The organism is Winogradskyella ouciana, from assembly GCF_009709615.1.
GTDB lineage: Bacteria > Bacteroidota > Bacteroidia > Flavobacteriales > Flavobacteriaceae > Winogradskyella > Winogradskyella ouciana.
In genome coordinates this window covers 57,672-115,342 of sequence record NZ_WJYA01000003.1, presented here as the reverse complement: position 1 = coordinate 115,342, position 57,671 = coordinate 57,672, and the positions used below count along the sequence as shown (strand labels likewise).

Annotated in this window: 56 protein-coding genes (2 of these 56 cut by a window edge); 36 read left to right on the top strand and 20 right to left on the bottom strand. The window is 33.7% G+C overall.

What is annotated here, in order from left to right; translation table 11 throughout:
- The 29 genes from F1003_RS03385 to F1003_RS03245 form a co-directional block, all read left to right on the top strand.
- On the top strand, positions 1-48 hold the final stretch of the coding sequence (locus tag F1003_RS03385; protein ID WP_235898267.1) for a helix-turn-helix domain-containing protein. It extends 405 nt beyond the left edge of the window; 48 of the gene's 453 nt are visible here — the last part of the coding sequence; the start codon falls outside the window, past its left edge; its stop codon occupies positions 46-48.
- A 7-nt stretch (positions 49-55) separates the two neighbouring features.
- Positions 56-1,150, top strand: a complete 1,095-nt coding sequence (locus F1003_RS03380) for a site-specific integrase (protein ID WP_155087807.1) — start codon at positions 56-58, stop codon at positions 1,148-1,150.
- A complete protein-coding gene (locus tag F1003_RS03375; RefSeq protein WP_155087806.1) occupies positions 1,150-2,097 on the top strand; it encodes a DUF6617 family protein in 948 nt (315 codons plus the stop codon). Before F1003_RS03380 ends, F1003_RS03375 begins: the two co-directional genes overlap by 1 nt.
- A 160-nt stretch (positions 2,098-2,257) precedes the next feature.
- Entirely contained in the window at positions 2,258-2,557 is a 300-nt protein-coding gene (locus F1003_RS03370; protein ID WP_155087805.1) for a helix-turn-helix domain-containing protein, read from the top strand.
- Positions 2,554-2,850, top strand: coding sequence for a helix-turn-helix domain-containing protein (locus tag F1003_RS03365; RefSeq protein ID WP_155087804.1), 297 nt, complete (start codon positions 2,554-2,556; stop codon positions 2,848-2,850). The genes F1003_RS03370 and F1003_RS03365 overlap by 4 nt, the downstream gene beginning before the upstream one ends.
- A complete protein-coding gene (locus tag F1003_RS03360; protein ID WP_155087803.1) occupies positions 2,837-3,745 on the top strand; it encodes a BT4734/BF3469 family protein in 909 nt (302 codons plus the stop codon). The genes F1003_RS03365 and F1003_RS03360 overlap by 14 nt, the downstream gene beginning before the upstream one ends.
- Positions 3,742-5,493, top strand: coding sequence for a DUF3987 domain-containing protein (locus tag F1003_RS03355; RefSeq protein ID WP_155087802.1), 1,752 nt, complete (start codon positions 3,742-3,744; stop codon positions 5,491-5,493). Before F1003_RS03360 ends, F1003_RS03355 begins: the two co-directional genes overlap by 4 nt.
- Before the next feature lie 154 nt (positions 5,494-5,647).
- Positions 5,648-5,947 (top strand): helix-turn-helix domain-containing protein, encoded by a 300-nt coding sequence (locus F1003_RS03350; RefSeq protein WP_155087801.1) that lies wholly within the window; start codon positions 5,648-5,650, stop codon positions 5,945-5,947.
- 7 nt (positions 5,948-5,954) lie between these two features.
- Complete coding sequence (locus F1003_RS03345; RefSeq protein ID WP_155087800.1) at positions 5,955-9,218, top strand: Eco57I restriction-modification methylase domain-containing protein; 3,264 nt, start codon at positions 5,955-5,957, stop codon at positions 9,216-9,218.
- Positions 9,219-9,321: 103 nt separating this feature from the next.
- Entirely contained in the window at positions 9,322-11,433 is a 2,112-nt protein-coding gene (locus F1003_RS03340) for a Piwi domain-containing protein (protein WP_155087799.1), read from the top strand.
- 75 nt (positions 11,434-11,508) lie between these two features.
- Positions 11,509-11,880: a hypothetical protein gene (locus F1003_RS03335; RefSeq protein ID WP_155087798.1), complete on the top strand. Its 372-nt coding sequence runs from the start codon at positions 11,509-11,511 to the stop codon at positions 11,878-11,880.
- Positions 11,881-11,973: 93 nt separating this feature from the next.
- The gene (locus tag F1003_RS03330) at positions 11,974-16,308 is read left to right on the top strand and encodes a CusA/CzcA family heavy metal efflux RND transporter (protein ID WP_155087797.1); all 4,335 of its coding nucleotides are present in this window, start codon (positions 11,974-11,976) and stop codon (positions 16,306-16,308) included.
- 4 nt (positions 16,309-16,312) lie between these two features.
- Entirely contained in the window at positions 16,313-17,518 is a 1,206-nt protein-coding gene (locus tag F1003_RS03325) for an efflux RND transporter periplasmic adaptor subunit (RefSeq protein WP_155087796.1), read from the top strand.
- 2 nt (positions 17,519-17,520) lie between these two features.
- The gene (locus F1003_RS03320; protein ID WP_155087795.1) at positions 17,521-18,159 is read left to right on the top strand and encodes a cation diffusion facilitator family transporter; all 639 of its coding nucleotides are present in this window, start codon (positions 17,521-17,523) and stop codon (positions 18,157-18,159) included.
- Positions 18,156-18,569, top strand: coding sequence for a Fur family transcriptional regulator (locus F1003_RS03315; RefSeq protein ID WP_155087794.1), 414 nt, complete (start codon positions 18,156-18,158; stop codon positions 18,567-18,569). Before F1003_RS03320 ends, F1003_RS03315 begins: the two co-directional genes overlap by 4 nt.
- Positions 18,570-18,634: 65 nt before the next feature.
- Positions 18,635-18,991: a SpoIIAA family protein gene (locus F1003_RS03310; protein ID WP_155087793.1), complete on the top strand. Its 357-nt coding sequence runs from the start codon at positions 18,635-18,637 to the stop codon at positions 18,989-18,991.
- 33 nt (positions 18,992-19,024) lie between these two features.
- Positions 19,025-19,387, top strand: a complete 363-nt coding sequence (locus F1003_RS03305) for a DUF3703 domain-containing protein (RefSeq protein WP_155087792.1) — start codon at positions 19,025-19,027, stop codon at positions 19,385-19,387.
- Entirely contained in the window at positions 19,384-21,336 is a 1,953-nt protein-coding gene (locus F1003_RS03300) for a heavy metal translocating P-type ATPase (protein WP_155087791.1), read from the top strand. Before F1003_RS03305 ends, F1003_RS03300 begins: the two co-directional genes overlap by 4 nt.
- A 1,052-nt stretch (positions 21,337-22,388) precedes the next feature.
- Positions 22,389-23,117: a hypothetical protein gene (locus tag F1003_RS03295; RefSeq protein WP_155087790.1), complete on the top strand. Its 729-nt coding sequence runs from the start codon at positions 22,389-22,391 to the stop codon at positions 23,115-23,117.
- A gap of 359 nt (positions 23,118-23,476) precedes the next feature.
- A complete protein-coding gene (locus F1003_RS03290; protein ID WP_155087789.1) occupies positions 23,477-24,118 on the top strand; it encodes a DUF6266 family protein in 642 nt (213 codons plus the stop codon).
- A gap of 366 nt (positions 24,119-24,484) precedes the next feature.
- Positions 24,485-24,931, top strand: coding sequence for a response regulator (locus tag F1003_RS03285; RefSeq protein WP_155087788.1), 447 nt, complete (start codon positions 24,485-24,487; stop codon positions 24,929-24,931).
- An 8-nt stretch (positions 24,932-24,939) separates the two neighbouring features.
- Positions 24,940-28,161 (top strand): PAS domain-containing sensor histidine kinase, encoded by a 3,222-nt coding sequence (locus tag F1003_RS03280; RefSeq protein ID WP_155087787.1) that lies wholly within the window; start codon positions 24,940-24,942, stop codon positions 28,159-28,161.
- Between the two features lie 218 nt (positions 28,162-28,379).
- A complete protein-coding gene (locus F1003_RS03275; protein WP_155087786.1) occupies positions 28,380-28,814 on the top strand; it encodes a BLUF domain-containing protein in 435 nt (144 codons plus the stop codon).
- Between the two features lie 10 nt (positions 28,815-28,824).
- A complete protein-coding gene (locus tag F1003_RS03270; protein WP_155087785.1) occupies positions 28,825-29,388 on the top strand; it encodes a helix-turn-helix domain-containing protein in 564 nt (187 codons plus the stop codon).
- Positions 29,389-29,399: 11 nt separating this feature from the next.
- Entirely contained in the window at positions 29,400-29,846 is a 447-nt protein-coding gene (locus tag F1003_RS03265; protein ID WP_155087784.1) for a response regulator, read from the top strand.
- A gap of 114 nt (positions 29,847-29,960) precedes the next feature.
- A complete protein-coding gene (locus tag F1003_RS03260; protein WP_162306887.1) occupies positions 29,961-31,637 on the top strand; it encodes a CHASE3 domain-containing sensor histidine kinase in 1,677 nt (558 codons plus the stop codon).
- Between the two features lie 643 nt (positions 31,638-32,280).
- Complete coding sequence (locus F1003_RS03255; RefSeq protein ID WP_155087782.1) at positions 32,281-33,297, top strand: helix-turn-helix domain-containing protein; 1,017 nt, start codon at positions 32,281-32,283, stop codon at positions 33,295-33,297.
- Positions 33,298-33,586: 289 nt separating this feature from the next.
- The gene (locus tag F1003_RS03250) at positions 33,587-33,949 is read left to right on the top strand and encodes a DUF4870 domain-containing protein (protein ID WP_155087781.1); all 363 of its coding nucleotides are present in this window, start codon (positions 33,587-33,589) and stop codon (positions 33,947-33,949) included.
- Positions 33,950-34,073: 124 nt separating this feature from the next.
- A complete protein-coding gene (locus tag F1003_RS03245) occupies positions 34,074-34,853 on the top strand; it encodes a DUF547 domain-containing protein (protein WP_155087780.1) in 780 nt (259 codons plus the stop codon).
- Between the two features lie 2 nt (positions 34,854-34,855).
- On the opposite strand, the gene F1003_RS03240 is transcribed toward F1003_RS03245, so the two are convergent.
- From F1003_RS03240 to F1003_RS03200, 9 genes are all read right to left on the bottom strand, one after another.
- On the bottom strand, positions 34,856-35,605 hold the full coding sequence (locus tag F1003_RS03240; RefSeq protein WP_155087779.1) for a head GIN domain-containing protein: 750 nt from the start codon (positions 35,603-35,605) through the stop codon (positions 34,856-34,858).
- Complete coding sequence (locus tag F1003_RS03235) at positions 35,602-36,699, bottom strand: acyloxyacyl hydrolase (protein ID WP_155087778.1); 1,098 nt, start codon at positions 36,697-36,699, stop codon at positions 35,602-35,604. Before F1003_RS03235 ends, F1003_RS03240 begins: the two co-directional genes overlap by 4 nt.
- 127 nt (positions 36,700-36,826) lie before the next feature.
- Complete coding sequence (locus tag F1003_RS03230) at positions 36,827-37,033, bottom strand: hypothetical protein (RefSeq protein ID WP_155087777.1); 207 nt, start codon at positions 37,031-37,033, stop codon at positions 36,827-36,829.
- 116 nt (positions 37,034-37,149) lie between these two features.
- Positions 37,150-38,268: a DNA polymerase III subunit beta gene (dnaN, locus tag F1003_RS03225; protein WP_155087776.1), complete on the bottom strand. Its 1,119-nt coding sequence runs from the start codon at positions 38,266-38,268 to the stop codon at positions 37,150-37,152.
- An 88-nt stretch (positions 38,269-38,356) separates the two neighbouring features.
- Entirely contained in the window at positions 38,357-40,024 is a 1,668-nt protein-coding gene (gldG, locus tag F1003_RS03220) for a gliding motility-associated ABC transporter substrate-binding protein GldG (protein ID WP_155087775.1), read from the bottom strand.
- Positions 40,011-40,508, bottom strand: a complete 498-nt coding sequence (locus F1003_RS03215) for a hypothetical protein (RefSeq protein ID WP_155087774.1) — start codon at positions 40,506-40,508, stop codon at positions 40,011-40,013. Before F1003_RS03215 ends, gldG begins: the two co-directional genes overlap by 14 nt.
- Positions 40,505-41,227 carry a gliding motility-associated ABC transporter permease subunit GldF gene (gene gldF, locus F1003_RS03210; RefSeq protein WP_155087773.1) on the bottom strand — a complete coding sequence of 241 codons (723 nt, stop codon included), beginning with the start codon at positions 41,225-41,227 and terminating at the stop codon, positions 40,505-40,507. Before gldF ends, F1003_RS03215 begins: the two co-directional genes overlap by 4 nt.
- A 65-nt stretch (positions 41,228-41,292) precedes the next feature.
- A complete protein-coding gene (locus F1003_RS03205; protein ID WP_155087927.1) occupies positions 41,293-41,589 on the bottom strand; it encodes a putative quinol monooxygenase in 297 nt (98 codons plus the stop codon).
- A gap of 46 nt (positions 41,590-41,635) precedes the next feature.
- Positions 41,636-42,472 (bottom strand): SAM hydrolase/SAM-dependent halogenase family protein, encoded by an 837-nt coding sequence (locus F1003_RS03200; protein WP_155087772.1) that lies wholly within the window; start codon positions 42,470-42,472, stop codon positions 41,636-41,638.
- A 121-nt stretch (positions 42,473-42,593) separates the two neighbouring features.
- Here F1003_RS03200 and F1003_RS03195 point away from each other — a divergent pair, with 121 nt between their 5' ends.
- Both F1003_RS03195 and F1003_RS03190 read left to right on the top strand, forming a co-directional pair.
- Complete coding sequence (locus tag F1003_RS03195) at positions 42,594-43,547, top strand: PhoH family protein (protein ID WP_155087771.1); 954 nt, start codon at positions 42,594-42,596, stop codon at positions 43,545-43,547.
- A gap of 112 nt (positions 43,548-43,659) precedes the next feature.
- Entirely contained in the window at positions 43,660-44,610 is a 951-nt protein-coding gene (locus F1003_RS03190) for a phosphoribosylaminoimidazolesuccinocarboxamide synthase (RefSeq protein ID WP_155087770.1), read from the top strand.
- Position 44,611: 1 nt separating this feature from the next.
- Here F1003_RS03190 and F1003_RS03185 read toward each other — a convergent pair whose 3' ends face one another.
- Positions 44,612-45,187, bottom strand: coding sequence for a c-type cytochrome (locus F1003_RS03185; RefSeq protein WP_155087769.1), 576 nt, complete (start codon positions 45,185-45,187; stop codon positions 44,612-44,614).
- Positions 45,188-45,206: 19 nt separating this feature from the next.
- Positions 45,207-48,047: an ATP-binding protein gene (locus F1003_RS03180; RefSeq protein ID WP_155087768.1), complete on the bottom strand. Its 2,841-nt coding sequence runs from the start codon at positions 48,045-48,047 to the stop codon at positions 45,207-45,209.
- 242 nt (positions 48,048-48,289) lie between these two features.
- Between F1003_RS03180 and F1003_RS03175 the strand changes: the two genes are divergently transcribed.
- Positions 48,290-48,784 carry a hypothetical protein gene (locus F1003_RS03175; RefSeq protein ID WP_155087767.1) on the top strand — a complete coding sequence of 165 codons (495 nt, stop codon included), beginning with the start codon at positions 48,290-48,292 and terminating at the stop codon, positions 48,782-48,784.
- Between the two features lie 94 nt (positions 48,785-48,878).
- On the opposite strand, the gene F1003_RS03170 is transcribed toward F1003_RS03175, so the two are convergent.
- From F1003_RS03170 to rlmD, 4 genes are all read right to left on the bottom strand, one after another.
- Entirely contained in the window at positions 48,879-49,403 is a 525-nt protein-coding gene (locus F1003_RS03170; RefSeq protein WP_155087766.1) for a DinB family protein, read from the bottom strand.
- Between the two features lie 183 nt (positions 49,404-49,586).
- Positions 49,587-50,330 (bottom strand): DUF6048 family protein, encoded by a 744-nt coding sequence (locus F1003_RS03165; RefSeq protein ID WP_235898266.1) that lies wholly within the window; start codon positions 50,328-50,330, stop codon positions 49,587-49,589.
- Complete coding sequence (locus F1003_RS03160; protein ID WP_155087765.1) at positions 50,311-50,853, bottom strand: DUF6452 family protein; 543 nt, start codon at positions 50,851-50,853, stop codon at positions 50,311-50,313. The genes F1003_RS03165 and F1003_RS03160 overlap by 20 nt, the downstream gene beginning before the upstream one ends.
- A 5-nt stretch (positions 50,854-50,858) precedes the next feature.
- Positions 50,859-52,340 (bottom strand): 23S rRNA (uracil(1939)-C(5))-methyltransferase RlmD, encoded by a 1,482-nt coding sequence (rlmD, locus tag F1003_RS03155; protein ID WP_155087764.1) that lies wholly within the window; start codon positions 52,338-52,340, stop codon positions 50,859-50,861.
- A gap of 240 nt (positions 52,341-52,580) precedes the next feature.
- Between rlmD and rocD the strand changes: the two genes are divergently transcribed.
- Positions 52,581-53,861, top strand: coding sequence for an ornithine--oxo-acid transaminase (gene rocD / locus F1003_RS03150; RefSeq protein ID WP_155087763.1), 1,281 nt, complete (start codon positions 52,581-52,583; stop codon positions 53,859-53,861).
- Here rocD and F1003_RS03145 read toward each other — a convergent pair.
- From F1003_RS03145 to F1003_RS03130, 4 genes are read right to left on the bottom strand one after another with little or no spacing between them, the layout of a single operon-like run.
- Positions 53,858-54,265: a DUF2752 domain-containing protein gene (locus F1003_RS03145; RefSeq protein WP_155087762.1), complete on the bottom strand. Its 408-nt coding sequence runs from the start codon at positions 54,263-54,265 to the stop codon at positions 53,858-53,860. The two genes, rocD and F1003_RS03145, sit on opposite strands and share 4 nt — an antisense overlap.
- Positions 54,252-54,527 carry a CD225/dispanin family protein gene (locus tag F1003_RS03140; protein WP_155087761.1) on the bottom strand — a complete coding sequence of 92 codons (276 nt, stop codon included), beginning with the start codon at positions 54,525-54,527 and terminating at the stop codon, positions 54,252-54,254. Before F1003_RS03140 ends, F1003_RS03145 begins: the two co-directional genes overlap by 14 nt.
- 18 nt (positions 54,528-54,545) lie before the next feature.
- A complete protein-coding gene (locus F1003_RS03135) occupies positions 54,546-54,869 on the bottom strand; it encodes a CCC motif membrane protein (RefSeq protein ID WP_155087760.1) in 324 nt (107 codons plus the stop codon).
- Positions 54,870-54,877: 8 nt separating this feature from the next.
- Positions 54,878-55,177: a DUF2752 domain-containing protein gene (locus F1003_RS03130; protein ID WP_155087759.1), complete on the bottom strand. Its 300-nt coding sequence runs from the start codon at positions 55,175-55,177 to the stop codon at positions 54,878-54,880.
- Positions 55,178-55,263: 86 nt separating this feature from the next.
- On the opposite strand from F1003_RS03130, the gene F1003_RS03125 reads away from it, so the two are divergent.
- Together F1003_RS03125 and F1003_RS03120 are read left to right on the top strand one after the other, a co-directional pair.
- Entirely contained in the window at positions 55,264-55,482 is a 219-nt protein-coding gene (locus tag F1003_RS03125) for a hypothetical protein (protein WP_155087758.1), read from the top strand.
- Complete coding sequence (locus F1003_RS03120) at positions 55,472-56,029, top strand: DUF8465 domain-containing protein (RefSeq protein ID WP_155087757.1); 558 nt, start codon at positions 55,472-55,474, stop codon at positions 56,027-56,029. The genes F1003_RS03125 and F1003_RS03120 overlap by 11 nt, the downstream gene beginning before the upstream one ends.
- Here F1003_RS03120 and F1003_RS03115 read toward each other — a convergent pair.
- Positions 56,026-56,991 carry a hypothetical protein gene (locus F1003_RS03115; protein ID WP_155087756.1) on the bottom strand — a complete coding sequence of 322 codons (966 nt, stop codon included), beginning with the start codon at positions 56,989-56,991 and terminating at the stop codon, positions 56,026-56,028. The genes F1003_RS03120 and F1003_RS03115 overlap by 4 nt on opposite strands.
- Positions 56,992-57,026: 35 nt before the next feature.
- Between F1003_RS03115 and F1003_RS03110 the strand changes: the two genes are divergently transcribed.
- Positions 57,027-57,671, top strand: partial view of a cysteine desulfurase family protein gene (locus tag F1003_RS03110; RefSeq protein WP_155087755.1) — the 5' portion only. The gene runs 501 nt beyond the window's last position; the window shows 645 of its 1,146 coding nt (coding positions 1-645); it begins with the start codon at positions 57,027-57,029; its stop codon lies off the right edge, out of view.

Genomic DNA, 57,671 nt, shown 5'->3' with positions numbered 1-57,671 from the left:
AGAAAGCGTATTGTGGCCAGATGGCAAATAGAAAACCTTTTTAATTAATTCCATTATGAAAGTAACATTAAGACAACGCAAGAAGAACGACAAAATAAGTCTGTATTTAGATTACTATCATAAAGGCAAACGTAAAACCGAATACTTACGCTTATACCTTACACCTAATCCTAAAACCAAAACAGAAAGAGAGGTAAACAAGAAAACCAAGCAACTTGCAGAAACTATATGTGCACAGCGACAAATTGAAATTCAAAACGGTATTTATGGCTTTCAAGATATTGAAAAGTTAAAAGGCAGTTTTATTACTTACATCACAGCTTTAGCAGAAAAGAAAAATACAAGCTCTGGCAATTATGGGAATTGGAATAGTATGCTAAAACATTTAAAAAAGTTTTGTCCAACAGATGTTAGTTTTCAAGATATAGACAAATCATTTGTTGAACGTTTCAAAGAGTATTTAGATAAAGATGCAAATGGTAGAGCAGGTAAAAAACTGTCTCAAAATTCAAAATATTCATATTTCGGTAAATTTTCAGCAGCATTAAAACAGGCGGTTAAGGATGGTATATTAAAAGTAAATCCTGCAAATGGTGTAGAGTATTTTAAACAAGGTGAACCTCAACGAGAATTTTTAACGCTTGATGAATTACAAAAGGCAGTTAATACAGAATGTGAACTGCCTATTTTAAAAAATGCTTTTATTTTTTCAGCTTTAACCGGATTACGTTGGTCAGATATTGAAAAACTAATATGGTCAGAAATCCAGCACTCTAAAGAAATGGGATATTATATCCGATTTAGACAAAAGAAAACTAAAGGTGTAGAAACCTTACCAATATCAGACCAAGCAAGAAACCTATTAGGAGAAAAAGGTAATCCAGACGATAAAGTATTTGATGGTTTGCATTATAGTGCCTGGTCTAATTTAAAATTACAGCAATGGATGATGAAAGCAGGTATTACTAAAAATATAACCTTCCATTGTGCGCGTCATACCTACGCTACCTTACAATTAACTTTGGGTACAGACATATATACAGTATCAAAATTATTAGGTCATAAAGAACTACGCACTACACAGATATATGCCAAAGTAATTGACGATAAAAAGAAAGAAGCTGCAAACCGTATTCAACTGGATTTATAATGAAAGGAAGTATATTTTCAAGTTTGGTTTCTATAACCAATGGCTTACATAGAGATAATAGACAAGAAAAGGATTTTAAATACTTACTGTCTGATTTTAAATTGAATCCAAAAGCCAATAACGCAGTTTTTAAAGTAAACTTTAAAAAACCTTTAAATGCGAAAAAAGAATACTACCAAAAGTTAATTTATAATGAAACTGAAAATACAATAGCTTCATTTGTAAAGGAATTTCCCAAAAATGCAACCACACCAGAAAATAAATACAGCTTTACTATTCTGCTTAATAAATTTGACAAGTACTTAAATGATATTGCAACTTACATCAATAAAAGAGGAATAACAGCAGATTTCAACAATGATGACAATTATATCATAAACTACTTAAAAGTGTCAGCTATAAGATTGTATGCTGAACTACAAGTGCAATACGGACAGTTTTCGGAAAATACAAAATTCTCTATTTCTGAAATTGCTGAAAAATACTTTAATGATGAAACTTTTGATATTAGCCTAATAGAAAAGAGCACTACTAAAAAAGTTGCTACCAAAATAACATCAAAAACGAAAGTAAAACCAAAGACTTCTTTTGGATATAAAAGTAATGACACTTCAACTTTGCTAACTGTGCTCAAACTGGTAAATCTAAAAATAGATTTGTTAGATAACCGTACAACTGTAGAACAGTTGCACGAACTCTTATTAGCAAAAGATTTTACCAATACAGAATCGCAAATTTATCTTCAATGCGAGACGACACAGTTTAGTTACCTCGTAACAAAGCTTAAACCATTTTTCAATGGTTTCAATCCTACGGTAATAGAACGTTCTGGAAAATTTATTACTAAAACCGGTACGCTATTAAAAGCGAATAATCTTCACAAAAACAAAGTTCACAACCCAAAAGAAAAGGAAGAAATAGATAAAATTATCCAACAACTGCAATAAAAAACAGTAAGAATAGTAAGAAATCTTACTGTTGTCTTACCCTTGTTTTACACTCTTACTAAAATCACGAAGCCAATTTTAAACCTTTGTCCTGTTCTTGAAAAACAAGAATGACATTTGGCCAGATGTCCATTTACTATAAACTAAAATTTTATTAGTTATGGACGAAATATTAGAACGTCTCAAAATTATCGAACAGCACGTTTTAGACAGAAACATTATTGTAAAAAACGTATTGAGTTTTAACGAAGCGTGTAAGTTTTTGGAATTATCACAATCCCATTTATATAAACTTACAAGCACAGGAACCATTCCACATTATAAACCGAATGGTAAGAAAATTTATTTTAACAGAGTTGAATTAGAACAATGGTTATTAAGTAACCGTGTAGATTCACAAGACGAAATCGAACAGCAAGCTGCCGATTACCTCATTAAGAAAGGAGCGGTGAAGTTATGACTGAAATAATCGATTTAATCTTGGCACTCTCGCAAGATATTAAGGACTTAAAAGCACGTATCGAATTGTTGCGACAATCGAGAGCAGAAGTATTAAAAGATACGTGGATAGACAATCAAGATGTATTGCAGACCTTACATATAAGTAAGCGAACACTACAAACTTTAAGAACAAATGGCACTTTACCTTACAGCAAAGTAAAAGGTAAATTTTACTATAGAGTTGCTGATATAGAGCAATTGCTTCAAGACAACTACTACAACCATAATTTCAAACGAGATGGAAATAAGTAGAGAAGCAATTTTAGACAAAACACATTATGGTTTAAAAATCTATGCCTATGTGTTGAGACAGTATTATCCTAATCAAACAGTCCTTTCTGTAAAAGGAAGGGACTGTGGGATAACTCGAAACCCTTTTAATGGTGGTAAAGAAACATTACGGATTCATATTGATGGTATAATAGCAACACATAGAGATACAGAATTAGAAGCCTTTAAAGGTGATGTATTCGATTTTGCACAATACCATTTTAGAATAACCGATGAAGAGGAATTATTCCAGAAGATAAATAAAGAGTTACATCTAAATTTAGAAGTCAAGGAAAAAGACGAATTGGAATGGTTGAATGAACCAGACGATACCTGGTATGCCAACTGTAGCTTTTTTAAAGCACCTGTTCGCAATGTGTTTCCTTCGGAAACCTTGCGACTACATCAAGTATTTGCATTAATCACAAGTGATAAATACAAAAGAATTACTGAAGAATTAAGAGCAATTACCAATGTAAAAGAAGCACGTAAATTCAAAGCGAATCGCTTTGATTACGTAACACTTTCAGGAACATTTGAAAAACGAAGCGATAACAACTTGATAAAGCATTCTAATTTATTAACCATTGATTTTGACCATTTAGAGAATCTACAAGAGTTAAGAACGCAACTCTTAAATGATGAATATTTTGAAACCGAAATGCTCTTTATTTCACCATCTGGCGATGGTTTAAAATGGATTATTAGAATAGATATTTCAGAAGTAACACATTCAGAATATTTTACAGCAGTAGCAAATTACATTAAACACAATTATAACATTGAGGTTGACCAGTCAGGTAAAGACGTTTCCAGAGCGTGTTTTTTACCATACGACCCAACAGCTTTTCTACATAAAAGACATCAAGCATTATGACTAAAATATTTAACCCAAAAGATTGGTTAGAAGTTCCTAAAGAGCCAACAAAAACAAAAAGCAACACCGCAACAACAAATGTTGTTGCTGTTGCTGATAACGACATTGAATCCTACATTTCAGCAATCGAGCAATCAGGTACAGACATAACAGAAAGTTATGCCACTTGGCGAGATTTAGGCTTTGCTTTAGCAGAAGAATATGGAGAAATAGGTAGAGATTATTTCCACCGTATAAGTAAAAATTATGCAGGTTACGATACCAAAGAATGTGATGCACAATTCGATAAATGCTTAAACGCAAAAGGACACGGTATTACAATTGCTACCTTTTACCATTATGCACATCAATCAGGTATCAAACCAACTAAACAACAAAACAACAACGAAGTTGCAACAAATGTTGCAACGGTTGTTGATACAAAAGAGCAAGCAATGCCAACGATACCAGAAACGGTATATGAGAATTTGCCACAGTTTTTACAACAAGTTGTAAATCCTGCTAATGGACAGGAAGAAAAGGACATTTTGTTATTAGGCGCATTAACAGCATTTAGTGCGTGTTTTCCTAAACTCTTCGGAATCTATGACCAACGTAAAGTGTTCAGCAACTTATATTTATTTGTAACCGCACCTGCATCTGCAGGTAAAGGAAGGCTTAACCAAATTAAAAATTTGGTAGAGCCTGTACACAAATTAAAACGAGAACAAGCCAAAGTGCTAAAACAGCAATTTCAAGCAGAAACTGCTACTTACAATATGAACAAAGGCAAAGATGAAAATTTAGAAAAACCAAGTAAGCCACCAGAACGAATGCTGTTTATTCCTGCTAACAATAGTGTAACAGGCGTATATCAATTAATTTCTGATAATAAAGGTCGAGGGTTAATTTTTGAAACCGAAGGCGACACGTTAGCACAAGCCTTTAAAAGCGATTATGGTAATTATTCCGATGGTTTTCGTAAAGCCTTTCATCACGAAACTATAAGCTATTATCGCAGAACGGATAGAGAATACGTAGATATTGAAAAACCGTGTTTATCAACAGTATTATCAGGTACACCTAAACAAGTGGCGACTCTAATACCCAATGCAGAAAATGGCTTATTTAGTCGCTTTATGTTTTACTATATGAATATAAAACCAACTTGGAAAAACGTGTTTCAAAATAGCAATAAAGTAGGTTTAGATGATTACTATAACCGATTAGGTAGTGAGTTTTTAGAATTATACAAAACGCTAAAAAACAATCCAGAGATTGAAATACGATTAACCACAACTCAACAACAGCAATTCAATACCTTTTTTGAATCCTTACAGACCAAATACATCAACCTACAACCCGAAGAGTACATCGCAACAATAAGGCGATTAGGCTTAATTGCGTTTAGGATAATGATGCTATTCACAGCATTCCGAATTATGGAAGATGGTGATGTAAACGCAACTAAAGAATGTGAGGATATAGATTTTGAAAATGCACTAACTATTATTTCAGTTTTAGTAAAACATAGTAGTAAAGTATTTAATGATTTACCAATTGAGCAAAAAACAACAAAACGTTCAAATAGAAAAGAACGCTTTTTAGAAAGTTTGCCAAAGCAATTTAGCAGACAAGAGTATTTAGATTTAGCCACAAAACAAAGCATCCCACACAAAACCGCAGAAGGCTATATTACCAAATTTGTAGAAGCAGGATTAATACACAGAGAAGCACACAATAACTATTCAAATCCTGCAAAGACATAGTTAAGGATTTCGAGGATTTAAGGAAATGATTAAATGATTTCCTCAAATCCTTAATATCCTCATTATCTGTTAACAACTGTTTATATCTTTTTATTTTCCTTTACTTACTTTTTCTTACATTAGACAGATATTGACAAGTCAAAATCTCTCTAAAATGGCATTTGGTAATTATATAAGGAAGTTAAGGGAAGAGAAGCAACTATTACTTCGTGAAGTAGCATCTCAAATGAGTATCGATACTGCGCTATTAAGTAAGATTGAACGCGGTACACGTATCGCCAGAAAAGAACAAGTAGAGGATTTGGCAGAGGCTTTAAATGAAAGTGAAAATGAGCTACTAAAGCTTTGGATGGCAGATAAAATTGTCAAAATGATTAAAGATGAATCCAACAGTACGGAAATCCTCAAAAAAGCAGAAGAAGAAATTAAGAACTTAACCAACAAAAAACAGTAGCTTCTAAATGGCATTATTTCAAACATCAGTAATAAAAACATATCTGGCGCAACAAGATAATTCAGTAGTAGAGCGTGCCTATAAAAAATATACCAAGTATTTTCACAATGCTACCATTCAAGAGAATATTAAAAACTCAAAAGAAGAACAGTACCAGGCAAAGTTTCTGGATGAGCTGTTTGTCAATGTCTTGGGTTATACGCTAAATCCAAAGCCTGATTTTAATATCACTACCGAGTTTAAAAACCAAAAAGGCGCAGGTAAAGCAGATGGAGCTATTTTAAAGGAAGCTAAAGCAATTGGCGTAATTGAACTAAAGGGAACCAATACCAAAGATTTAGAAAGCATCCGTAAACAGGCGTTCGATTATAAAGCCAATCAAAAAGGCTGTGTGTATGTCATTACATCCAATTTTGAGAAGTTGAGGTTTTACATCAACGACGCTACCGAGTTTTTAGAGTTCAATCTCTTTCAATTAGCACCCGAAGAATTTGCTTTAATGTACCTATGCTTACAAAAGGATAACATTCTTAACAATCTACCGCTAACCATTAAAGAAGCGTCTTTAGTTGAAGAAGACAAAATAACCAAACAGTTTTACAACGACTATTCCGTATTTAAACGCGAACTCTTCAGAGACCTCGTAAAACGAAATGCCAAACGCCTAAAACAAAATGTCATTGCGAGCGAAGCGCGGCAATCTCATAATGAAGACGATAGTAACGAACTAAAAGCACTCGAAAAAAACGTCAAGTTATCCCTATTCAAAAAATCACAGAAACTCATAGACCGTTTTCTGTTCATTTTCTTTGCCGAAGATAGAGACCTATTACCACCAAATTCAACCATACAGATATTAGATAAGTGGAAAGCCGACATCGATTTTGGTGACGAACGCCCATTATATAATCTCTTTAAACAATACTTTCATTTTTTAGATGAAGGTAGAAAAGGCACAACCTCAAGAGCAGAAATCTATGCCTACAATGGCGGATTGTTTAAACCGGATGCCATTCTCGATAGTTTAGAGATTGATGATGATTTGCTGTACAAACACACTTATAAACTCGCTAAATACGATTTTAGCAGTCAAGTAGATGTCAATATTTTAGGGCACATCTTTGAAAACTCACTTAACGAAATAGAAAGCGTTAATGCCGAAATTGAAGGTGGCGAGTTCGATAAGCAAAAGAGTAAGCGTAAAAAAGATGGCGTGTTCTACACACCCAAATACATTACCAAATACATTGTAGAAAATACCGTTGGTAAACTCTGCCAAGAGAAAAAAGACCAATTAGGTTTTAAAGAAGAAGCCTATTTTGAGATAAAAAAGGGAACACACCAAAACACCAAAAAACAACTATTAGAAGTTTTAGATAATTACAGAGCGTGGTTACTGCAAATAACCATTTGCGACCCAGCTTGTGGCTCTGGAGCATTCTTAAACCAAGCATTAGATTTTCTTATTAAAGAACACCGTTACATCGATGAGCTAAAAGCAAAAGTATTAGGTGGTGGCCTTATATTAAGTGATATAGAAAACACCATTTTAGAAAACAATATTTATGGGGTTGACCTTAACGAAGAATCCGTGGAAATTGCCAAACTTTCCCTATGGTTACGCACCGCACAACCACGACGAAAACTCAACGATTTAAGTAATAATATAAAATGTGGCAACTCATTAATTGATAGCAAAACCGTTGCAGGCGATAAAGCCTTTAATTGGCAACAAGAATTTCCACAGATTTTCAATCCTACTGTCATTGCGAGCGAAGCGCGGCAATCTCATAATTCAAAAAATGGCTTCGATGTAATAATTGGAAATCCACCTTGGGGAGCTAAATTTCCTGAATTAGATTTAAAATTTGTTAAAAGCAAGCATCAAGCTATAATAGTAAGAATGATAGATTCATTTATGTTCTTTATGGACAAATCTATTGACTTGATTACCAAAGATGGAGTTATTGGAATGATTGTTCCTGATGTTATCCTATATCAAAAGGATAATTCAAAACTTCGAGAACGAATATTAGATGAAACACATCTTAACATCGCTTTAAATGTTGGAGATGGAATTTTTGAAGATGTAGCTCGACCATCAGCTATTTTAATTTACGAAAAAACGGAGTCTACAGAGCCTATAATAGTAGGTAATTTTAATAAATATAAGGATGACGACATTACTGTTATAAAAACCTATGAAGTAGAGAAAGACTTATTTTATTCTATTCCTAATACAGTAATCGCAACACAAAATTTAAAGGGTTATGAACTTTTAAAACGTTATAAGAAGTGTACTTTAAAAGATTATATTGATGATGATGGAATACAAAGAGGTGTTAGTCCAGATTTAAAAGATGCATTTATTGTTACTCAAGAAATAATTAAAGAAAGAAAATTAGAAATAGAATTTATTAAAAAAACTGTAACAGGTGGTGTAGATGTAAAACGCTATTATACTATTGATTCAGGTAAATATCTATTTTATCTTACAAAGGAAGATAATCCTTCAGATTTTCCTAATATTTATAAATACATTGAGGAGTATTTACCAAGAATTACTTGCAAAGAAGTGAAACAGGGTAAACATCCATTTTACACTTTACACAGAGCAAGAAATAAAAATATATTTGAGAAAGAAAGTAAAGTTTTAGGTGTCATAACAGGAGATAGTATTATTACTTCAATCGATGAAGAAAAAATATATCCTACCGATGGGTTATACTTATTCAATAGCAATTCAAAAATTTCAAATAAATATTTATCTGCATTTTTAAATTCAAAAATTTCAACTTACTTATATAGACTTCTTTCCTCTGAAACAGGAAGAACTTTAGCACAAGTAAAACCTGTGTTGTTATCGCAATTACCTTTTGTTGAACCTGATGAGCAAACAGTATCAGAAGTTGAGAATGTCTATGATAAGATTTCAAAGGAAATTAAGGAGTTTGTCTTTATTAAGGCAAAATTCATAACCTATTTATTGCACCAATACAATGAATTAGTTGTAACCCGCAAACTCGAAAACTGGCACGAGTTAGACTTTGCAGACTTTATAAAAGAACTTAACAAAGCCATTAAAAAAGCAGGTGGCACACCACTTACCAAAAAAGACGAATTTGAGTGGTTAGAACTCTTTGAAGACAACAAGAAAAAAGCCCAAGAGTTACAAACCCAAATCACCCAAACAGAAAAGCAAATAGATGAAATGGTCTATGAGTTGTATGGCTTAACACAAGAAGAACGTAGCATTATAGAAAACTCATAAAAACAAACAATGATTGTCATTGCGAGAAGCGCAGCGACGTGGCAATCTTTTAAATTGAAACTAAAAAAATAAATATGTAAAACCCAAAAACACCTCATTACCAATGCAAGAACACCTCAAAACCAACATACTTAACTTTAAATGGCCTAATAGTGCGCCTACCATTTATTTAACTTTAGAGGAAATGGAAGGTAGTCATCCCATCCATAAATCTAAATTTTCAAGGCAGATTAAAGAGGTGTTTCCAGATGCAGACTTATCTAACACAGAACAAATATTTACAACATTTACAACAGAAATACCAGACGCACCAAGCATTAAGCTAAATTTAGTAGATGGTAGAGAATTAAGAATATACAAGCAATTCCTTAAACACCAATTAAGAAGCTATTTTAAATCTAAAGACTATATAGTAGTAAAAAACTTCGTTGGTGATGTACAAGTGTGGATGCCATCAAAAAAAGGGAATACAGCAGACTATAACCTCTACTATAAATTCTCATTTAAAATACAATTTGCAAAATTAACCGACTTACCAGAGCTTATTGTATCGTATGATGGCACATCAAAAGTCCTTACAACGTCGGTTAAGGATATAGAGGATTCAGAGCTAATAAAACGTTGTGTATACGGTCAAAAAACGTTTAATTACCAAATGGACCTCGATACAGAGGAAAAACAAGAATTTCACAATGCTATTCAGTTTGACCAAGCATTCCCTATTTTTAATTTGCCATTAGCACGAGCATTAAACATACCTATTGAGGAACCTGTAAGACCAGCCAACAAATACCAAAAGTATGTAGCACTTATTAATAATTTCGCTACCAATTATCTGTTTACAGAAGATTTTAAAACCATATTTCCGTTTAAGACTGATGCGTTTATTGATGTGCCTCTCAATCGTATCAATCACATTGACCCACAAGTAGGATTATTAGAATTTGGTAAAGACCAATACGGTAACAAGAAAACCCATTTAGTGCCTAAATTGGCAATGAATAATCTTAATCCCTATAAAAGACCAAACAACCAAAACATTAAGTTTTTCTTTGTGTACCATACCTCACATAAAGAAGCAATTAAAACCTTTTACAACAACCTTAAAACTGGTGTTACTGCGGATAAAAAGTATTTTAAAGGGATTGAGGCTTATGTAAACATCAAGGCTTCAACTTCTAAAGAACATTTTATAGAGTTTACTAATGAAAACAACCCAATACCAGAAATAACAAAGCAGTTAGAAAACCTTTCGTTCGACCACGATAATGTACGTTATGCAGCATTCTATTTAAGTCCTTTCGATAAGTTTACACCAAATCCCGAAGACCGAGACATCTATATTCAAATCAAAGAACTCTTTTTAAACGAAGGTATTGTTACGCAGGTTGTAGATTATGAAAAAATGGTGGTCAATATCGAGAACCAATACAACTTCCAATTTTCATTACAAAATATGGCATTGGCAATTCACGCCAAATTAGGTGGTGCACCTTGGAAACTCGCAGTAACTGACAAAAAAGAGTTAGTAATTGGTGTTGGTGCATTTACCAATCAAGGCGAAAACAGACGTTACATTGCAAGTGCCTTTAGTTTTCAAAACAATGGCTTATTTAGAAAGTTCGAGTATTTTGACCAAAGCGAAACAGACCTATTAGCAGGTAGTATATGCAAAGCCATTAGAGATTTTACATCTGTTGCAGAAGCAGATAAAGTAGTCATTCACTTTTATAAGGAAATGAGTTACGAGGAACTAAAACCAATTATTAGAGGGATGCATACATTAGGGTTAAAAATTCCGCTTTACATTCTAAATATCAATAAAACAGAAGCAGAAGATATTATTGCTTACGACCTTAATTGGAACAAAAAGTTAATGCCTGTAAGTGGTACATACATACGTATTAGCGAAAATCAATTTTTGTTGTTTAATAATGCACGTTACCCTAATTCACAGCGATATGCAGATACAGATGGTTATCCATTCCCAATAAAGATTAAGGTAAGCAGTCCAGATGAAGATGCTTTTGAAGATGCAGATGTAGTGTTAGAATTATTAACGCAAGTATATCAGTTTAGCAGATTGTATTGGAAATCGCTTCGACAACAAAATGTACCAATCACCATAAAATATCCTGAAATGGTAGCACAAATAGCACCACGATTTAATAATGGTGTTCCAGACGATGCTAAAGATGCCTTATGGTTTTTGTAATTAATTTGCACAACCATTGCATTCAATAATTTGTATATTTGCATAAATTATATGAAAATATTTGTTTCCATATCGATGTCTATTTTGTTCTTTTTTCAAGGGATAAGCATAGATATGGACTTTTGTGGGCCAATTAAAGAAATTTCAAACGTTATTACCCATTATCAAGACCATAAAGTTTATGGAGACTCTTTCCTTGATTATGTAGTTGAAGACTATATTGACAGCGATTCTAAAAATGGAGAGCATCATCATAACCCAGATAAGGAGAATACACCAGTCCATTCCCATAATCAATGTTGTCACCCTTTAGTGTTAATTATAGCTAACAATAATTTAGCTTTAACCAATCGACTAAAGTTTGAAGAGAAAAAACAATATAATTTACATAAAGTAAACTTCACTTCCAGATATTTGGAATCACTTTTCCAGCCACCTAAAGTATAATTCAGTTTTTATAGGATAGCTATATCCTTTTTTTAATGTTTTCACTTTCACGAAAGCATTTGCATATTTTTTAACAGAATTAATACATTTTCTATGATTAACAAAATCATTGATTTTTCAATCAATAACAAATTCATTATTGGTTTGCTTACGCTTACCATAATTGGAGCAGGTATTTGGAGTATGACCAAAGTGCCAATCGATGCTGTTCCAGACATTACCAACAACCAAGTACAGGTTATTACGCAAGCACCCAATTTAGGCACAGAAGATATTGAACAGATTGTTACCTATCCTATCGAGGTAGCAATGAGTAATCTTCCCGATGTACAGGAAATTAGGTCAATCTCTCGTTTTGGCTTATCGGTGGTTACCATTGTATTTGACGATGATATGGGTACGTATCTACCTCGCCAATTAGTAGCTGAAAAACTAAATGAAGTCAAAGAACAAATTCCTGCTGGTTTTGGAGAACCTACTATGGGACCTATTTCAACAGGATTAGGGGAAATTTACCAATACACCTTAAAAGTAGCACCAGAGTATAAAGACAAATACGACATTGCAGATTTACGCTCAATGCAGGATTGGATTGTACAACGTCAAATGGCAATGGTAGAAGGTGTGGTTGAGGTAAACGCCATAGGCGGTAAAATTAAACAATACGAAGTCGCGGTTGACCCAAACGATTTAAACGCAATTGGATTGACCATTACAGATGTCTTTAATGCACTCGAAGCCAATAATCAAAATACAGGTGGTGCATATATTGAAAAGAACCATCAGGCTAATTTTATTCGTGGAGAAGGCTTGGTACGGAGTTTAGAAGACATTAAAAAAATTACGGTAAAAACCGTTAATAATATTCCTGTAACTATTAATGATATTGCAACTGTGCAATTCGGTTCTGCCATACGGTACGGTGCATTAACCCAAGATGGTGAAGGTGAAGTTGTAGGTGGCTTGGTGATGATGCTAAAAGGTGCAAATTCCAATGATGTTATTGCTAATGTAAAAGAGCGAATGGCTCAAATTGAAAAGTCATTACCTGAAGGTGTAATTATTGAACCCTTATTAGACCGAAGTAAATTAATTGGAGAAACAACTTCTACTGTAACCACAAATCTTATTGAAGGTGCATTGATAGTTATTTTTGTGCTTATCTTCTTATTGGGTAATTGGCGAGGTGGTTTAATCGTTGCTTCAACAATACCATTATCCTTATTATTCGCTTTTATTTTAATGAACGTGTTCGATGTTTGGGTAAACTTAATGAGTTTGGGAGCAATAGATTTCGGTATTATAGTTGATGGCGCTGTAATTATTGTAGAAAGTACAGTATTTCTCATTGCATCACAAGTACTAAAAAAGAAACAGCTTACATCCAAAGAGCTAGATAAAGTGGCGTCTAATGCTTCAAAAAAGATGATGAATGCTGCATTCTTCGGTCAGTTGATTATCTTAATTGTGTTTCTACCCATTTTAGCTTTACAAGGAATTGAAGGAAAGATGTTTAAGCCAATGGCGTTGACATTTATTTTTGCTATGATTGGTGCAATGGTACTTTGTTTAACCTATGTACCAATGATGTCTGCTTTGGTGTTAAGAGCACCAAAAAACGATAAAAAATCCTATGGAGATAGATTTGTGCATTGGGTTGAAGATAAATACCAACCTTTATTGGTTAGAGCCTTGCGAAAAGGTAAATGGGTAATTGGTATTGCAGTAGTGTTGTTCGGAATTACAGTCTTTATGTTTACTCGAATGGGTGGCGAGTTCATTCCACAACTCGATGAAGGTGATATTGCATTTCACGCAATATTAAAACCAGGTAGCTCACTTACAGAAACTATTGAAACTACGACCAAAATAGAGCAAATTGTAAAAGCAAAATTTCCAGAAGTTGAAAAAATTGTGAGTCGTATAGGTGTTGCCGAAATCCCAACAGACCCAATGCCAATGGATTTAGCTGATGTTTTTGTAATTCTGAAACCTAAAAGTGAATGGACAACAGCAGAAACAAAAGATGAATTGATTGAGGAAATGAAAGAAGCGGTTGAAATCGTTCCTGGTGTTAATTATGAATTTACCCAACCTATAGAAATGCGTTTTAATGAATTGCTTGAAGGTGTACGTGAAGATATTGCTATAAAACTCTATGGTGAAGACATCGACATCCTATCTCAAAAAGCCGAAGAAATATCTAAAATCATCGCAGGTACTGATGGTATTGGAGATATGAAAGCAGAAGCCACAACGGGTTTACCACAAATGACCATCAATTACAACCGGAATAAATTAGCACAATACGGACTTCAAATAAATACGCTCAATCAAACCGTACAATCTGCATTTGCAGGTGGTACAGCAGGTGTGATTTTTGAAGGTGAAAAACGCTTCGATTTAGTGGTGCGTTTAAGTTCTCAAAACCGAAAGGATATAACAGATGTTCAAAACCTGTACATCAATTTACCTTCAGGTGCTCAAATTCCTTTACGTGAAATTGCAGATGTAAGCTACAAAGCAGGACCAATGCAAATAAGTAGAGACAATACCAACAGAAGAACCTATGTAGGTATCAATGTCAGAGGTCGAGATGTAAAATCTTTAGTAACTGAAATAAAATCAAAATTAGATGCACAATTGGAACTACCATCGGGTTATTTTATTCGCTATGGTGGTGCATTTGAAAATCTGGAACGTGCCAGCAACCGATTACAAACCGTTGTTCCTATCGCCTTATTACTCATATTTATACTAATATACTTTGCATTAAAGTCACTACCTCAAACCTTAATGATTTACATAGCAATTCCAATGGCAACCATTGGTGGTGTAGTAGCCTTGTGGTTGCGTGATATGCCATTTAGTATTTCGGCAGGTGTTGGTTTTATTGTGTTGTTTGGTGTTGCGGTATTAAATGGATTGGTAATGATAAGTGGACTCAACGAATTAAAAGACGAAGGTGTAACCAATCTAAAGGATAGAATTGTTGAAGGTACTAAACGAAGAATCAGACCTATTATGCTAACTGCTTTTACAGATGTATTAGGCTTTTTACCAATGGCGATTTCATCATCAGCAGGTGCAGAAGTACAACGTCCATTGGCAACGGTTGTTATTGGTGGATTATTAACTTCAACTTTGCTTACCTTATTTGTTTTACCAATTTTATATCATTGGGTAGAAAACAAATCTTTTAGGTTTAAGCCTAACAAAAAGTTAGTTACTGCAACAGCTGTGGTATTATTACTATTTGGTTTTTCAACTGAAAGTAATGCGCAAGAGTTGAATGATACAATTCCAGAAATTTCATTAAAGGAAGCTGTTAAACTCGCAAAAAGTAATTATCCATTATTGAAGCAAAAGCAATTGGAAATTACAAAACAAGAGCAATTAAAAGCGACTGCCTATGATTTCGGTACGACTCAAATTTTCACAGGTGGCGAAGAAGTTAATAATGGTAGTGGCATCTATACAACCATAGGTGTTGGTCAATCAAATATCGATGTATTTGGCATTGGTGCAAAAAGAAAATTGCAAGAACAACGCATTCAATTGGCGCAAAAAGCCTTTCAACTTTCCGAATTGGAATTAGAATTGGAAGTTAAAAAAGCGTGGTCAAAATGCTATCAAATGAAACGGAACTATGAATTGTATAAGGAATTGGATTCCATTTATTCCAAATTCGAACAAGCAGTAGCTTTAAATTATGAAGTGGAGGCCATTTCTAAATTAGAATATTCGGCAGCAAAAAATCAAGCGTTTCAAATTCAGAATAAAAAAGCGCAAGCCTATAGTGATTATCTTATTGCTTTACAGCAATTCAATTTGTGGTTGGTTTCAGAAGAAATTTTTACGGTTTCAGATGAATTTGATGTAGCTATGGACAATGATATGGAAATGTCCAATATTGAAAGCCATCCATTGTACAGTATGTCGCAGAACATTGTAGATGAAGCAGAAGCCAAATATAAAGCTGCAAAATCAGATAATTTGCCAAAGTTCAATCTTCAAGGTGGCTTACAGCGTGTCAATGGCAATTCAGGATTTTACACCTATCAGGCAGGTATTTCCATTCCGTTTTTATCAGGTTCTAACAAAGCACAAATTAGAAGTTCCAAAATTGATAAAGAAATAGCGGAAACCAATGTAGCGTTCAAAAAACAGGAAGTACAATCAAGGTTTGTTCAGGCTAAAGAAAATTATATGAAATGGAAAACATCTTGGGAGTTTTACAAAGACCAAGTTTTACCATTAACAAAAGAGCAAAAATCAGGTGCATTACTGGCATACAGAGAAGGCGAAATAGATTATACTGCATTTACACAGTTAATTAAAGAAGCTATTCAATCGGAACTTGAAGCACAGACTGCATTAGTAAACTATTTAGAAAGCACATTTCAATTACAATATTTTAATCAATAAGACAATGAAAAATAAAATATATAAAATTCTTACCGTAATGGTGTTAACCATTTTTGTTTCAGCTTGCGGAAATAAAGAAAATCATAACGAGAATGATGGTCATTCCCACGATGAGGAAGAAAACACAGAAGTTAACGAAGCACATAATGAAAGCGAAGAAGTAATGCTTTCACAACAACAATTCGATGCTTTAAAAATGAAAATCGACACTTTAGCATTACGTAATATGAGCGGTTATGTTGAGGCAAATGGAACGTTAGAAGTGCCACCACAAAACGAAGCAGCCATTACCACAGTCATTGGTGCAAATGTTGTTTCAATTGAAGTGATTGAAGGTGATAAAGTCAATAAAGGTCAAGTTGTGGCTTATCTCTCGCATCCCAATATTATACAAGCTCAAACGGATTACTTAAACGCATATAGCAATAGTAATTTTCTGAAAAAGAATTACGAACGTCAACAAAAGCTATATGAAGCAGGTGTTGGTTCTGGTGCTAATTTTCAAAAGGCAGAAGCAGAGTATGATGCATCAAAAGCTATGGTTAATGGTTTAGAAGCACAATTAAAAATATTAAATATCAATACAGCTTCTGTTCGTAATGGTACAATTGCACAACGTATTGCCTTGCGAAGTCCAATAGAGGGTTTTGTGCAAAAAGTTGAAGTAAAAACAGGTCAATATGTAGAACCACAAACCGAATTATTTGAAATTGTAAATACGCATCACGTTCACGCCGATTTAATGGTCTTTGAAAAAGATGTTTATAAAGTACAGAAAGGTCAAAAAGTTAACTTTACGGTACAATCCATACCAGATGCAGAGCTTATCGCAGAAATCTATTCCGTAAGCAAAACCTTTGAGGACAACCCAAAATCAGTCCACGTTCACGCAGAAATAGAAAATAAAAAAGGCAACTTAATTCCTGGTATGTATATTCAAGGTAAAATTCAAGTAGATAATACCCAAACAAAAGCATTACCAGAAAGTGCAATTATAAAAGAAGGCGATAGATATTATGTGTTTTCAGTAGAAAAAGAAAATGACGATTGGAGCTTTAAACCTATCGAAGTTGTTTTAGGCACTAAAGATGGTGATTGGGTATCGGTTCAATTTATTGAAGATATAGAAAGTAACACACAATTTGCTTATAATAATGCTTATTACCTTAACGCAGAAATGAAAAAAGGAGAAGCAGAACACGAACATTAATTATGGATGCAACAAGACAACAAGATTTAAAAAAGGCAAGAACACTTCAAATATGGAATGTCATTTATGATGTTATTGAAGTGGTCGTATCTCTTATTGCAGGATTTGCTTCAAACAGTTCAGCTTTGATAGGCTGGGGATTGGACAGCACTATCGAGGTGATAAGCGCAGCAACTTTAGGTTGGCGATTACACGGAGAGATTAAAGGTATTGATAAAGAAAAAGTAAAAAAACGAAAGAAAATTACACTCTACGTCATTGCAGCATCTTTCACATTAGTCTGTATTTTTATTACTTATGATTCTGTTACAAAACTTATAAATCAAGAAACTGCGACCTGGAGCACTATGGGATTAATTATTTTATTGGTTTCATTGGTAGTAAACCCTATCCTTATTTATTTCAAAAGAAAATACGGTAAAAAACTTGATAGTCCAGCAATGTTAGCAGATGCAAAGGACACATTTATTTGCCTATACCAAACCGTTGTTGTACTTATAGGTTTGCTTTTGGTAAATCAGTTCGGTTGGTGGATGGCAGACCCTATTGCAGCACTTCTTATTGTTCCTTATGCACTAAAAGAAGGATGGGAAGCATTTAGTAAAGCGAGAAATATTAATCTTAATGAAACTGTAAAATGAAAGAAGTAGAACAGTTATTAGAGTCAAAACAAATTCGTATTACAGCAATGCGTTTGCTTATATATAAGTTTCTTGCAGAAAAAGAGGTCGCTGTTACTTTAAGTGACATAGAAAATGCGTTTGCAAAAGCAGACAGAACTACTTTATACAGAACAGTAAAAACTTTTGAAGATAAAGGAATAGTTCATCAAATAGACGATGGTACAGGGATTACAAAATATGCGTTATGTGAAAAAGGATGTAATTGTGAAATTGAAACCGATTTACACCTGCATTTCCATTGTAATAATTGCAATGAAACCGTATGCTTAACAGAACATAAAATACCTCAAATAAAAGTGCCAAATGGTTTTGTGTCTGAAAACGTCAACTTGGTGGTTAAAGGTATATGCGATAAGTGTAGTGCCTAAAAATGCACTTCCATTGCACTTAATTTCTTAATATTTTTAAATGCAATAAATAAAATTCAAAAACAATGATACAATTAATCAATACAGAAAAAAACAATTTAATATCAGCAAAAATTAGTGGTAACATATCAAAAAGTGATGTAGAAAAGATACATCCACTCATCCATAATATTATTGAAAAAGGTAAAAAGGTAGATTTCTATTTTGAAATGGAAGATTTTACAGGTTATACATTAAAAGGGTTTTGGGAAGATATAAAGGTAGATAGCGCACACATTTCCGATTATGGAAAAATGGCTTTTGTAGGTGAAAAAAAATGGCAGGAATTTGCAGCAAAAGTTACTGACTTTTTTACAAGTTCAGAGGTAAAGTATTTTGATTTAAAAGACAAAGAACAGGCTATAAACTGGATTATGTCTTAATGTCAAGTCTTAATATTTATATTCGATAAGCAAATGAAATTTAATACAGTAATTCCTAAATACTTAAAACGATTCTATAATAATGAGTTGCTGTGCTTTAAAAAAGCATTGAAAGAACAAGATTTTGATACAGCTTGGTATCATTTAGAACGTAGTCATATAATAGGACAATCTTATCCAATAGAACATACCTATTCACATTGGTTAATGCTAAAATTTGGATTTAGACAAAAAGATACGAAAGAAGTAATAGGTCAAATAGTTAGGTTGTTTGTGGGTGGCTGGAAATCATTTATAAATCACGTTCCACTTGGTAATACAGGTGGAGCAAACGTGCCACCATTAAAACGTATGCCTATTCCAAATGACATTGAAAAATTATTAGAAATTAAATGAAAAAAAAGAAAGTCAATTTAAGAGATTTAAAACCAAATTCAGAAGAACAACATTCTCACGATGATGGTCACGACCACGGAGATGGAAGTGCATTCAAGACATACATTCCTGCTATTATAAGTTTTGTTATGTTAATGGTAGGTATCGCTGTAGATTATTTTGATGCGATTCCTCAATTTGAAGGATGGATTCGAGTAGTTTGGTACACTTTAGCATATATTCCAGTTGGATTTCCAGTAATTAAAGAAGGATGGAAAAGTCTTATAAAAGGCGATGTTTTTACCGAGTTCTTTTTAATGTCTATTGCTACAATTGGTGCATTTATAATTGGTGAATATCCAGAAGGTGTTGCAGTAATGCTATTTTATGCAGTAGGTGAATTATTTCAAAACGCAGCAGTAAATAGAGCAAAAGGAAATATTAAAGCATTATTGGATGTTAGGCCAAAAGAAGCCAATGTATTTCGTGATGGTGATTATGTTAGTGTGTCGCCAGAAGCTGTAAATATTGGAGAGAAAATTCAAATTCGTGTAGGCGAAAAAATTCCATTAGATGGTATTTTATTATCCGAAAAAGCATCGTTAAATACAGCAGCTTTAACAGGAGAAAGCAAACCAGATTCTATTCAGAAAGAAGCCAAGGTTTACGCAGGTAGTATTAATTTGGAAAGCGTTATTGAAGTTGAGGTAACCAACAAGTTTGAAGATAGTTCTATTGCGAGAATATTAGACTTGGTTCAAAATGCTACAGCACGTAAATCGAAGACAGAATTGTTTATCAGACAGTTTGCTCGTATCTACACACCAATTGTAGTGTTTTTAGCTATTGGTGTTACTTTTATACCTTACTTTTTTGTAGATGATTATGTCTTTAGAGATTGGTTATACAGAGCATTAATTTTCTTGGTAATATCTTGTCCTTGTGCGTTAGTGATTTCAATTCCATTAGGTTATTTCGGTGGATTAGGAGCAGCTTCAAAAAATGGAATATTATTTAAAGGTGCTTCATTTTTAGATGCAATGACCAAGATAAACACTTTGGTAATGGACAAAACAGGAACCGTTACCAAAGGTGTTTTTAAAATTAAAGAAGTAAAAGCAATTGGTTGGAATGAAACCGAATTTATGCAATACTTAATGGCGATGGAAGAACAATCCACGCATCCAATTGCTAAAGCCATTTTAGAGTATAAAGCAGAAGGAGAAGATTTTGAAGCTACCGAAGTTTCTGAAATTGCAGGTAAAGGTTTAAAAGGCATTGTAAATGGTAAAACAGTTTTAGTAGGAAATAAAGCCTTAATGACTTCGAATAATATTGATGTTCCAACGGAAACAGAATCTATTGTAGAATCGATAGTATTAGTTGCAATCGATAATCAATTTGCAGGTTATGTAGTCATAGCAGATGAATTAAAAGAGGATGCAAAAGAAACTATTACAGCATTACACAAAGTAGGCATCAATAATATTATGATGCTTTCTGGTGATAAAGATTCGATTACTCAACAAGTCGCTAAAGAATTAAATATTGCAAATGCTAAAGGTGGTTTACTACCAGAAGATAAATTAAACGAAGTTGAGATTTTAAAGAAAAACCTTGAAAACAAAATAGCTTTTATAGGTGATGGTATAAACGATGCACCAGTTTTAGCAGCGAGTAACGTTGGTATTGCAATGGGTGGTTTAGGTAGTGATGTAGCTATTGAAACCGCAGACGTTATCATTCAAACCGACCAGCCTTCAAAAGTTGTTAGAGCCATTAAAATAAGTCGTTCCACACGAAAAATTGTTTGGCAGAATATCATTTTAGCTTTTGGTGTTAAAGTCATTGTCTTGATTTTGGGAGCAGGTGGTTTAGCTACAATGTGGGAAGCAGTTTTTGCAGATGTAGGAGTAGCATTATTAGCAATTTTGAATGCAGTTAGATTGCAACGAATGAGTTGGAAATAGCACATCAAATTTAATATTAGTGCTAACATCATAATCCGTGAGCAGGTAATAAGGTGTTCGTCAGTCGTTCCATTTTGTTTCATAAAACATATCTGCAAGCCAATTATCGATTTTATTGTCATTGCGAGAAAAGCGAAGCAATCTTATAATCAACCACATTCTTTCAGTCAAAAGGCTTGCATATACCACAAATAGTACCATTGCGGCGACACGTCCTCATTGGCACTATTTGTTTGTTTTATTTCACACATTCTCTTCTTCCTCACCCGCAGCTACTCTTGTACCCTTACCTGCGAAAAGCAGGTACCCAATATGGAGCCTGCTATTGCAGGCGGAATATTTATAAGGGTACAACCGCTGCTTAATGTTATGCGAGCCTGCGGGTCGCTTCAAGCAAAACCCACATATAGTTGAATTTCACTTATCTTTTATATTTTAATAAATTCCTGTGATTGCTATAATATTGAGTTTAATAAAATATGTGGGTTTACGGGTGTCACATTTTTTGAACATTCCAAGTATGCAAATAAGATAACCGCAGTTCTAAAGAACATATTTGAGATTTCAATTAAAAGTAGGTAATATGTGATAAATTGAAATTTTATGCATACTGCGGATTATCCTATTTTGCAAGCAGTACACAAGAGCAACTCATTCAGTCAGCAATTCCATCCACCGTATAATAGTTTTTACATTACGGTTTGCCTTTAGTAAAATTAAAAGAAGTAATTTCTTGTAAATACTTCACTTCCTCAACATCCTTATATCATAATAAATAAGGCAAACCTTAAATGAAAACTATTCCCAAGCCTTACATTGCTTCCTTCAATCCTTGCACTTGCCTAAACGTTAATATTTTGTACTACTAATAAAAATCTATCTTAAACACAATTTGAATCAAAAAACTGCGCCACCCTTGCGGTAAACCGTTGCTGTGGTACGCACTTTTGCAAAATTGCAACGTGCTATTACCACACCACTTTTGCTCATCTCGCAGTCGGCTCGCGCCTTTTAGATTACCTGCTCGAGAGGATAAATAGTAACTTTGTAAAATGGTTGAAGATTTAAAAAAGCTTTTTTTACGTTTTAATTATTCTGATGAAAATGGTTTTATCGTTAATGCACCCACTTTGAATGAAGGAGAACACCTTTCAATTGGTTTTGATAATAAAAGAAAAGAGTTCAATATTCATTTTACGGATGATAATATTAATGAACCTGGTGCAAAAAGAAGAAACTTCATTTTTACGATGTCTGCATTTCGATTTTTTCTTTTCTTAAATCGTTTTGATACATTTTATAAGCATAGTATTGTTAATCTAATCCTATCCTCAAAAACCAATCTGGGTAAATTAAAAAAGCATAAGTTTATAGTTAATACGTTTGTCACATCTGATGAAGCTGAAGATAAATTGATTCATAAGAGAAAAAACGGTAGGCATTGGAAGTTCAGGAAAAATTTTGATTTTGATTTAATAGTAGATAATTTCAAATATCTTGAACAAGAAGATTTGTCCTCGAATAAAATGCTATTAGCATATAAGTACTCAAAAGGTAACTTATCGCTTCAAGGTTTTATTTACAATTTTGAACATTTAACAGGTATTTATTTTATTCCAATTAAAAAGTACAATCGTTTTGCAAAAAACATTGCTATAGCTATGTACAACTATTTAAACACCTATCCAACGGAAGAAACTTTACCATTCAGACAACTAATGTATGAGCGACTTAAACATCCATATTTAAGTAAGGAAGAAGCAAAAAGGATGCAAAGATAGATGCCTTCCTTCATCCACCGCTATCATACTATAAAGTTCAAGCCCTACGGGTTTTGAAAAAAATATTGCACCTATCGCAGGTGCTTATTTTCAAAACCCTTTAATTAAGCAATATTTTTCCCAAAAAACTTGACAGTATGTCCACGTCATCAATTGTACTGCTTTCTTTTTTCTCTTTTTCTTTGTAAAAAAATGTTTATTTTTTTATTTCTGATGCAAAAGGAAGCAATCTAAAGCAACAAAACCCTTATCCAAACAATTGCATAATAGTTGACTTATATTTCATCGGAAGGTACAACTTCGTGTTAAGTCCGTACCAAGTCCGAAGAAAAGTAAGTTTCATTTAAATTATTTATGTTATGGGTAAAATTGCTCAAGGTATTTTAGGAGGGCTTTCAGGTAAGGTTGGAAACGTTATCGGTGGAAGCTGGAAAGGAATTGATTACATTAGAATTAAACCTTCAAGTGTAGCGAATCCAAGAACTGTTGGTCAAGTAAACCAAAGAACCAAGTTTACTGCCACTTTAGAATTTTTACAGGCTGTAAAGCCTTTTATTAAGTTAGGATATAAAGGGTTAGCTGTTAAGAAAACAGAATTTAATGCTGCGATGTCGTATGTATTGAATAATGCGATTACAGGTACAGAACCTAACTTTGTTGTTGACTATCCAAACGCTTTAGTAAGTCGAGGAGGTTTATCCGGTGCGTTAAACCCAACGACTGATTTGGCAACTGCTGGAGAAGTTACTTTTGGATGGGATGATAACTCTGCTGAAGGTAATGCAAATGCTACTGACAAGGCAATGTTATTGATTTACAATCCATCAAAAAAGGAATCTATTTCTTTACTTGATGGAGCAGACCGAACAGTAGGTTCTCAAATTGTTCCAATCCCAACAACTTACGCAGGAGATACAGTAGAGCTATTTATGGCGTTTATTACTGCTGATGGTAGTCAAGTATCAAACAGTATTTATTTAGGCTCTGGTACAGCTAATTAATGCTTGGTGTTTTTATTTGGAAACCGCTCTAATCGAGCGGTTTTTTTTATGCTATATTAGTAGCTCAATATATTAATGTTTACTCTTTATTTACTCTTTTTATGCGTTTTTTGTACCCTATTTGTTGCCCAAACGCATTAACACCAATAAACATAAGGGTAGTTAAATATTGTATTGGGAAGTAAGGAATTTTTTATGATAATAATTTTTAATTGTGGATTTAATTAATTATTTCAAATATCTGAAAAGTGAACAGCTACTAGTCCTAAGATACTTTTATAGAATTAAATCTACTGCCATTTTAAAAATATAATGTAAATTTAAGCCAAACAACCATTCTTATATTATAGAATATTACAAAACTAAATGGCTACTACTAATATTCACTTGCTTTTAGCAGATGACGATATCGATGATTGTAATTTCTTTAAAGAAGCTACTGCAGAGATTAATCGACCAATAGCTGTAACTACAGTAAATGATGGCGTTCAATTAATGGACTACCTAAGATCAGATTTAAGTGAATACCCTAATCTTATCTTTTTAGATTTGAATATGCCAAAAAAGTCTGGTTTAGAATGTATTACAGAAATAAAATCTATTCGAGAACTCAATGATATACCAATTGTTATATACTCTACATCTTTAGACAGATCGGTAGTAAATCATTTATACGATGTAGGTGCACATAAATACATACAAAAACCAAATGATTTTAATCGTATCATATCTGTTATTGAAAAAACAATCAATTTTTTATTTGACGAGATACCAGCCGAGCAATCACGCGATCAGTTTATAATTCAACCTTAGTAATCGTTATGGGCTTAAATACACGTTTAGAACAAAATCTAAGTCATACATTTCTACGAGGTGGCGGTGAAATGGGTGAGCTTATCCGCAATAAGGACTGGAGTAAAACAGAATTAGGTGATCCGGCTAAATGGCCACAGCCATTAAAAACCATGGTCGGTGTGATGCTAGAAAACCCTTTTGCTATGTATATTGCTTGGGGTAAAGAGTATACTCAACTCTATAATGATGGCTATAGGCCCATTTTAGGCCAAAATAAACACCCTCAAGCATTAGGCATAAGCACAAAGGAAACTTTTTCAGAAATATGGCATATAATTGGAGATATGTTTAATGATGTTATGGATGGTAAAGCATTTGGGTTTCCAGATTTTGAATTAGATTTACATAGAAATGGATATTTAGAAACATGCTATTTTGATTTTGCATATAGTCCCATTCGATTAGAAAATGGTGAGGTCGGTGGCGTTTTGGTAACTGTTATTGAAACTACATCCGAAAAGAAAGCTCAAATTGAAATCAAAGACAGAAAAGATGAACTAGAATTTGTCATAGAGGCTGCGCAATTAGGAACCTTTGATTATAATCCCATTACTAATAAATTCTCAGGAAATAAACGCCTTAAGAATTGGTTTGGTCTGCCACCCGATGATGAAATTGATCTCAATGATGCCATTAAGGTCATTGCTGATAATGATAAAGATAGAGTGTCACAAGCCATTTCAGAAGCCTTAAACTATGATTCTGGTGGAAGATACGATATAGAATACAGTATCATTAATTCTGCTTCAGGAAAAGAAATTATTGTACATGCCAAAGGGCATGTTTGGTTTAATGAGAATTGTGAGGCCTATAGAATGACTGGTACTTTAGAGGATATAACTGAGCGTACCCTGGCTAACCGAAAATCTAGAGAAAAAGAGCAGCATATCAGAGCCATGGTTAGCGATTCTCCAATTGGTATTTGTGTTATAGATGCTGATACTCTACTATGCGAAATCATAAACGATAGTTTCATTGAAATCGTCAATAAACCACGTAAAGAAATAGAACAACATTATTTTTGGGATTTTTTCAGTACCCTTAAACCTTTACATTCCAAAGCACTTGATGGAGTTATATCCACGGGTAAACCTTACTTCTCAGATGAAGTAGAACTCTTAAAAAGTAATAATGGTACTACCAAAACAGCATACGTCAATCTAGTATATGCCCCTTTAAAGGATGAAGATAATAAGGTTGTAAAAGTGGCAGTATGGGTTTTAGATAATACAGCTCAGGCAGAAGTACGTAAAAAACTTTCTATTAGTGAGAATAATCTCAGATTAATGATTTTACAAGCGCCTGTTGCTTTGGCTATCTTAAGAGACGACGATTTTAAAGTGTCCATAGCGAATAAATTTGCTTTAGAAATATGGGGTCGTAACGAAGAACAAGTTCAAAACGTACCACTATTGGAGGCCATGCCAGAGTTAGTGCCACAGGGATTTGAAGAATTTTTAAGCAATACTTTAAAAACTGGAGAACGTTTTTCCACCCCAGAAATGCCAGTTGAGCTTATGCGTAATGGTAAAAAGGATCTATTATATATAAATTTTTCATTTAATGCCTTATATAATGGTGAAGGGGAGGTAGATGGCATTATGGCAATTGGTATTGATATCACCGACCAAGTATTGTCGAGAAAACAAATACAAGAAAATGAAGAAAAGCTCCAACTCATTATAGATGCAAGTTTCTTAGGAGTATGGGATTTAAATCTCAAAACACAACATATGGTAGCGTCTGAAAGATGCTATGAAATTTTAGGTTTTTCTGATGAAGAAAATTTAACTCCAGACACAATAATTACACATGTACATCCAGACGATTTAGAACTACGCGCAAAATCATTTGAAAAAGCGTACCAAACCGGAACTTTAAATTACAAGTTAAGAGTAATATGGGAAGATGGCTCCTTACACTGGAAAGAGGTAAAAGGAAAAGTTTTTTATGATGAAAATAACGAGCCAGAACGCATGTTAGGTACCGTTAGAGATATTACAGAAGAACGAAATTTTCATCAGCAATTATTAGATCGAGAAGAAAAATTTAGACTTTTGGCAGACTCTATGCCACAGCATATCTGGACCTCAGATCCTGAGGGAAATTTAAATTATTTTAATAAATCTGTATTTGATTATTCTGGTCTTACCTTACAACAGATCGAAAAAGACGGATGGATACAGATCGTACACCCTGATGATAGGGAAGAGAATTTAAAGCAGTGGAAACATTCTATAGATACTGGAGAAGATTTTTTGATAGAACATAGATTTAGAAAACATGACGGTACATACCGTTGGCAATTAAGTAGGGCTATACCACAAAAAGATAAGGAAGGTAATATAAAAATGTGGGTAGGAACAAGTACAGATATACAAGAGCAAAAAATGTTTGCCAATGAGCTCGAAAATATGGTACAACTAAGAACTAATGAATTAAGACAAAAAAATATTGACTTAGAAACAATGAATAAAGAATTACAATCCTTTGTTTACATTTCTAGTCACGATTTACAAGAACCTTTGCGAAAAATTCAGATTTTCTCATCACGTATTAAAGAAAAAGAGCTTGAAGTTTTGTCTGAAAATGCAAAAAATTATTTCTCTAGAATGCAAAAAGCGGCGCACAGAATGCAGACGTTAATACAAGATTTAATTGCCTATTCTAGAACCAATACAAAAGATAATAATTTTGAAATTGTATGTCTTCAAGATATTATAGATGACACTAAAGAAACTTTAAGCGAAGAATTAGAGGAACACACCGTAACATTTAATGTTAAGGGTGATTGCTTATTAAAAGTTATACCCGTACAATTTAATCAGGTAATGCTTAATTTAATTAGCAATTCCATTAAATTTTCGGTAGAAGATAGGCCAGTCATTATATCTATAATGTGCCAAACGGTTTTAGGAAAAGATACTGGTATACCATCGTTAGACGCAAATAAAGACTACAGTCAAATTACAGTTTCTGATAACGGTATAGGCTTTGATGAGCAATACAGCCAAAAAATATTCGAAGTTTTTCAACGATTACATAACAAAGATGCTTATACTGGCACAGGTATAGGACTGGCCATAGTAAAGAGAATAATAGATAATCACGAAGGGGCAATAAATGCAGAGAGTAAAAATAACGAAGGGGCAACTTTTGATATTTTTATTCCGGCACCTGATGAATAATTAAAAACATATTCAGAAACGTTTCATTATCCCATGGTCTTATCCTTTCAACAATATAAATAAATATGAGATAAGTAAATACCAAAATAAATTATTATTACCAATTATAGGGTTATCTTTACTTTTAGCTCTTGGGTTCAAAGTTGTTTAAGTTTAGTTTAAAATTTATTAAAAACAATGATAGAAATTTTGAGTACTTAAATAAAAAACTAAAAACTATGTACCAACTAAATTACCGTTCAAAATCTAAAAACGATTTAAAACTAGAAGATTTAGAAGATATTCTAGTAACGGCAAACCGGATTAATTTGTCTAAAAGAATAACAGGATGTTTGATTTATCATAACGGTAGCTTTGTGCAGATTCTAGAAGGTGGTAAGAAGGACGTTAAAGCTGTTTACGAGAAGATAAAATTAGACGATAGGCATAGTATGGTAACATTACTTTGGGAAAGTAAAGTTACTAATAGGTGTTTTCCAGATTGGAATATGGCTTACCATAAGCCAAATAATAATGATCTTGAAATATATATTAATAATTTAATGTTATTATCTGCAATGTCAGAAAAATCAACGGCCTCTTTACTTAGTTTTTGGGAATCGGTACACAAAATTTTAGATAACAATCATTTATCTACCGAAATTACCATCTAATAAAAATTAAATGACCATAACATTTAAATTTAATTATAATAAAATATGTAATACGCTTTTAGAAGAAAAACTAAAAGCTCATCACATTGAATTTCAGTCTCTAGGTAATGGCGAAGTAGAGATATTGGGGAAGCCTTCTGAAGAAGTTCTTGATATATTTTATAAGGAAATACATAGTTATGGTATTGACGTTGTTGAGAACCCTAAATTAATATTGGTTCAAAAAATTAAAGATTTAATTAAAGACTTAATTTTTAATACAGACATTTCAACTAATGTTAAAACCTCAGTATATTTAGCTGAAGCTTTAAATAAGAACTATTCTTATTTAGCCAGTATATTTTCAGAAATCACGTATACTTCAATTGAGAATTATATTATTTTACAGAAGATAGAATATGCCAAGACATTAATTATAAAGGAAAATTTAACCTTAACAGAAATTGCGCATAAATTAAATTATTCTAGTGTGGCACATCTAAGCAGACAGTTTAAAAATACCACAGGAATTACACCATCTGCTTTTGAACGAATAATCTTAATGCGAAAAAAAGAACATAATCATCCACTTTAGTAGTTTATTATATGGCAGAAAATTACGTTAAAATTGCATTAGCAGATGATGATCCGGATGATAGGTTATTTTTTAAAGAGGCATTTGAAGAACTAAAAATAAAGAGTAAAGTATCTACATTTAATGATGGAGATACGTTAATGAGCTATCTTAACAACGAAAATAATGAAATACCAGATTTGCTATTTTTAGACTTAAATATGCCTCGTAAATCTGGATTAGAGTGTCTTGTTGAGATAAAATCCAATGATAGATTCAACGATCTAGCAATTGCTATTTACTCTACATCAGCCACCGAGGAGGATATTGAATACACTTTTGTTAAAGGAGCAAACATTTACATTAAAAAACCCAATGACTTTAATATTTTAAAGAAAACACTTTCTCAAGTAGTAACAACCAACTGGCAATTTGCTAATAATGGATTAAATAGAGATAATTTTTTGTTGCGTTTATAATTTTGTTATATGAACGAATTTGCTAAATCTCATAAGTTTTTAAAGATAGTATTTGGTCTAGGATTATTTATTATACTCTGTTTAGGAGGATATAGTTATAAGCATATCCAGCAATTGAGTGATACAAGAGATAATATTACGCATACCTATGAAATAACCTTAGAATTAGAGCGTATGTTAGCTCAAGTTTATTATGCTAAAGCAAACCACAGAGGATTTATTATTTCTCAAGATTCCGTATTTCTGCATCCATTTATAACAAATAAGGTTAAAATTGTTGGTCATTTATACAATTTAGAAGTTTTAACCAAATCTAATGACGTACAGCACAAAAATTTGGATACACTTAGCACAGACGTTAGAAGTCTAATAAGTTATTTAGACCAAACCATATCATATAATCAATCACAATTAAGAGAACCTGATACACTTAAAAATGTATTTATTAATAGTAGGTATAAAGAGGATTTAATTAGGACAAGAACTACTAATATGGTTGATTTAGAAAATGATGTTTTAGAAATAAGACAATCTGAAAATAGTCAGGTCCTTAATTATACACCCATTATATTATACTCAGTACTCATTCTTACACTCATATTATTAATGTTAGCTTATGCAAGGATTACTCATGATATCAATTATCTAAAAAGAATAAATAGAACTTTAGACCTTTATAAAAACTCAAGTCAACAAGCTGAAATTATTGGCCAGAATGGCACATGGATATGGAATATCGATGACAACACTTTTGAATTTTCTGATAATTTTTATAGACTTATGGGTGTACATCCTAAAAACATTAATGATGGTTTAGATACTTTTTTGTCTAATGTACATAAAAATGATAGAGCTCAATTAAAACGTCATATTATTAAAATGAAAACGGAAGAACATCCGCCGTTTATGAATTATAGAATTATTGACCCCAACTATAACGTTAAACATTTTAAGGTATATGGGCAATTAGTAGAGACAAAAGATGGACAGAAACAAATAATTGGTACCACAGCAGATATAACGGCAGATGTAGAAAATTTGTATACAATAGAAAATCGTAACAGAGAATTAGAACATAATAATAAAGAACTGTCCACATTTAATTATGTTGCAAGTCATGACCTACAAGAGCCTTTAAGAAAAATACAGACATTTTTATCGCGTTTAGAGATAGAAGATAAACACAGTCTATCTCAAAAAGGCTTGCACTATATAGAAAGAGTTAAATCCTCAGCTGCACGTATGCGGATGTTAATTGATGATTTGTTACAATATTCTAGAACTAATAAATCTGATAAAAAATTTATAGATACAGACATCAATAATATAATAAATGACGTATTAGAAGAATTGTCACCCTCAATAAAATCTACAGGTGCAATAATTAATGTCGATGAATTCCCCAAGATGAAGGTAACGCCTTTCCAAATGCATCAACTATTTGTTAATATTATCAATAATGCTATTAAGTATAGAAAAGAGAATGTTACTCCAAAAGTAAATATTACTTATAACGAAGTTAAATCTAATACTGTAAAACCTTTACAACAATCCTTATTTAAATATTTTCATAATATCAGTATAACAGATAATGGTATTGGATTTGATGAAGCTCACGCAGATAAAATCTTTATATTATTTAAGAGACTTCATAAGGAAAAGTATGATGGCACAGGAATTGGTCTTTCCATTTGTAAAAAAATTGTAGATAATCATAATGGCTATATCTTGGCCAGCGGAGAACCCAACGTAGGTGCTAAATTTGATATATACATACCGTTCCTAAGGTAAAACCAATTCAGAAACTAAAATTATATAACATTGGCTCTAAATCTTATAAAATTTTAATTATAAGATATTTGCATATTTGTAATCTTAATTTAACAAGCTTTCATTTCTACCTTTATTAAAATGAAATTAGCCTTATATATTACCCTTACCATAGTAGCGATATTGTGGGCCATAGGTTTTTTCGTATTAAATCTTAGCTCTATTATTCATATTCTGTTATTAGTTGCCTTAGTTATTGTGTATTGCATTTATCTAAAAGATAAATCTGTATAAGACCTATCGAATTAGGATATAATCCACCTCTTCTATTAAAAACTTTATTACTGATTGCCTCTCCTCATAACTGTATAACTAAAAATTTGGTAACAGATTAAAAAAATTAGATAACAGATTTGTTCTCATTTGGTCTTTTCTTTACACTAGACAAAAAACATAAAAAATCTTGCTTCTATGGATTTAAAATCAACACAAATTACCAGGTCTTATTCTAGAGTAGGGAAAATTTTTACCAGACCAGTTATAAAAAATAAATATCCAAGTATGTTTTTAGTGGGGAATTTGCCCAAAGTAAATACTCTACAAGAGGGATAGGATTACACAAATTACTTAGTATTATTATTAACCAATTAATTTATTAAAGCATATGAAAACGATAGACATTACAGCACAGGACACAGCATCATTATTTAATAAGTTGAAAGCCGAAATTGGTGGAACTGTAGAGGTTAAATTGAAGGAATATATACTAAGATTTAATAATAGTCTTGGTAAAGGTATGGTTAGAGGTATGCAAATACCGAATAATATCACCTTTCTGCAAGTGGATGCTAAGTTTTATGAAAACTTAAGTTTTAACGTAGAAAGTCCTAAAAATGCAATTATTAATTTTTTGTATTGCAATGAAGGTAACTTGTCGTATTCATTTGGACCCAATAAATCAAAAACCGAATTAAAGACCTTCCAGACAGGTATTTCCACTAATATAAATAGTTCTGAAAACACAATTTATTTTAGCAAGGATAATAGAGTAGAGTCTGTACTTATTTCGGTAAACACAATTGGTAAAGAAAAATTAGATTGTAGCATTAATAAAACACTCAAAGAAGCTTTTATAGATAATAAAACTGAAGATTTCTTATACTTAAGTTCTTATAACTTAAAAATCACCAATCACATTAAGCAATTAAATGCTATAGAACAAGAAGGTGTGGTAAGGACCTTATTAATAGAAGGCTTGGTCAACACGGTACTGGCATTAGAGGTAGAGCAACACAAACTAGACTGCAAAAATTCAGAATCTGCGATAGGTAATCTTACACAATACGAACTTAAGCAAATAAAAGAACTTACTAATTATATAAATGAGCATCCAGAAACTAACTTCGGTGTTAATGAATGTTGTGCTAAGATCGGTTTAAGTCCTGCAAAGGTACAAGATGGCTTTAAGTCGATGCATGGTAAAACCCTTAACGAATACATTCGCTATGTAAGAGTTAAGAAATCTGAAGAATTAATTAAAAATACAGATTTAAATATTTCTGAAATAGTTTATACTTTAGGATTATCTAGTAGAAGCTATTTTTCGCGTATATTTAAAGATACTTATAATTGTACTCCTAGTAAGTATAAAAAACATCAGAAGTTAGCTGCAATAGCATAGTATCCATATATTATAGTATTAAAGCAGGCTCTTACTTATAAAAGTTAGAGCCTGCTTTAATACTATAAACATCAATATAAATTTCCTTCCTTTTATTATTACAGCTGAGATAGTTTAGTTTATGATTTTAGTAATAAATAGTAATTAGTAGCAACTTTTCACAATAATAAAACGATATCTCAATAAATATATATCGCGCTCATTAATACTTGTAAGCACAAAAAATTTAGTTGTAATTGTAACATTTTTAAAAGATTTGCGTCCTATAGGTGTTAATCAAAATAAAATCATGGAATCAAATTATCACACATTAAAGCGTAACTATAATCAACTTATAGTAATTACGCATTTAACCCAATTATTGACGTATATCACAGGTTTTGGTGGATTAGTAGTTCCGCTTATTATCTGGGCCACCCAAAAAGACAGAGTGGAAGAAATGGATGCGCATGGTAAGTCTATATTAAACTTTCAGTTGAGTATTTTAATATATAGCATCATTAGTATTCCGTTAATCCTTGTATTCGGTTTAGGGATTATAACATTAATATTAATTGCAATATTGGCGTTTGTAATGCCAATTGTAAACGCTATTAAAGCTAGTAATGGAGAATTACCTAGCTATCCATTATCTCTTAATTTTGTTAGTTAGTTATTAAAGAAATGGAATTAAAAAGACTCATCTTGCGATGGGTCTTTTTTGTGCTCTAATAAAGTTATTTTTTCATTTATAAAATCTATAACAGTCTTAATCATCTATTTTTCTATATTTAGGTATGAAAAAGACACTAATTTATTCCGGTTTAATCATTTTATTTACACTCAGCTCTTGTATATCTACAAAAGGCGTTCCCTATAAAAAGAATTCTGACCAAGCTTATTCTGATACTATAAAAAATTCACTAGACCATAGTATTTGGGACAAGCTTTTAAAACAAAATGTAAGAGAAGATGGCCTTGTGGCCTATGAAGGTTTTAAGGCTGACCAAAAAATACTTAATGACTATGTGCAATATCTCAGTGAGCAAGTGCCAGATAAAAGCTGGAGCTATGAAGAACAATTGGCTTATTTCATCAATGTTTATAATGCCAATACCATAAAACTTATAGTGGATCATTATCCTGTAGAGAGTATTAAAAAAGTCGATGCTACGATTTCTCCATTTCTTAAAAACTTCATCTTTATAGGTGAGAAAGAATTTTCACTTGCGGATATTGAAAAAGGATTTTTACAGAAAATGAACGAACCACGGATTCATTTTGCTATTAATTGCGCTTCAATTTCTTGTCCGAAGTTATTACGAGAAGCCTACACGGCGAAAAATGTGAATGAACTGATGGATAGAGCTGCCAAGGAATTTATAAATTCTGATAAAAACGAGATTTCAGAAAATAGTGCCAAAGTTTCCGAGATTTTTAAATGGTATAAAAAGGATTTTTTATTGCAATCGGAATCTATAATCGATTACATTAATCAATATGCCGACACCAAGATTAATCCTAATGTAGAATTAAGTTATATCGAATACAATTGGGATTTGAATGATGTGGAGTAGTGCTAATCTTCAATGATTAATTGGCCAGTATAGAGCTCTTCAACATCTAGAATTGGAGGTGTGTTGACAACGATGATATCACCAGTACTTAATATGCTTCCTGTAAGTTGTTGTTGTGGATTGATAATAATATCGTTAGTACCACGATGGTAAACATCGGCATTTTCAACCGTTAAATTTCTACCTTCAAAACGTGCATCACCCATTAAAAAGTTTAAGTCTAAATTGGTGACGCTACCTGTTAAGAAAAAATTACTTAGTCCATTTTGGGTAATGGTGAGGTTGGCAACATTAAGGTCCAGTTGAAAATCACCATCGATGTGGAAAGCATCTTCCTCTTCCAAATCTTCAGAAAGCAAGGTAAGGTTAGGGTAGGTCAACGTATTTTCACTAATGACTTTTAAACCTGAGCTGTTTCTTATTTCTGTAATATTTGGTGCGGTAACAAATACCTTAGTCACACCATAATCTCGAGTGATATTACAAGCGTTTTCGTTTTCTATGACCAATCGCCCTTCAAATACTCGTATATCTATGTCATTTAGTAAATTTTCACCAGTTTCCAGAACAATAGCATAGTCTCCTTCGGAAATATAAAGTTGGCTGCGTTCCATTACTGTGATCTTATCAAATCCATCAAGATCGTATTCCTTTTGAATTATATTCCCAGAGGTTTGAAAGCAATCCAATGCATTTTCCGTATCGCAAGCGATCAATAATAGTCCGAACGTAAATAGTATTAGCTTTTTCATAATCGTATTCCAATTCCAAATTCAACAGCTTCAGCTTTCGCACCATGTGAGTGCACATTAACAACACCGAATATTTTATCCGAAAAATAACGTTTTAACCCTAAGCGATTATAAATACGGTTTTCAAATTCTACAGGCCAATACACATAGTAACCCAAATGCGTAATAAATGCAACCTTATTAAAACGTAACTCATGACCAGCAAAAATACCTACACGTTTAAAATCACTATCCGCATCAATTCCGTTTTCAGGAAATGCAATGGATTGGTGCTTTATGTATTCCTTTAAAAAATTAGAGACGAAAAGTTCCGTACCCAATAAAAATGTACTCTTGTGATTGATACGTTTATCCACAAAAGCGGTAAACACATAAAAAGGAAATCTGCCACTACCATTAATGTCACTCTCGTTAATACCACTTCTAAATACAAAGTTGTATTTAAACGGTTCAGAATATTTGGTGCGTTCTCCTTCTGGAATATAATCCGGGAATTCCTCGGCATCGAACAAATAATTTAGTCCTGCGGAAAATGCAAAGGTGTTGGTACTGTTATTTGGTGCTTTAACATTAGCATTAGAGTAATGGATAATTGTAAATCCTGCATTTAGGCCCAAGCCTTTGAAGAGGTTTTCTTTTATGTAATCGAATTTTAGGTAAGTTGTACTTAACAAATGCGATCCATAGGCATTGTTTATGAAGTTGTTCGTTTTGTCGTAAGGTTTGTTGGCATAGGCAATCCCTTGACCAATTCTGAATACCAAATTCCGATTGAGGAAATAAAAATTAAAATGACCATACAGACCAATGTTCTCACCCAAGTGCTTATTCTTCATGTCTTGGTAAGTCAATGAAAAACCCCAATCTGGGTAGTTGTAACGACGTTCCCATTCATTAAAACCATAGGTTTTTCTATTATAACTAAGAACAAAACCTGTTGGATGATGTGTTATTAAATGTGAAATATCTGGATTGTGTTCTAGAATAGTGCCATAAAAAGGACTAAAATCCAATGAAAAAGGTTTCTTCTCCTCGTTTTGTGAGAAACTAGTCAGATATAGAAAACAAAATAGAACCAAAAAATGGTTTTTCATATAAATACACTTGTAAAAGGGGAAGGTGTTAGAGATTATAAAAATAGAATAATTTATAGTTTAATATAGTAAATTTAGGAGAAAAAAGACATACGATTATGTATGTCTTTTCAATTCTTCATAAGGTTTACTTAGCTTTTTTGCCAACGAACAAACTGGCCAAGAGTGCTACAACACCTAACGCGATTGTTATATAAGAGTTTGTATTGTCTTGAGCCTCAATACCTATATCACCAATACTTATTGAGGCTTCTGGTGCAATCATAGTGTAGATACCATAACCAATTAAAACAACTCCAACAATCAGTACTATAGTTTTTACAGTCTTATCCATTTTATAAATAGTTTAGTTAGTACATTAAAGGTAGTTATTATTATTTAAACTTCTTCCACAAAAAAAGACTCACCTTTCATAATGAGCCTTTTTCAACTGTTGAGTTAGCAAAATTTTTAGTTGTTTAGCATCACTGGCATTACCAGCATGGTGACATGCTCACCTTCATCTAAACCATCGATTGGTGTTAAGATACCAGCTCGGTTTGGTAAACTCATTTCCAATTGTACATCGTCAGAGCTTAAGTTATTGATCATCTCAGTTAAAAAACGCGAATTGAAACCTATTTGCATATCGTCCCCTTGATAATCACAGGTTAAACGCTCTTCAGCTTTGTTGCTGTAATCGATATCTTCAGCAGAGATATTTAATTCTGCTCCTGCAATTTTCAATCGGATTTGATGTGTGGTTTTATTTGAGAAAATACTAACACGACGCACAGAGTTTAAAAACTGAGTTCTTGCAATCACCAATTTATTAGGATTCTCCTTTGGAATAACCGCTTCATAATTAGGATACTTACCATCGATTAAACGACAGATCAGTACAGAGTTTTCAAAAGTAAACTTGGCATTAGATTCGTTGTATTCTACCAAAACATCATCATCGCTACCAGCCAAAATTCCTTTTAAAAGTGTCAAAGGTTTTTTCGGCATTATGAATTCTGCAGATTCAGTTGCAGTAACATCATCTCTAGTATATTTAACCAGTTTGTGAGCATCTGTTGCTACAAAGGTTAAGTTGTCTTGAGAAAACTGAAAGAAGACTCCACTCATCACAGGTCTTAGATCATCGTTACCAGCTGCAAAAATAGTTTTGCTAATTGCGGTAGCTAAGATATCTCCCATGATCGTTGTTTTACTGGCATCTTCTAGAGATACAGCATTTGGGAATTCAGCACCATCAGCATAGGCCAAGGCATACTTACCATGGTTAGAACTTATCTCAACTGTATTGTTATCCTCAACCACAAATGTTAAGGGTTGCTCTGGAAACGTTTTTAAAGTATCTAACAACAAACGTGCTGGTAAAGCAATACTGCCCTCAGAATCACTTTCTACATCAATTGTAGAAGACATAGTGGTTTCTAAATCGCTCGCTGAAATCGTCAATGAGGATTTACTAAGCTCAAAAAGGAAATTATCTAAAATAGGTAATGTATTACTGTTATTAATAACACCTCCCAATACTTGAAGTTGCTTTAATAAATAAGTACTTGAAACAATAAATTTCATGCGTTATAAGTGTATTTTTAACTTTTGAATTTGTCATACAAATATATCCCAATCAATGGGTTTTATAAAACAAACTTATTAACAAATTCTAAGTGTATTTTTTCTTTCTATAGTAGTTGAAAGCAAATCCAAATAATGCAAGTAACACCAATGGCAAAGCAATATTAATCAACTGCCATTTACCTTTACTCTCTTTAACCTTATCTGAATCTAAATAGGCAATACTAATTTCTTTGGTTCTAATGTTTATAAGTCCTGTATCATCCAGTAAGTAATTCACGGTGTTAAGAAGAAATTCTTTATTCCCGAAAGCCTTTCCGGTAAGTTGGTCAAAACCTAATTCTTGTGGTCTGTTTCTAATCACCTCATTTTTTATAACATCTCCATCTGAAATCACCACCATTTTGGTCGTATTGCTTGTAGATTTAAATTCCTTGACTTTAAATGGCAATACACGTTTATCATAAACGGAGGTAAACTCACCTTCTAACAACACCGCTAAGTTTTGAGGTCCTGCTTTGTATGTGCTTTCATCTGGTGATTTAGTAACATCAGCTAAAGAAATATTAGTAGGAGCACCTTCTAGTTTAGAGTTCGGTGAACTTTGTAGTAGTATGGTTTTTTTAACTTGATTTTTTAATGTGTCCATAGGACTCGCAAAATCATACTTTACCAAGTTTAAATTCTTAGAGATGGGATGATTTGGATTTGATGCTGCTAAAGGTGAATACTGCCACTGAATAGGTTGCAACTGCGCTTGGCTGCCTTCACCAATCGCTAACATTATTGGAGCAGAGAAGAGGTCCTTTACCAAACTTGGGTTTACTCTAACACCATATTTAAAAAAGAAATCGTTAAGGTTTAAATCGCGCATGATGGAAACAGCAGAACCCGAATCATTGTACAGACTGTCCTTGTCCATAATAACAGATTCGGTCAACCAGAGACTTTTACCTCCATGCATAGTGTATTGATCTAACACCAATTTCTCGTTTTCAGAAAATGCTTCGCTGGGTTTAGCTGCTACGATTAAATCATATTGTCTTAAATTGTCTAGCGTACCTTGTGGGTTTGAAGCGACACTATCTAAAGTAAAAGGCGCAATATTGTAGTAGGGCTGGATGGTTTTTAAGAAATCGGCTATATAAATATCTCCAAGTTCACCATTGCCTTTTAGTATCGCAATTTTTTGGGATTTAGGGTTTACGAGTTTACTAAAACCATCAGCAAAGGCATATTCCAGAGCTTGTACAGAATTGTTGATTTGCTCTTGTAAACCTTGCGTGATACTTTTTTTCAGCAAGGGAATCTTAATCGTTTGATCTTTATAACTCGCAAAAGCCCATGGGAAAATAATCTCTTGTGTGACTTTACCTGTGCTGTTATCTGTATTTACATAAGGTTCTAAGCCTGATTTGGTCAATTCTTCAATATTGCGTTCGCGAGTGGCTTCATCTTCAATAGGGTCTATATAATTAACTCTAATATTGTTGGTTTCCAATTGAAATTCTTCAATGATTTGTCGTACTTCGGTTTGAAGTACCCTAAATTCCGAAGGAAACTCTCCCTCCAAAAACACATCGATAATCAATGGAGAGTCTATATCTGTAATCAGATTTTTTGAAGCATCAGAGAGTGTGTAACGTTTATCTTTAGTTAAATCGAAACGTCCATAAACTTTGCTTGAAATAGCATTTATGGCAATTAAGCCAACGATAACACCGAGTATGTAAATTAGGGTTTTATTCTTCTTCATTCTCGTATGTAATTTCTTCTTGATAATGTTTTACTTCTGAAACCTTACCGTTTGTAAATGTAAGCTCTACACATTCCTTTTCACCATTGAAAGCACCAGGTTCTATACCTAATCCGTAGTTCCATTTATCGTTATCATGTGCTTGTTTTTTATCATCCCAACTTAGCCATTCATACTTTCCAAGTTGATTTTCAATTTCGGTTTTTGATAATCCTATCAGAGTGTCTGATGCTATGGTATTGTCAATCATCTCGTAGCGTAAAGCTGGTTTTTCTGCCCAAGCTTCACTGTTAAAATATTTTTGATGATGATAATTGCTAACAATATTCACAAACGGATAGAACATGTAGAAATAGACGAATGGCGTTAAGATTAAACTGATCAAACCCGTTAACCATTTGCGCCTATCCACTGTATTCAAAAACAAAAAGAGCAGCACAAACACTACAAACATAAATATGACTAAGAATGGTGTAATGATCATTGCTTTTGAATTCTGAGTTTGGTAAATATTAAAAACGCAAGAGCGATACTTATAAAATAGATTAAATCGCGTGTATCAATCACTCCTCGACTCATACTGTTGTAGTGTGCTGACATCCCAAGATTTTCCATGTACACGAGATCGCCAAAGACGTTGTAATTAGAAAGACCTTCGAAGCCAAAATACATAAAGAAACAAATAAAAACCGCAATGATAAATGCCACAATTTGATTATCTGAAAGGGTAGAGGCAAACACTCCTATAGCCGTATAGGCTGCAATTAGAAACAATAAGCCAAAATAAGAACCAATAGTGCTTCCCATATCTAGATTTCCTTCCGGATTCCCTAACTGTGAGACCGTGTAAACATAGAGTAATGTTGGAAGCAATGCTAAAAGTATCAATGCAAAAGCACCAAAATACTTACCCAATACAATCTGAAAATGTGAAATGGGCTTGGTGACCAATAATTCTAAAGTGCCTTGTTTTTTTTCATCACTAAAGCTGCGCATGGTCACCGCAGGAACTAGGAATATGAGAATCCAAGGTGCTAATAAAAAGAAGGACGATAAACTCGCCAAGCCATTATCTAAAATATTGAATTCTCCTTTAAAGACCCAAAGAAACAAGCCGTTTAACAATAAAAACACACCAATAACCAAGTAGCCAATTGGTGAGGCGAAAAAGGTGTTTATTTCTTTTTTAAGTATTGCTAGCATTAATTTCAGTATTCAGTATTCAGTATTCAGTATTCAGTATTCAGTATTCAGTCATTCGTAATTCGTCAATCTAAACGCGCCAATTTTTCCACACTCCAAGCTTTAGGCTTATCATCAAACAAAGGTTTTGTCTTAGACCAAACACTTTTAAACAAATCAGAATGTCTGTAGTTGTTTAAATCATCTTCAGAATCCCAATAACTATACGTGAAAAAGATATTGGTATTGTGCTTATCGCGGTATAATTCTAAAAAATTACAACCTTCAAAAGCTCTAATCTTTGTTTTATTGGCTTCAAAATTAGCTAAGAATTCTTCAATCTTAGAAGCATCAAAACTCATTTTTACAATTCTTACTAACATTTTATTCTTGTGTGAGCGGGAAATCTTTAAATCATGTTCCATACGCCTATTGTTTTAAGAAATTTACAGTAACGGTATCCATAGTACTTAATCCCATAAGAGTAGAGGCACTACCAACAGTACTGCAATTGCTTTTGTAAACGGCTATTTCTAAATATCCAGAAGAATTAAAAACAACCAAGCCTTTACCTTCATCGTTACGTTTAGATTCCTCAATTTCAAAATTTACAATATCACTGTATTTACTATATATTTTTTTAAACTTATGGTTACGCGCAGATATTTCAAAATCACGAGTTTTTTGGACATCTTCAAAAAACTTCTGTGTAATGTTGGTAATTACGTTTCCATAGTTATCAATATAAATCACACTACCTATAATTTGATTTTTTTCGTCATTAACAAACGGAATTAAATTCTTTATAGGTTTAATAGTGTTGATAACTTTTCCTATAACCTCTAAAGTACCTCCTCGTGCAATATGGCATGCTACTTTTACAAAGACATCCAAAACAGGAAAACTGGTTTCTATTTTATCGTGGATATTAATTTCAACAATTTTCTCTGGTGCAATTTCAGCACAGATCATACTCATTATCCCATTGTTGGCACATATAAAGTAATGATCATCTAATTTAACTGCAATGTGCTTGTTTTCAGGGTTTAACTCAGAATCAATTCCGATAATATGTATCGTCCCTTTTGGAAAACTACTGTAGGCATTTAAAATAATATAAGCCGCTTCAGAGATATTAAATGGTGATACTGAATGTGAAATATCTACAATTCTAACGTCTAACAATTCACTATAAATAGCACCTTTTATTGCACCAGCAAAATGATCTTTTTCTCCAAAATCAGTGGTTAAAGTGATTATAGCCATGAATTAATTGTTGATATTTTTTTTAGAATTGAGGTCTTAAAATTATTAGATTTGTCTGTGTCTCAGTGATACACAAAACTAAGAAAAGAAAACAGATTAACATACTAAATTCAGTAGCCTTTTGAACGAACTTATCCTTGAACTCGAAGAAATAACTCCTAAAGAATTTTTCGGCGCGCAAAATGCCAATATAGAACTTCTAAAAAAATATTTTCCTAAACTAAAAATTGTAGCCAGAGGCAATAAAATTAAGGCCTATGGTGATGAGAGTTTGCTAGAAGAGTTTGATACCAGAATGATGATGTTGATGAAACATTTTGGAAAATATAACAAGCTCGATGAGAATGTTATTGAACGTATTTTAACCAGCAATAGTAGTGAAGATTACAATACCTCTGCTAAAAGTGGTGAGGTTATAGTTCACGGTGTTGGTGGTAAGCTGATTAAGGCACAAACCGTCAACCAAAGAAAACTTGTTGAAAGCATCCGTAAAAATGATATGGTATTTGCCATTGGTCCTGCTGGTACAGGGAAGACCTATACTGGTGTGGCTTTGGCTGTGCAAGCCTTGAAAAGCAAGGAAGTTAAGCGTATTATTTTAACACGTCCTGCGGTTGAAGCAGGTGAAAACCTTGGGTTCTTACCAGGTGATTTAAAGGAAAAATTAGATCCTTATATGCAACCTCTGTATGATGCCTTACGAGATATGATTCCGCATGAAAAATTAGAGAATTACATCGAGAAAGGAGTCATTCAAATTGCACCATTGGCATTTATGCGTGGACGTACTCTAGATAATGCTTTTGTAATTTTAGATGAAGGCCAAAACACCACACATGCACAGATGAAAATGTTCCTAACACGTATGGGTAAAAATGCCAAGTTCTTATTGACAGGAGATCCTGGTCAGGTGGATTTACCACGTCGTACCATATCTGGACTTAAGGAAGCCTTGCTTGTTCTTAAAAATGTGGATGGTATTGGCATGATTTATTTGGATGATAAGGATGTGATTCGTCATAAATTGGTGAAGAAGGTTATTGCGGCTTATAAGAGTATTGAGAATCGAGATTAGTTTCAGTTTTAACAAACAGAATTCAGTAGATGGTTCTCGATACATTTCGACTAAAGTCGAAACACTCGAACTGACGGACAGATAAACAATTAAACGCATAAACGTTTAAAAAATGAGTAACACAATAATAGATACCAACTTCAATTTCCCCAACCAGAAAAGTGTGTACAAAGGTAAGGTAAGGGAAGTGTACAACATCAACGATGAGCAATTGGTGATGATTGCCACGGATAGACTAAGTGCTTTTGATGTGGTTATGCCAAAAGGTATTCCATATAAAGGACAAATTCTCAATCAGATTGCAACCAAGATGATGAAGGACACAGAGGACTTGGTACCAAATTGGCTGGTGGCTACGCCAGACCCGAATGTAGCGGTTGGTCATTTATGTGAGCCATTTAAAGTAGAAATGGTGATTAGAGGTTATATGTCTGGCCATGCGGCTCGTGAATATAAAACAGGAAAACGCATGCTTTGCGGAGTACCTATGCCAGAAGGCATGAAGGAAAATGACAAGTTTCCTGAACCCATCATTACACCAGCAACAAAAGCTGAAATGGGAGACCATGATGAAGATATTTCTAGAGAAGATATTCTGAAACGCGGTATAGTTTCTGAGGAGGATTATGCAGTGCTTGAAGATTACACACGCAAACTATTTCAGCGTGGTACAGAAATAGCAGCTTCGAGAGGATTGATTTTAGTTGATACTAAATATGAATTCGGGAGAACAAAAGATGGACAAATCGTATTGATTGATGAAATCCACACACCAGATTCCTCACGTTATTTTTATGCAGAAGGTTACCAAGAACGACAAGATAGAGGAGAGGCTCAAAAGCAACTCTCTAAAGAGTTTGTACGACAATGGTTGATATCCAATGGTTTTCAAGGATTAGAAGGGCAAACCGTACCTTTTATGAGCGATGACTATATTGAAACCGTTAGCGAACGCTATATCGAATTATATGAAAATATTACAGGTGAAATTTTTGTAAAGGCTGATGTTTCTGATATACAGAGTAGGATAGAGGCTAATGTTTTAGATTATTTATCTAAATAAACTATTCTGGTGGTATTGGTGCAGGTACAATATTTTCAATAGGCTCAATCGATTTTAAATAGTTGTATATGGCTTCAATATCGGCCTCACTGAGTGTTGCATAAGATTGCCACGGCATAGGTGGTAATAATGTTCTACTACCTTCTAAACCTTTGTATTTTCCTTTTTGCATCGCTAATGTAAACTGACCTAAACTCCATGTCCCTATTCCTGTGTCATCTGATGTTAAGTTACCAGCAAAGGAAATTCCCCAAGGTCCCATAGCGGCAGTTAAATCTGGATGGGGAAACAGTACACCTTTCATTACAATTTCATTATTGAATTTTGGATTTGGTCTATCCGATGGATAACCAGATAATAACTTACTCATATCTGGTTTTGGTCCTTGGTCCGTCATAATATTTGGCGTATGGCAAGTATTGCAATCCATTACAGTTACTAAATATTTGCCGTGTTCTTTTGATGTGTCTTCAGAAACTTCTCCTGACTCATACCCATCTTGAACTTGTGTTTTTTGTTCGTTTTTACAGCATGTAAATAGAATTATTATTAGTGCACATGCGAAAATTGATTTCATAATGGATTGATTTTAATTATTATATCTTACTTGGTAACTGACCAAATTTATCTTTAAAGCTTTTAGTGAAATAAGATAGATTGGAATAGCCCACTGAATATGCGATTTCAGATACGGATCCTTCCTTTTGTGTCAACATCTTATGGGCTTCATTCAAGCGTATTTCAACAATCAGCTGGTTTGCTGATTTATTAACTAAAGCTTTTAGCTTCCTGTGGTATTGTGAACGGCTAAAGCCAACAGCACCTGCTAAATCCTCAACGCTCAACTTTTCATTATCTAAATTTTGTTTTATAAATGCTGCTGATTTTTGTAAGAATTGGTTGTCTAAATTACTCAGTTCTAAATTATCTACACTTGTTAGATCTGAAGCCTTGAAATAGTTCCATTGTCGTTCTCTATTAGCAATGAGGTTTTTGATGTTGATCAATAGTTCATCTGCATGAAAAGGCTTGGTTAAATAAATATCCGCTCCTTGATTTAAACCCTCCATTTTATTGGTGTGTCCTGCTTTTGCAGTTAAAAGAATCACTGGAATATGACTCGTTTTGGTGTTTAGTTTTAAGGAATGGCACATTTCGTAACCATCCTTTTTTGGCATCATTACATCAGATAATATCAAATCTGGAATATGTTCAATTGCCATGCGCTCACCTTGCAATCCATCTTCGGCTACTAACAATTGGTAGCTTTCTCCCAATATATTCGTTATAAAATCCCTTAAATCAGCATTGTCTTCAACGATTAATATTAATTTATCCATGGGTTGTGAAGCAACTACTTGATCAACAATCTTTGAATCATCAAGAAAATCGTCTATTGTGGTTTCAGAATAATCCACTGCTTTAGAATCCACAACCATTGAAATATCCTTAGGAAGATTCTCCATGGTATAGGGTAGCCTAACCTTAAAAGTGGTGCCTTTATCCTTTCTGCTATTAATATTAATCTGTCCGTTATGTATATCAATGATTTCTTTGGTCAATGCCAATCCAATACCAGACCCTTTTGTCTCTGTGCGTTCGCTTCGATAAAACCGTTCAAAAACATGCTTCATTTCTTCTGCAGACATGCCAATACCTGTATCAGAAACTTCAATTGTAAAGTGTGTATCGTCATAATTTAGGGAAAAATTCACCATGCCACCTTTGGGTGTAAACTTAAAAGCATTGGATATTAAATTACTTAGCACTTTCTGCAATTTATCCCTATCGTAAAATGCTATGTTTATTTCTTCTGGAAAGCTGGTAATTAAACTTATATTAGAACGTTCTGCCATACTTTCAAATGAAAACACTATGGATTTTATAAATTGAATTAACCCTCCTTGTTTTAAGCTTAAATGAATATTTCCACTTTCTAATTTTGAAAGTTCTAAAAGCTGATCTATTAAATTTTGAAGTCGTCCAGTATTATTACTTATAATATCCACTGTTTTTTTTGGAAGCACCACATCTCCATTCTCTGTGGTTTTAGATTGTTTTGCAAATTGCAACGGACCAGAAATTAAAGACAAAGGTGTTCTAAACTCATGGCTAATATTTGCAAAGAATTTGGTTTTAACTTCGTCCAAGTCTTTGACGCGTTGCATTTCGGCATAGGTTTTTTGAGCATCAAGTCGTTCGGCTTCATTAGCTTTACTGAGCACTTGCCGCCTGTAGGCAATTCCGAATGAATAAATTATAATCTGTAAAAATATTCCCGTGGCATAAGGGTCAAAATATTTTATGGGTGTAATATAGCCCATTGACCAAAACAGCCCAATGATTAAAAAAGTAGATCCTATAAGGGAACCAAATCCAAAGTATTTGGCAAATTGATCGTTCTTGGTTAATAGAATAATTGAAACGATAAAACTTACCAAAGAATAAATCATTAAGAAAATATAATGATAGCCAATATTGGTCATAAATACTGAAGATGGTGATATGGCTCCATAAATGGATGCCAAGATAATTTCTATTAAAACCAAACTCGCCATGACCCACATGACTTTATCCAAAACCGGAAATTTAATTTTAGAATTTATGAAGGACCGTCCAAAATACCACCATGTATAAAATATTCCGCCAGCAATTAAAACAAAAACGGAAAATCTAAAATCGGGAATAGAGCCTAAAATAAACCCAACTGTCATAGCTTGAGTTAAAGTGCAGAATAAAAGCCAAACCGAAAACCACAAATATACTTTTTCCTTGAGGTAGAAAAATTGTAATAAATGGTATAGAAATATCATAAAGGTAACTCCAAAGAAAAACAGATTAAAACTGCGTTGAAAGCTAAAAAGTTTGTGGTAATAAGGTTGTGAAGGACTACGTGCAGACAAATTAAAGTATGCCGGATAACCAATCTGATTACCTTGAGCTTTAATGATCAGCGTGATTGGAGTATTAGTAGGTAAATCCGATAGTGAAACTTGATTGAGCGCCCAGTGCACATCAACATCGCGTTCAGATTTAGCATACTCTACACCGGTTTTTTTATGGAATATTTGCTCGCCATCCACAAAACCGTAAACATCTACTTTGCCGTTACTTTTGGTCCAAGCAGGTGGGCCGATATGTTTATCCTCAAAATGAAGTGTCCAATCGTCCAATTTTTCAGGTGCTTTAATTTCTAGTTTGCCCCAATACGTTGTCCCAACACTAAGATATCTTGGTAATTCTGAGCCTTTTAAATAACTAAGATTATCAGCTCTTAGAATATCATTTGGACTAAAACTGTTTAATGAATCTGTATAAACTTTGAGTTGAGACTGTAAATCATGAACAGGATATTTAGTATCCAAATAGTAAACCTCTTGCGCGTTAAAAAAATTCAACACGAATATGAATAGAAAAAATGAGAAGCGCTTTTTCATTTATTGGTTTGTTTACAAACCCACTAAAAAGGTACTAAAAATTCTTAATAAGCAGATTTGTTCTTCAAAATTGAAGATTGTGAGTCGATAGTACTAACACTATTGTTTCATAGAATACAACTCATGTTGTATCAATAGGTTTTGTTGGACCTTTGAAACAAATGTGTTAAGCTTTACAACATCCCTTATAATCATTAACACTTTTAAATTTCAGCTTTGTATCAATCAAAAAAAGTATTCCAATGAAAACACAAGTAAAAATTTTTAGTTTAGTTGTAATTAGTTGTTTGGTATTTAATTGTTCAAACGATGATGACAACAGCCCAGATCAGGAGGCGTGGGAAGTAGAAGTGAATCAGATAAAAACTGCTACATCCGCTTATGCAGATATTAATGTCGCAACCAATGAAGGCAGATTTGATGCTTCTGGTTATGTGCCAAACATGGGACATCATTACATTAATCCTGCTATCATAGACACTACATTCGATTTATTAAATCCAGAAGTAATTCTTTATTTGCCTGATGGAAATGGTGGTATGGAAATGGTAGCTATTGAATATGCTGTTTTACCTGAAGACCCTGAAAATCATGGTTCACCACCAGAAGGGTTTACTGGGTCTGAAGATGAATGGCATTTTAATGAAGAGTTAGGCCAATGGCAATTGCATGTTTGGACAGTTTTAGAAAATCCAGATGGTATATTTGCCATGTTTAATCCAGCGATTGGAGATTAAATAATTATATAAAACCAATTAATCAGGTTAACGAAAACTGGCTTTATGATTTGTCATTGGCCAGTTTTTGAGTAATCTAAATTTTTCTTGTGATCTAGTATTGTCGTTTCAAAATTTCGGTATGATGCTCCACATGATACGCAGTCCACATTATAATTTCCCGTACTGGCATTTTGCCCATTAACGGATGTGGAAGTATAACCGTGTCTAAATTCTTATCACTGATTTTTTTGGTTTTGTACTGTAGTTTCTTGCTTTCGGTTTGAAGTCTATTGAATATGTACTTCTTGTCTGCAATTGTTGGTACTTTCATGTTTAGAGAGCCTTTAAAGGTTTTGCCTTTGGCATCTTCTAAACGTTCTTGGTAGCGCTTTACAATAGCGTTGTAGTCTCTAACTGGTCTATTGGCTTTTCCAAATTTAAATCGTAATACATATTTAGGTAGGCTTAAGGCGTCATTAAGGGGTTTTATGCTCTGTAATAAGTGCAGTGCTTGTTGACCTTGCGTCCATTTGCCTTCTGGTCCTTGTGTCCAATGTTCGCTCGGTTGTTGCTCTAACCATGAGATTAATTCAGAATGCTTGGCATCAATTAAGTCCGCAATAGCTTCTTTATCCATAGAAGTGGTTTTGATAAAGAAAAGATAGCGATTTTTGTTGAATTGTTTATTTGTTTAGTCGTGGATTTGTTTATTTAGCCATTAGCCATTAGCCATTAGCCATTAGCCATTAGCCATTAGCCATTAGCCATTAGCCATTAGCCATTAGCCATTAGCCATTAGCCATTAGCCATTAGCCATTAGCTATTCCTCTTCTTTTTCTTGAATAACAATTTTGTCTTTTTTAAAGATTGGCACTAGGTAAGAGAGATTAAACCCAAAGCCAACACCAAAACGACCACTGTCGTATGTTCGGTTAAAGCCTGGGATGTAAAGGTTTTCTAAATTATCTGGTGCGGTTTCTGTGACGAGTCCCTTTAGCTGTACGTTGATGCCAGCATAAAAATTATTGAACATTTCTGCTTTTATACCTATCTGTATTTCTGCCCAAATTGCCGTAAGCCCATTAAATTCTGAACCTTCTTCAACGGAAAATAAGTCGTCGTTCCAATATTGATGATTGACATCATATACTCTGTAACTGTTTAAGGTTTGACTAAAGGTACTTGCACCAGCACGGAAACCAACATAAATCATGTTTTCCATATCGAGCCAGTTCTTGTAAAAATTAAGATCTATTCCGCCTTTAAAATAGCTTCCTTTTGTGGTGTTATTTAGGACTTCGTTTTCTATGGTCCGTTCTTCATTACCAATTTCACCAGCCAAATAGATTTTTTTTGTCAGACGATAATCTCCCATAATCTCGAAGCCTGTGTAGTTATCGTCAAAAAACGTACGTCCCAGTTTGCTGATATCAGCACCTAGTCGTAAACCATACTTTTGCTTATAGACCAAAGTGTCCGTTACGGTTTTCTTTTCCTCTTGTGCAAAAGCTATTGTAGAGAACAACAGCAATATGGCCATGCTTTTAATGTAAGATGCGTACATGTACTGTATTTTCGTTTTCTACTTCCGTTACTATTGTTTCTACAGCACTTATCCAGCTGTCTTCCTCTAAATTAACATCTAGGTTATTAAATATACTTTTATAGCCACATGCTCTAGAGACATACACGAATTCTGTTGTATATGTAACTTCAATTATATCTACATCAGATTGTGTGGTGTCGTCTTCATCTAACCTAAGGTTTGTGTCCTTTTCTAGAATGAAACGCGTAGTAATAGTAGTGTCATCATCAATACCAACAATTAAGGGTAATTCAACGGCTGTAGTATTCTCATTAAACAAAATCGTTTCATCAACATTTGCTACAGGAGGATTAGGGTCAAGTAAACCTTCACCATAAACTGTTAGTCTGGATACACTTTTTAAATCATCAGGATTGTTTATGTCGTAAAACTCTATTAAAAGACGAGGAGTTGTTGCAGTACCTTCGGCACAGATGTCGTCGCGTTCACAAGACAGTATCGTTAGAAATGCAAAAAGAAGTAAAAATTGTTTTTTCTTCATTAAATTTAGTTTGAGCGATTTGCCAAAGGCCCATTATGGGCTTCAAATAAAACTACAGTTTCAATATGAGCCGTATGCGGAAATTGATCCACCAAACTCAGCTTTTTTATCTCATAACCAGAGCCCATTAATTGCTCAGTATCTCTCGCTTGTGTAGCAGGATTACAAGATACATAAACCAAACGTTCTGCATTAAGGTTTATTATTTTTTTAAGGGTTTTGGGTGCAATACCAGCTCTAGCAGGATCTAGGATAATTGTCCTGATTTTATTGGTGTACTCAGGATGTTCGGTTAAGAACTTCCCAACATCAGCAGCATAAAACTTTAAATCTTCAATAGCATTACGCTTTGCATTTTCCTTGGCATCTTCAATGGCCGAAGCTACAATGTCCACACCAACGATTTTAGTATTATTCGCCTTGCTCGCAATTATTTGTCCTATGGTGCCTGTGCCACAAAACAAATCAAGTACCACCGAATTATCCACTGCTTCTTTGTTTTCAAGTGCATACTCTACAACTTTACTATAGAGTTTTTCTGCACATTTAGGATTGGTCTGAAAAAAGCTTTTCATACTGATTTCAAAATTCAAGCCCAATAATTCTTCTACAATTTTGTCCTCACCATACACAAGATTAATGCTTCCGGTTGTAGCTATGGTACGGTCACCAATTTCGTCGTTAATGGTATGTAATAAACCTGCAACACGGTCACCAAACAATTCAACTAAGTAGTTGGCGAACTTATCCAAGTCGAATTGATCTAAGTCGTGAGAAGTCGTCACTAAATTAAATAACAACTTATTTGTTTTGTACGATTTTCGGACTACGAAATATCTAAAAAAACCTTCTTTTCTAGGAGCATGCCAAGGTGCCAATCCTGAAGCTTTACAATATTCCCGAATGTCTTTTAGATGGTTTTCAACATCAGCATCAAATAAACCAGAATCCTTTTCCAAGTTTTCACCACACCACCAAAGTCCACGGCGCTTAAAACCCAATGTAAATTCATCTACGTCAGTTTTCAGCTCTCTATCATATCCAATGGCTGAAAAACCATATTCCATTTTATTACGATAATGAAAGGTGTTTGGCGAACTAACAAATTCATCAAGCTTATCTTCAATATCAGCAACCTCACCTATGCGCTTAAACAACTCTAACGTACTTTGCTTTTTGTATTCGTGTTGTTTTTCAATAGGTAACTGAATGTATGGTGCACCAGGAATATCTTGATAAGGCATTTCAACTTCGTCCTCCGAGGGTTTTAAAACATCGAGCAGTTTACATTCTGCGTATTTTTTGCTCGATTTTTTTACTTGAGCCTTAACCAGTTGGCCAGGCAAGGTATTGGGAACAAACACTACAAACTCACCATGTTCATTTTTAATGCGACCAATACCTTTACCACCAAAGGCATAGTCTTCGATTAATATCTCAATAATTTGTCCACGTTTTACGAATTTGTTGCGTTCCCTTCTTGGCATTTAGATAAATTTTGGCTGCAAAGATATTCTTTCTTTAATTAATCTGCGTATATAAATTGAGACTTACCTTGTCTGGAAATTATCAAAGAATTTAGTAACTTTACAGCCTCTAGGGATGATTTCTCTCCCACGCTGCTTTTTCAGGGCTACACCATAACTTCAATAATGGTACGCAAAGTCTTTGAAGGAATAAAGGTAGAGCAGGAATGGTTATTTTATTCACATTAAAATTTTATTAAAATGGCTGTTTTAGACCAATTAACGTCGCAACAAGCGATCGATTTAGAAAACAAGTATGGTGCGCACAACTACCATCCGTTACCAGTAGTATTGAGTAGAGGAGAAGGCGTGTATGTGTGGGATGTGGAAGGTAAAAAGTATTACGATTTTCTTTCTGCATATTCTGCAGTAAACCAAGGACATTGTCATCCAAAAATTGTTGGTGCAATGACCAATCAGGCACAAACGTTGACCTTAACCTCTCGTGCATTTTACAATGATATGTTAGGGAAGTACGAAAAATTTGCAACCGAGTATTTTGGTTTCGATAAGTTATTACCAATGAATACAGGTGCTGAAGCTGTGGAAACGGCGTTGAAGCTATGTAGAAAATGGGCTTACGAAGTCAAAGGTATTGACGAAAATGAAGCAGAAATAGTAGTTTGCGAAAACAACTTTCATGGACGTACCACAACGATTATTTCATTCAGTAATGATCCAGTAGCTCGAAAGAATTTTGGACCTTACACCAAAGGATTTATTAAGATTGAATACGATAATCTTAACGCTTTGGAAGATGCGCTACAAAACAACCCAAATGTAGCAGGTTTCTTAGTTGAGCCTATACAAGGTGAAGCAGGAGTTTATGTTCCGAGTGAAGATTATTTAACAAAAGCTAAAGCTATTTGTGAAAAATATAATGTACTGTTTATCGCTGATGAAGTTCAAACAGGTATTGCACGTACAGGACGATTACTAGCCACTTGTGGCAACTGTGATTGTACAGATAAGAATTGTTCTTCTGAGCCTGAAGTAAAACCAGATGTATTAATTCTTGGTAAGGCATTATCTGGCGGAGCATATCCGGTTTCAGCGGTATTGGCGAATGATAATATTATGAATGTCATTAAACCAGGAAACCATGGAAGTACATTTGGAGGAAATCCAATAGCAGCAGCTGTTGCTATTGCAGCTTTAGAGGTTGTAAGAGACGAAAAATTAGCCGAAAATGCTTTTGAATTAGGTAACCTATTTAGGTCGGAATTAAACAAATATATAGAAACGAGTTCTATAGTAAACTTGGTAAGGGGTAAAGGTTTGTTAAATGCTATCGTCATCAATGATGATGAAGAGAGCGAAACCGCCTGGAACATCTGTTTAAAGCTTAGAGATAATGGTTTATTAGCAAAACCAACACATGGCAATATTATCCGTTTTGCACCACCATTGGTTATCACAAAAGAGCAACTATTAGATTGTGTATCTATTATTACTAAGACTTTAAAAGAGTTTGAAGATTAAGGTGCCAACTCAGTAAACGGTGCAATAGGAATATTGCGCAATACCCAAAAAATAATGACCATTGCTAATATAGCTTTGGTCATTTTTGATTTATGTAGAAGGTTGTCATAGGTTTTAGACCCAAATTTGTTAAAAAGGAATAGTATAGCTTGATACGCTAAAACTAAAACCAGCAGTAAAATTAGATAGTTGTGCCTTATTCCTGTAATGATGTTTCCTTGAAGAAAATTATGTACAGCCCTTTGACTTCCGCAACCAGGACAATACAATCCTGTAAAGCTTAAAAATGGACACTTTGGAAAAAATGCGGATACTGATGGGTCTATAAAAAAATATAGTGGTAGTGCTAAAAGCAACACTACCACTATAAGTACTATATATATTGTTTTGTTAAAATTCACCATTTGCAGCAGCGCCTAAAAACGCCAATCCGAATATGAGTATGTATACCAACCAGCCTAAAGCAGCTAAAACTATGGAGACAATTCCCCATGTTTTTGCATTTTTAGAAGCACTCACTGCTTTTGTATAGTTGCCATCTTCATAGGCACTATTAACTTGTGTTGCATAAATTATACTTACTATTCCGGTTGGTAAACAACACAAGATTGTGCTGATTATCGCTAATGCCAAATAGCTATTTGGTCTTTGTGGTTTTTGTTCCATTTATTGGGTTTTAGTTGGTTATTGTTGCCATTGTTGCATCATTTCTTCAGATTGACGCATTATTTCATCCCATCCCACAGTATATATTCTGTAAACGGTCATTATTAAATAAATCACATTAATAATCAATATTACGAGAGCAACAATTTTAGCAGTTTTCATTGCATTTATACTACTCTGATCATAATTTTCAGGGTCAGCAGCAGCTTTTTTAAGATTACTTTGAGCTATAAAGTATGCTGGTCCTGCCAGCAAAACACCAGCACCGCCAAAACAGCAGCATAATAATCCGATAATCGATAATACATATACAATTGCTGGATTGAGTTTTTGTTGTTCCATAATGAATTTTATTTAAGATAAAGTTTAAGTAAATAACTGCCTATGATTATGACCACATTCAGTATTGCCAATATAGTAATTATTTTATTTCCGTTTTTAAAATTCTTAAAACTATTGAGTACAATAAACCCAATTAATGCTATAAGCGTATAAATTGCAGGATACATATAAAAGGCAGAAATAAATTCACCTTTTATTAGCAAAGCCAAAGAACGCTGAAGCCCACAACCCATACACTCAAAGCCAAACAACTTTTTGTTAAGGCAAGGCAACATATAATCTTCTATTCCTTTAATCAAAATTAGCATAGTGCTAAAATAGGGATTTGCAAATACTTTTTTATTAGCTCTAAATAATTATTCTAAAGCTTATTTTTGCATAAAATAGAATTACAATGAATATTTCAAGAACCATAAACTTTGTTTGTATTGTAGCTGGTGGAATTATTGCCATATATGCTCAAGCAGAAGAAAAGCAGAACACCTATTTATTAATGGGCGGTATCATCTTATTGATGTTTGGGATCTATAGAACATCTCGAAATATTCCAAGTAAAAATGACAAGCAAGAGGAAGAAACTTTTGTAAAAAGCGAGAAGGTAGATGAAGATTAAAGTTGGTGATACAGTTGAAACTATTGACGATGCCATAAAAGGTGTTGTGACAAAAATCTCTGATAACTCAGTTACAATTGAAGATGCTGATGGTTTTGAGCTTCAGTTTGAAGCCAATGAACTAGTGATTATAAACTCTGAAAAAACACTAAAAAACGCCATTTATAATTCTGATATAGAAGCCGTAAAAAAAGAGAAGGACACGGTAAAGAGAAAATCAGTACCAACCGTAAAGCCTAAAGAACGACATGCACCAAAATTTGAAGTCGATTTACACATTCACCACCTAACGGATTCTACTAAAGGTATGACCAATTTTGATATGCTGAATCTTCAACTAGATACAGCAAGAGGACAGCTAGAATTTGCGATACGTAAACGCATACCTAAGGTTGTTTTTATACATGGAGTGGGAGAAGGTGTGTTGCGACAAGAGCTAGAAACTTTATTCGGCAGATATAATAACGTAAAGTTTTATGATGCTGATTATAAAACCTACGGACTTGGAGCTACTGAGGTTAGAATATTTCAGAATGTAGCACACTAATCTTCTTCCGGTAAAGGAAAAGAGTAAGTTAATGTACCAAGATCGAGTTCGTCTGCTGATAAGATATCAAAATCGAAACCTGTAATCAAGAAACTTGCTGTTACTGTTCTGGAATATTCGTTATCATCTGTTAAGCCTGGGTCTCCGTAATCTGTAGTTTCCAATTCATTAAGGTAATGAGCAATGGAAACACCTTCAGTTATAGAAGTGTCATTTATAGGGTTTTTATCTAAATCTTCATCCTCAAATCGAGTTAATACACCATCACCATCATCATCGGTGTCTAGATAATCTGCAGTACCATCATTATCTGTATCTAAAGGATTGGTTGCAGGATTATCGTCGCCATCAGCATTTTCTGTATCGAGTTCATTTATTGTTTTTACATTGTCATTGTCATCGTCTTCATCTAAATAATCAGCAATACCATCACCATCTGTATCTTGAGGATCTGCTAAACCTCCTGGTCCGTATTCGTCTTCACTCGGAATACCATCGTTATCATCATCGTCAATGGTAACCGTAACAAAGGCAGTACCACTATCAGCTTCATAATCTTCTACAATGGTTAAATCGGCTGGCGGCACCAAATCACATAATTCGTCAGTTCCAACAGACCTATTGTAGGTTCTATAGATAAATCTAATGGTTGACATATTTATTTCAAACTCTGTAGGATCATCTACGGGAGTAGCTTCTGTAAATGGAAATTCTTGATTGTTGCCTCGTGGAATAATCAAGGATAAAGATTCATTGGGATCCTCACGTAAATCATATATTAAAAATGACTCTGTGCTATTTGTACAGTAGTCTAGTTCTTTATCAAACTCTAAATCTACAGTGATAATATCACCATCATCACAAGCAGTTAAAAGCAATAAAGAAATTACGATAAAGATTCGACGCATCATAGATTCAATTTTGAACAAAAATAACGGATTTGTAAAATTATAACGTTGCATTGACTAAATAATTTTATTTGCAATATTTTTGCAATATGAATCACGTTTATCTAGACAATGCAGCGACCACACCACTCCGTAAAGAAGTTGTAGAGCGAATGACCGAAGTTCTTAATAATAACTTTGGTAATGCCTCATCTACACATAGTTTCGGTAGAGCTTCGAAAGCACTTTTAGAGCAATGTAGAAAAAACATTGCGCGTTATTTTAATGTGTCTGCAGCCGAAATTGTATTCACTTCTGGCGGAACTGAAGCTGATAATTTGGCCTTACGAAGTGCTGTAAGGGATTTAGGAGTTACGGAGATTATTACTTCCAAGATTGAGCATCATGCCGTGTTGCATACTGTAGAGCAATTACAAAAGGAATATGATATTACTGTTAGTTTTGTCAATTTAGATGACTGTGGATTGGTGGATTATAATCACTTGCAAGACTTATTGCAATCTTCTGATAAAGCTATGGTCAGCTTAATGCATATCAATAACGAAGTTGGTAATATTCTCAATATTGAACGCGTTGCCAATTTATGCAAAGCATCCGATGCTTTGTTTCAGTCAGACTGCGTGCAATCTGTAGGACATTTTAAAATAGACTTGCAAGACATTCCGATTGACTTTTTAGCGGCTAGTGCACATAAATTCCATGGCCCAAAAGGTGTTGGGTTCTGTTACGTAAGA

Bases quoted from the DNA above. Each gene is read 5' to 3' on its own strand.
- F1003_RS03380 (WP_155087807.1), top strand. From the start codon at position 56: ATGAAAGTAACATTAAGACAACGCAAGAAGAACGACAAAATAAGTCTG.
- F1003_RS03375 (WP_155087806.1), top strand. From the start codon at position 1,150: ATGAAAGGAAGTATATTTTCAAGTTTGGTTTCTATAACCAATGGCTTA.
- F1003_RS03370 (WP_155087805.1), top strand. From the start codon at position 2,258: ATGGACGAAATATTAGAACGTCTCAAAATTATCGAACAGCACGTTTTA.
- F1003_RS03365 (WP_155087804.1), top strand. From the start codon at position 2,554: ATGACTGAAATAATCGATTTAATCTTGGCACTCTCGCAAGATATTAAG.
- F1003_RS03360 (WP_155087803.1), top strand. From the start codon at position 2,837: ATGGAAATAAGTAGAGAAGCAATTTTAGACAAAACACATTATGGTTTA.
- F1003_RS03355 (WP_155087802.1), top strand. From the start codon at position 3,742: ATGACTAAAATATTTAACCCAAAAGATTGGTTAGAAGTTCCTAAAGAG.
- F1003_RS03350 (WP_155087801.1), top strand. From the start codon at position 5,648: ATGGCATTTGGTAATTATATAAGGAAGTTAAGGGAAGAGAAGCAACTA.
- F1003_RS03345 (WP_155087800.1), top strand. From the start codon at position 5,955: ATGGCATTATTTCAAACATCAGTAATAAAAACATATCTGGCGCAACAA.
- F1003_RS03340 (WP_155087799.1), top strand. From the start codon at position 9,322: ATGCAAGAACACCTCAAAACCAACATACTTAACTTTAAATGGCCTAAT.
- F1003_RS03335 (WP_155087798.1), top strand. From the start codon at position 11,509: ATGTCTATTTTGTTCTTTTTTCAAGGGATAAGCATAGATATGGACTTT.
- F1003_RS03330 (WP_155087797.1), top strand. From the start codon at position 11,974: ATGATTAACAAAATCATTGATTTTTCAATCAATAACAAATTCATTATT.
- F1003_RS03325 (WP_155087796.1), top strand. From the start codon at position 16,313: ATGAAAAATAAAATATATAAAATTCTTACCGTAATGGTGTTAACCATT.
- F1003_RS03320 (WP_155087795.1), top strand. From the start codon at position 17,521: ATGGATGCAACAAGACAACAAGATTTAAAAAAGGCAAGAACACTTCAA.
- F1003_RS03315 (WP_155087794.1), top strand. From the start codon at position 18,156: ATGAAAGAAGTAGAACAGTTATTAGAGTCAAAACAAATTCGTATTACA.
- F1003_RS03310 (WP_155087793.1), top strand. From the start codon at position 18,635: ATGATACAATTAATCAATACAGAAAAAAACAATTTAATATCAGCAAAA.
- F1003_RS03305 (WP_155087792.1), top strand. From the start codon at position 19,025: ATGAAATTTAATACAGTAATTCCTAAATACTTAAAACGATTCTATAAT.
- F1003_RS03300 (WP_155087791.1), top strand. From the start codon at position 19,384: ATGAAAAAAAAGAAAGTCAATTTAAGAGATTTAAAACCAAATTCAGAA.
- F1003_RS03295 (WP_155087790.1), top strand. From the start codon at position 22,389: ATGGTTGAAGATTTAAAAAAGCTTTTTTTACGTTTTAATTATTCTGAT.
- F1003_RS03290 (WP_155087789.1), top strand. From the start codon at position 23,477: ATGGGTAAAATTGCTCAAGGTATTTTAGGAGGGCTTTCAGGTAAGGTT.
- F1003_RS03285 (WP_155087788.1), top strand. From the start codon at position 24,485: ATGGCTACTACTAATATTCACTTGCTTTTAGCAGATGACGATATCGAT.
- F1003_RS03280 (WP_155087787.1), top strand. From the start codon at position 24,940: ATGGGCTTAAATACACGTTTAGAACAAAATCTAAGTCATACATTTCTA.
- F1003_RS03275 (WP_155087786.1), top strand. From the start codon at position 28,380: ATGTACCAACTAAATTACCGTTCAAAATCTAAAAACGATTTAAAACTA.
- F1003_RS03270 (WP_155087785.1), top strand. From the start codon at position 28,825: ATGACCATAACATTTAAATTTAATTATAATAAAATATGTAATACGCTT.
- F1003_RS03265 (WP_155087784.1), top strand. From the start codon at position 29,400: ATGGCAGAAAATTACGTTAAAATTGCATTAGCAGATGATGATCCGGAT.
- F1003_RS03255 (WP_155087782.1), top strand. From the start codon at position 32,281: ATGAAAACGATAGACATTACAGCACAGGACACAGCATCATTATTTAAT.
- F1003_RS03250 (WP_155087781.1), top strand. From the start codon at position 33,587: ATGGAATCAAATTATCACACATTAAAGCGTAACTATAATCAACTTATA.
- F1003_RS03245 (WP_155087780.1), top strand. From the start codon at position 34,074: ATGAAAAAGACACTAATTTATTCCGGTTTAATCATTTTATTTACACTC.
- F1003_RS03240 (WP_155087779.1), bottom strand. From the start codon at position 35,605: ATGAAAAAGCTAATACTATTTACGTTCGGACTATTATTGATCGCTTGC.
- F1003_RS03235 (WP_155087778.1), bottom strand. From the start codon at position 36,699: ATGAAAAACCATTTTTTGGTTCTATTTTGTTTTCTATATCTGACTAGT.
- F1003_RS03230 (WP_155087777.1), bottom strand. From the start codon at position 37,033: ATGGATAAGACTGTAAAAACTATAGTACTGATTGTTGGAGTTGTTTTA.
- dnaN (WP_155087776.1), bottom strand. From the start codon at position 38,268: ATGAAATTTATTGTTTCAAGTACTTATTTATTAAAGCAACTTCAAGTA.
- gldG (WP_155087775.1), bottom strand. From the start codon at position 40,024: ATGAAGAAGAATAAAACCCTAATTTACATACTCGGTGTTATCGTTGGC.
- F1003_RS03215 (WP_155087774.1), bottom strand. From the start codon at position 40,508: ATGATCATTACACCATTCTTAGTCATATTTATGTTTGTAGTGTTTGTG.
- gldF (WP_155087773.1), bottom strand. From the start codon at position 41,227: ATGCTAGCAATACTTAAAAAAGAAATAAACACCTTTTTCGCCTCACCA.
- F1003_RS03205 (WP_155087927.1), bottom strand. From the start codon at position 41,589: ATGTTAGTAAGAATTGTAAAAATGAGTTTTGATGCTTCTAAGATTGAA.
- F1003_RS03200 (WP_155087772.1), bottom strand. From the start codon at position 42,472: ATGGCTATAATCACTTTAACCACTGATTTTGGAGAAAAAGATCATTTT.
- F1003_RS03190 (WP_155087770.1), top strand. From the start codon at position 43,660: ATGAGTAACACAATAATAGATACCAACTTCAATTTCCCCAACCAGAAA.
- F1003_RS03185 (WP_155087769.1), bottom strand. From the start codon at position 45,187: ATGAAATCAATTTTCGCATGTGCACTAATAATAATTCTATTTACATGC.
- F1003_RS03180 (WP_155087768.1), bottom strand. From the start codon at position 48,047: ATGAAAAAGCGCTTCTCATTTTTTCTATTCATATTCGTGTTGAATTTT.
- F1003_RS03175 (WP_155087767.1), top strand. From the start codon at position 48,290: ATGAAAACACAAGTAAAAATTTTTAGTTTAGTTGTAATTAGTTGTTTG.
- F1003_RS03170 (WP_155087766.1), bottom strand. From the start codon at position 49,403: ATGGATAAAGAAGCTATTGCGGACTTAATTGATGCCAAGCATTCTGAA.
- F1003_RS03165 (WP_235898266.1), bottom strand. From the start codon at position 50,330: ATGTACGCATCTTACATTAAAAGCATGGCCATATTGCTGTTGTTCTCT.
- F1003_RS03160 (WP_155087765.1), bottom strand. From the start codon at position 50,853: ATGAAGAAAAAACAATTTTTACTTCTTTTTGCATTTCTAACGATACTG.
- rlmD (WP_155087764.1), bottom strand. From the start codon at position 52,340: ATGCCAAGAAGGGAACGCAACAAATTCGTAAAACGTGGACAAATTATT.
- rocD (WP_155087763.1), top strand. From the start codon at position 52,581: ATGGCTGTTTTAGACCAATTAACGTCGCAACAAGCGATCGATTTAGAA.
- F1003_RS03145 (WP_155087762.1), bottom strand. From the start codon at position 54,265: ATGGTGAATTTTAACAAAACAATATATATAGTACTTATAGTGGTAGTG.
- F1003_RS03140 (WP_155087761.1), bottom strand. From the start codon at position 54,527: ATGGAACAAAAACCACAAAGACCAAATAGCTATTTGGCATTAGCGATA.
- F1003_RS03135 (WP_155087760.1), bottom strand. From the start codon at position 54,869: ATGGAACAACAAAAACTCAATCCAGCAATTGTATATGTATTATCGATT.
- F1003_RS03130 (WP_155087759.1), bottom strand. From the start codon at position 55,177: ATGCTAATTTTGATTAAAGGAATAGAAGATTATATGTTGCCTTGCCTT.
- F1003_RS03125 (WP_155087758.1), top strand. From the start codon at position 55,264: ATGAATATTTCAAGAACCATAAACTTTGTTTGTATTGTAGCTGGTGGA.
- F1003_RS03120 (WP_155087757.1), top strand. From the start codon at position 55,472: ATGAAGATTAAAGTTGGTGATACAGTTGAAACTATTGACGATGCCATA.
- F1003_RS03115 (WP_155087756.1), bottom strand. From the start codon at position 56,991: ATGCAACGTTATAATTTTACAAATCCGTTATTTTTGTTCAAAATTGAA.